General features: G+C 63.7%; 55 protein-coding genes and 1 pseudogene (1 of these 56 running past the window's edge). 33 read left to right on the top strand and 23 right to left on the bottom strand.

Translation table 11 applies throughout. The features are described 5' to 3' along the window. A protein-coding gene (locus tag O7A61_RS10310; protein WP_337129690.1) for an aldehyde dehydrogenase crosses the window boundary here: on the top strand, positions 1–180 show its final stretch. It extends 1311 nt beyond the left edge of the window; the window shows 180 of its 1491 coding nt (coding positions 1312–1491); its start codon lies off the left edge, out of view; it ends in the stop codon at positions 178–180. 49 nt (positions 181–229) lie between these two features. Beyond that, complete coding sequence (locus O7A61_RS10305; protein WP_337129689.1) at positions 230–1165, top strand: LysR family transcriptional regulator; 936 nt, start codon at positions 230–232, stop codon at positions 1163–1165. Positions 1166–1180: 15 nt separating this feature from the next. Here O7A61_RS10305 and argE read toward each other — a convergent pair whose 3' ends face one another. Continuing rightward, entirely contained in the window at positions 1181–2341 is a 1161-nt protein-coding gene (argE, locus tag O7A61_RS10300; protein ID WP_337129688.1) for an acetylornithine deacetylase, read from the bottom strand. Positions 2342–2564: 223 nt separating this feature from the next. Between argE and O7A61_RS10295 the strand changes: the two genes are divergently transcribed. Further along, on the top strand, positions 2565–4634 hold the full coding sequence (locus tag O7A61_RS10295) for an oxidoreductase (RefSeq protein ID WP_337129687.1): 2070 nt from the start codon (positions 2565–2567) through the stop codon (positions 4632–4634). Between the two features lie 298 nt (positions 4635–4932). On the opposite strand, the gene O7A61_RS10290 is transcribed toward O7A61_RS10295, so the two are convergent. Then, the gene (locus tag O7A61_RS10290) at positions 4933–6255 is read right to left on the bottom strand and encodes an MFS transporter (protein ID WP_337129685.1); all 1323 of its coding nucleotides are present in this window, start codon (positions 6253–6255) and stop codon (positions 4933–4935) included. Positions 6256–6461: 206 nt separating this feature from the next. Between O7A61_RS10290 and cyoA the strand changes: the two genes are divergently transcribed. From cyoA to O7A61_RS10250, 8 genes are all read left to right on the top strand, one after another. Continuing rightward, a complete protein-coding gene (gene cyoA, locus O7A61_RS10285) occupies positions 6462–7643 on the top strand; it encodes a ubiquinol oxidase subunit II (RefSeq protein ID WP_337129684.1) in 1182 nt (393 codons plus the stop codon). 10 nt (positions 7644–7653) lie between these two features. Next, on the top strand, positions 7654–9651 hold the full coding sequence (gene cyoB, locus O7A61_RS10280) for a cytochrome o ubiquinol oxidase subunit I (protein WP_337129683.1): 1998 nt from the start codon (positions 7654–7656) through the stop codon (positions 9649–9651). Positions 9652–9661: 10 nt separating this feature from the next. Then, positions 9662–10288 (top strand): cytochrome o ubiquinol oxidase subunit III, encoded by a 627-nt coding sequence (gene cyoC / locus O7A61_RS10275; protein WP_337129682.1) that lies wholly within the window; start codon positions 9662–9664, stop codon positions 10286–10288. Continuing rightward, the gene (gene cyoD, locus O7A61_RS10270) at positions 10285–10662 is read left to right on the top strand and encodes a cytochrome o ubiquinol oxidase subunit IV (RefSeq protein WP_337129681.1); all 378 of its coding nucleotides are present in this window, start codon (positions 10285–10287) and stop codon (positions 10660–10662) included. Before cyoC ends, cyoD begins: the two co-directional genes overlap by 4 nt. After that, positions 10659–11459 (top strand): SURF1 family protein, encoded by an 801-nt coding sequence (locus O7A61_RS10265; RefSeq protein WP_337129680.1) that lies wholly within the window; start codon positions 10659–10661, stop codon positions 11457–11459. Before cyoD ends, O7A61_RS10265 begins: the two co-directional genes overlap by 4 nt. After that, positions 11456–12808, top strand: coding sequence for an ATP-binding protein (locus O7A61_RS10260; RefSeq protein ID WP_337129678.1), 1353 nt, complete (start codon positions 11456–11458; stop codon positions 12806–12808). The genes O7A61_RS10265 and O7A61_RS10260 overlap by 4 nt, the downstream gene beginning before the upstream one ends. Then, positions 12798–13334 carry a response regulator transcription factor gene (locus O7A61_RS10255; protein WP_337107322.1) on the top strand — a complete coding sequence of 179 codons (537 nt, stop codon included), beginning with the start codon at positions 12798–12800 and terminating at the stop codon, positions 13332–13334. The genes O7A61_RS10260 and O7A61_RS10255 overlap by 11 nt, the downstream gene beginning before the upstream one ends. 135 nt (positions 13335–13469) lie before the next feature. Beyond that, the gene (locus O7A61_RS10250; RefSeq protein ID WP_337129677.1) at positions 13470–14732 is read left to right on the top strand and encodes a DUF763 domain-containing protein; all 1263 of its coding nucleotides are present in this window, start codon (positions 13470–13472) and stop codon (positions 14730–14732) included. An 18-nt stretch (positions 14733–14750) separates the two neighbouring features. Here the strand turns inward: O7A61_RS10250 and O7A61_RS10245 are convergent, their stop codons facing one another. Next, complete coding sequence (locus O7A61_RS10245; RefSeq protein WP_027144841.1) at positions 14751–14951, bottom strand: KTSC domain-containing protein; 201 nt, start codon at positions 14949–14951, stop codon at positions 14751–14753. Between the two features lie 71 nt (positions 14952–15022). After that, positions 15023–15460, bottom strand: a complete 438-nt coding sequence (locus tag O7A61_RS10240) for a GFA family protein (RefSeq protein WP_027144842.1) — start codon at positions 15458–15460, stop codon at positions 15023–15025. A gap of 168 nt (positions 15461–15628) precedes the next feature. Between O7A61_RS10240 and O7A61_RS10235 the strand changes: the two genes are divergently transcribed. Beyond that, a complete protein-coding gene (locus O7A61_RS10235) occupies positions 15629–16240 on the top strand; it encodes an alpha-ketoglutarate-dependent dioxygenase AlkB (RefSeq protein ID WP_337129676.1) in 612 nt (203 codons plus the stop codon). A 184-nt stretch (positions 16241–16424) separates the two neighbouring features. On the opposite strand, the gene O7A61_RS10230 is transcribed toward O7A61_RS10235, so the two are convergent. Further along, the gene (locus O7A61_RS10230; RefSeq protein WP_337129675.1) at positions 16425–17282 is read right to left on the bottom strand and encodes a DUF1236 domain-containing protein; all 858 of its coding nucleotides are present in this window, start codon (positions 17280–17282) and stop codon (positions 16425–16427) included. A 123-nt stretch (positions 17283–17405) separates the two neighbouring features. Then, positions 17406–18191 (bottom strand): SDR family NAD(P)-dependent oxidoreductase, encoded by a 786-nt coding sequence (locus O7A61_RS10225; protein WP_027146184.1) that lies wholly within the window; start codon positions 18189–18191, stop codon positions 17406–17408. A gap of 99 nt (positions 18192–18290) precedes the next feature. Here O7A61_RS10225 and uxuA point away from each other — a divergent pair, with 99 nt between their 5' ends. Together uxuA and O7A61_RS10215 are read left to right on the top strand one after the other, a co-directional pair. Next, entirely contained in the window at positions 18291–19475 is a 1185-nt protein-coding gene (gene uxuA / locus O7A61_RS10220; RefSeq protein WP_337129674.1) for a mannonate dehydratase, read from the top strand. Positions 19476–19794: 319 nt separating this feature from the next. Next, a complete protein-coding gene (locus O7A61_RS10215; RefSeq protein ID WP_337129673.1) occupies positions 19795–21141 on the top strand; it encodes an NAD(P)/FAD-dependent oxidoreductase in 1347 nt (448 codons plus the stop codon). A 32-nt stretch (positions 21142–21173) separates the two neighbouring features. Here the strand turns inward: O7A61_RS10215 and nanR are convergent, their stop codons facing one another. After that, positions 21174–21875, bottom strand: a complete 702-nt coding sequence (gene nanR / locus O7A61_RS10210; protein WP_281408167.1) for a transcriptional regulator NanR — start codon at positions 21873–21875, stop codon at positions 21174–21176. Between the two features lie 218 nt (positions 21876–22093). Here nanR and O7A61_RS10205 point away from each other — a divergent pair, with 218 nt between their 5' ends. The 5 genes from O7A61_RS10205 (at position 22094) to O7A61_RS10185 (ending at position 28627) form a co-directional block, all read left to right on the top strand. Then, on the top strand, positions 22094–23695 hold the full coding sequence (locus tag O7A61_RS10205) for an ABC transporter substrate-binding protein (RefSeq protein WP_337129672.1): 1602 nt from the start codon (positions 22094–22096) through the stop codon (positions 23693–23695). 86 nt (positions 23696–23781) lie between these two features. Continuing rightward, positions 23782–24738, top strand: a complete 957-nt coding sequence (locus O7A61_RS10200) for an ABC transporter permease (protein WP_337129671.1) — start codon at positions 23782–23784, stop codon at positions 24736–24738. Then, a complete protein-coding gene (gene opp4C / locus O7A61_RS10195) occupies positions 24731–25633 on the top strand; it encodes an oligopeptide ABC transporter permease (RefSeq protein ID WP_337129670.1) in 903 nt (300 codons plus the stop codon). The genes O7A61_RS10200 and opp4C overlap by 8 nt, the downstream gene beginning before the upstream one ends. Further along, positions 25633–27705 (top strand): ABC transporter ATP-binding protein, encoded by a 2073-nt coding sequence (locus tag O7A61_RS10190; RefSeq protein ID WP_337129669.1) that lies wholly within the window; start codon positions 25633–25635, stop codon positions 27703–27705. The genes opp4C and O7A61_RS10190 overlap by 1 nt, the downstream gene beginning before the upstream one ends. A gap of 25 nt (positions 27706–27730) precedes the next feature. Further along, the gene (locus tag O7A61_RS10185) at positions 27731–28627 is read left to right on the top strand and encodes a dihydrodipicolinate synthase family protein (protein ID WP_337129668.1); all 897 of its coding nucleotides are present in this window, start codon (positions 27731–27733) and stop codon (positions 28625–28627) included. Positions 28628–28639: 12 nt separating this feature from the next. Here O7A61_RS10185 and O7A61_RS10180 read toward each other — a convergent pair whose 3' ends face one another. Further along, positions 28640–28777 carry a hypothetical protein gene (locus O7A61_RS10180; protein ID WP_337129667.1) on the bottom strand — a complete coding sequence of 46 codons (138 nt, stop codon included), beginning with the start codon at positions 28775–28777 and terminating at the stop codon, positions 28640–28642. A gap of 28 nt (positions 28778–28805) precedes the next feature. On the opposite strand from O7A61_RS10180, the pseudogene O7A61_RS32580 reads away from it, so the two are divergent. From O7A61_RS32580 to O7A61_RS10165, 4 genes and pseudogenes are all read left to right on the top strand, one after another. Further along, a pseudogene (locus O7A61_RS32580) lies at positions 28806–28916 on the top strand (ornithine cyclodeaminase); the annotation flags it as partial. A gap of 255 nt (positions 28917–29171) precedes the next feature. Then, a complete protein-coding gene (locus tag O7A61_RS10175) occupies positions 29172–30191 on the top strand; it encodes an isopenicillin N synthase family dioxygenase (protein ID WP_337129666.1) in 1020 nt (339 codons plus the stop codon). A 285-nt stretch (positions 30192–30476) separates the two neighbouring features. Then, the gene (locus O7A61_RS10170) at positions 30477–31166 is read left to right on the top strand and encodes an SDR family NAD(P)-dependent oxidoreductase (protein WP_337129665.1); all 690 of its coding nucleotides are present in this window, start codon (positions 30477–30479) and stop codon (positions 31164–31166) included. A gap of 400 nt (positions 31167–31566) precedes the next feature. Then, positions 31567–31818 carry a hypothetical protein gene (locus tag O7A61_RS10165; RefSeq protein WP_337129664.1) on the top strand — a complete coding sequence of 84 codons (252 nt, stop codon included), beginning with the start codon at positions 31567–31569 and terminating at the stop codon, positions 31816–31818. A 48-nt stretch (positions 31819–31866) separates the two neighbouring features. Here O7A61_RS10165 and O7A61_RS10160 read toward each other — a convergent pair whose 3' ends face one another. The 3 genes from O7A61_RS10160 to O7A61_RS10150 form a co-directional block, all read right to left on the bottom strand. Further along, complete coding sequence (locus O7A61_RS10160) at positions 31867–32985, bottom strand: DmpA family aminopeptidase (protein ID WP_337129663.1); 1119 nt, start codon at positions 32983–32985, stop codon at positions 31867–31869. A 4-nt stretch (positions 32986–32989) separates the two neighbouring features. Continuing rightward, positions 32990–34636, bottom strand: coding sequence for an exodeoxyribonuclease VII large subunit (gene xseA / locus O7A61_RS10155; protein ID WP_337129662.1), 1647 nt, complete (start codon positions 34634–34636; stop codon positions 32990–32992). 72 nt (positions 34637–34708) lie between these two features. Next, a complete protein-coding gene (locus O7A61_RS10150) occupies positions 34709–35665 on the bottom strand; it encodes a LysR substrate-binding domain-containing protein (RefSeq protein ID WP_337129661.1) in 957 nt (318 codons plus the stop codon). A 177-nt stretch (positions 35666–35842) separates the two neighbouring features. Between O7A61_RS10150 and O7A61_RS10145 the strand changes: the two genes are divergently transcribed. Then, complete coding sequence (locus O7A61_RS10145; protein WP_224570360.1) at positions 35843–36133, top strand: DUF1127 domain-containing protein; 291 nt, start codon at positions 35843–35845, stop codon at positions 36131–36133. A gap of 140 nt (positions 36134–36273) precedes the next feature. Here the strand turns inward: O7A61_RS10145 and O7A61_RS10140 are convergent, their stop codons facing one another. From O7A61_RS10140 to O7A61_RS10115, 6 genes are all read right to left on the bottom strand, one after another. Further along, positions 36274–36498, bottom strand: a complete 225-nt coding sequence (locus O7A61_RS10140) for a type II toxin-antitoxin system HicB family antitoxin (RefSeq protein ID WP_337129660.1) — start codon at positions 36496–36498, stop codon at positions 36274–36276. Further along, on the bottom strand, positions 36482–36733 hold the full coding sequence (locus O7A61_RS10135; protein WP_337129659.1) for a type II toxin-antitoxin system HicA family toxin: 252 nt from the start codon (positions 36731–36733) through the stop codon (positions 36482–36484). Before O7A61_RS10135 ends, O7A61_RS10140 begins: the two co-directional genes overlap by 17 nt. Before the next feature lie 25 nt (positions 36734–36758). Next, positions 36759–37793: a DUF937 domain-containing protein gene (locus tag O7A61_RS10130; protein ID WP_337129657.1), complete on the bottom strand. Its 1035-nt coding sequence runs from the start codon at positions 37791–37793 to the stop codon at positions 36759–36761. 89 nt (positions 37794–37882) lie between these two features. Next, positions 37883–39256: a glutamate--cysteine ligase gene (locus O7A61_RS10125; RefSeq protein ID WP_337129655.1), complete on the bottom strand. Its 1374-nt coding sequence runs from the start codon at positions 39254–39256 to the stop codon at positions 37883–37885. A gap of 144 nt (positions 39257–39400) precedes the next feature. Next, positions 39401–40135 carry a 16S rRNA (uracil(1498)-N(3))-methyltransferase gene (locus O7A61_RS10120; protein ID WP_337129692.1) on the bottom strand — a complete coding sequence of 245 codons (735 nt, stop codon included), beginning with the start codon at positions 40133–40135 and terminating at the stop codon, positions 39401–39403. A 31-nt stretch (positions 40136–40166) separates the two neighbouring features. After that, on the bottom strand, positions 40167–40814 hold the full coding sequence (locus O7A61_RS10115; RefSeq protein ID WP_337107343.1) for a hypothetical protein: 648 nt from the start codon (positions 40812–40814) through the stop codon (positions 40167–40169). A gap of 86 nt (positions 40815–40900) precedes the next feature. Between O7A61_RS10115 and O7A61_RS10110 the strand changes: the two genes are divergently transcribed. Next, complete coding sequence (locus O7A61_RS10110; RefSeq protein ID WP_337129653.1) at positions 40901–41599, top strand: type 1 glutamine amidotransferase; 699 nt, start codon at positions 40901–40903, stop codon at positions 41597–41599. A gap of 321 nt (positions 41600–41920) precedes the next feature. Beyond that, positions 41921–42052 (top strand): hypothetical protein, encoded by a 132-nt coding sequence (locus O7A61_RS10105; RefSeq protein WP_013893872.1) that lies wholly within the window; start codon positions 41921–41923, stop codon positions 42050–42052. Positions 42053–42088: 36 nt separating this feature from the next. Here O7A61_RS10105 and O7A61_RS10100 read toward each other — a convergent pair whose 3' ends face one another. From O7A61_RS10100 to O7A61_RS10090, 3 genes are read right to left on the bottom strand one after another with little or no spacing between them, the layout of a single operon-like run. Beyond that, a complete protein-coding gene (locus O7A61_RS10100; RefSeq protein ID WP_337129651.1) occupies positions 42089–42862 on the bottom strand; it encodes a metallophosphoesterase in 774 nt (257 codons plus the stop codon). A gap of 34 nt (positions 42863–42896) precedes the next feature. Continuing rightward, the gene (locus tag O7A61_RS10095; RefSeq protein ID WP_140770396.1) at positions 42897–44033 is read right to left on the bottom strand and encodes an alpha-hydroxy acid oxidase; all 1137 of its coding nucleotides are present in this window, start codon (positions 44031–44033) and stop codon (positions 42897–42899) included. Between the two features lie 25 nt (positions 44034–44058). After that, on the bottom strand, positions 44059–44862 hold the full coding sequence (locus tag O7A61_RS10090; RefSeq protein WP_140713508.1) for a FadR/GntR family transcriptional regulator: 804 nt from the start codon (positions 44860–44862) through the stop codon (positions 44059–44061). 207 nt (positions 44863–45069) lie between these two features. On the opposite strand from O7A61_RS10090, the gene O7A61_RS10085 reads away from it, so the two are divergent. The 4 genes from O7A61_RS10085 (at position 45070) to glcF (ending at position 50654) form a co-directional block, all read left to right on the top strand. Next, complete coding sequence (locus O7A61_RS10085) at positions 45070–46392, top strand: DUF3422 family protein (protein ID WP_140504586.1); 1323 nt, start codon at positions 45070–45072, stop codon at positions 46390–46392. A gap of 156 nt (positions 46393–46548) precedes the next feature. Further along, positions 46549–48045, top strand: a complete 1497-nt coding sequence (locus O7A61_RS10080; RefSeq protein ID WP_337129648.1) for an FAD-linked oxidase C-terminal domain-containing protein — start codon at positions 46549–46551, stop codon at positions 48043–48045. A 67-nt stretch (positions 48046–48112) separates the two neighbouring features. Next, the gene (gene glcE / locus O7A61_RS10075) at positions 48113–49318 is read left to right on the top strand and encodes a glycolate oxidase subunit GlcE (RefSeq protein ID WP_337129646.1); all 1206 of its coding nucleotides are present in this window, start codon (positions 48113–48115) and stop codon (positions 49316–49318) included. Positions 49319–49328: 10 nt separating this feature from the next. After that, positions 49329–50654: a glycolate oxidase subunit GlcF gene (gene glcF / locus O7A61_RS10070; protein WP_337129644.1), complete on the top strand. Its 1326-nt coding sequence runs from the start codon at positions 49329–49331 to the stop codon at positions 50652–50654. 12 nt (positions 50655–50666) lie between these two features. Here glcF and O7A61_RS10065 read toward each other — a convergent pair whose 3' ends face one another. Together O7A61_RS10065 and O7A61_RS10060 are read right to left on the bottom strand one after the other, a co-directional pair. Next, positions 50667–51587, bottom strand: a complete 921-nt coding sequence (locus O7A61_RS10065; RefSeq protein ID WP_337129642.1) for a bifunctional 5,10-methylenetetrahydrofolate dehydrogenase/5,10-methenyltetrahydrofolate cyclohydrolase — start codon at positions 51585–51587, stop codon at positions 50667–50669. 288 nt (positions 51588–51875) lie between these two features. Beyond that, entirely contained in the window at positions 51876–52607 is a 732-nt protein-coding gene (locus O7A61_RS10060) for a L,D-transpeptidase (RefSeq protein WP_337129640.1), read from the bottom strand. 212 nt (positions 52608–52819) lie between these two features. Here O7A61_RS10060 and O7A61_RS10055 point away from each other — a divergent pair, with 212 nt between their 5' ends. Next, a complete protein-coding gene (locus O7A61_RS10055) occupies positions 52820–53458 on the top strand; it encodes a DNA-3-methyladenine glycosylase I (RefSeq protein ID WP_140504576.1) in 639 nt (212 codons plus the stop codon). An 11-nt stretch (positions 53459–53469) separates the two neighbouring features. Here the strand turns inward: O7A61_RS10055 and O7A61_RS10050 are convergent, their stop codons facing one another. Further along, positions 53470–53721: a hypothetical protein gene (locus tag O7A61_RS10050; protein ID WP_337129638.1), complete on the bottom strand. Its 252-nt coding sequence runs from the start codon at positions 53719–53721 to the stop codon at positions 53470–53472. A gap of 236 nt (positions 53722–53957) precedes the next feature. Between O7A61_RS10050 and hisS the strand changes: the two genes are divergently transcribed. Beyond that, positions 53958–55454 (top strand): histidine--tRNA ligase, encoded by a 1497-nt coding sequence (hisS, locus tag O7A61_RS10045; protein ID WP_337129636.1) that lies wholly within the window; start codon positions 53958–53960, stop codon positions 55452–55454. A 181-nt stretch (positions 55455–55635) separates the two neighbouring features. Next, the coding region (locus O7A61_RS10040) for an ATP phosphoribosyltransferase regulatory subunit (RefSeq protein WP_337129634.1) at positions 55636–56087 on the top strand (452 nt) is incomplete at its 3' end.

Raw genomic sequence — 56087 nt, 5'->3', positions numbered from 1 at the left:
TCGCGGGCGCATCGCCTCGCGGAAAGGCTGCGCGTGGGCACGGTTTCCGTGAACACGGTCGATGCGCTGAGCCCGATGACTCCCTTTGGCGGTTTCAAGCAGTCCGGCTTCGGGCGCGACCTGTCGCTGCATGCGCTCGACAAATACACCGCGCTGAAGACCACCTGGATCAAGTATTGAGAATCGGCCGCGGCTTGATCACCGGCTGCAAACCGGCAACATAGCCACCATGCCCCTCCGCTTCACGCTCAGACAACTTGAATATTTCGTCGCCGTTGGCGAAGCGGGTTCGATCGCCAAGGCGGCCGAGCAGGTGAATGTCTCGCCGCCGTCAATCTCGGCGTCGATCGCTCAGCTCGAAGCCGAGTTCGGTGTCCAGCTTTTCGTGCGCAAGCATTCGCATGCGCTGGCGCTGACCGCAGGCGGGCGCCTGTTCCTCAAGGAAGCCGCGCGCCTGCTCAACGACGCGGACGCGCTGCACGACATTGCCGGCGATATCGCCGAAAAGGTGCGCGGACCGCTGGCGATCGGCTGCCTGCTCACTTTCGCGCAGATCGTGCTGCCGGCGCTGCGCAAGAAATTCGAGGATGCCTATCCCGATGTGCGCGTCCGGCAATTCGAGCGCAACCAGGGGCAACTGTTCGAGATGCTGCAGCGTGGCGAGATAGATGCCGCGGTGACTTACGATCTGGAACTGTCGCAGGACATGACCTTCGAGCCGCTGATGCAGTTGCCGGCCTATGTGATGTTACCGGCCGCGCATCGCCTGGCGGCGAGGGCAGGCATCACGCCCGAGGAGTTGGTCGATGAGCCGATGGTGCTGCTTGATCTGCCCTACAGCAGGGAATATTTCCTGTCGGCTTTCCAGCCCAGGGGCCTGCGGCCCAAGATCGTCGAGCGCACCGGCGACATCGCCGTGATGCGCTCGATGGTCGCTAACGGCTTCGGCTACGGCATCGCCAATATGCGGCCGCTCAACACCATGTCGCCGGACGGCAAATTGCTTGTCTTCGTGCCTCTGCTGGGCGACCTCAGGCCGCTCACGATAGGAATTGCCTTGCCGAACGCAGAGCATCGCACGCTGACGGTACAGGCGTTCATCGACCACTGTCGTCGCTTCGTCGTCGAGCAGGGCGTCTTCGGAACCGAACGCATCGTGAAGTGAGGGCTGCCGTGCGGATCACGACGGCCAGCCGTCCGTGAGCCGTTCGAGCAACCTGTCCATCATCCCGTCGCAACGCCGCAGCTGTTCGACGCTGACAAATTCATCCGGCTTGTGTCCCTGCGCCATCGAGCCAGGTCCGCAGACGACGGCAGGCGTGCCGAGATCGCGGCTGAACAATCCGCCTTCCGTGCCGAACGCGACTTTCATCGTGTCATTGGCGCCGGTCAGCGATTTGACGAAGGCCACCGCCTCTGATGCGGCCGGCGTGTCGAGGCCCGGATAGGTGTTGGTGATCTCGATTTCGATTGCGGCCTCGGCCGCGATCGAAACGGCGTCCTCAGCAATGCGGGCCGCGGCGTCGCGCAGCCTGTCCAGAATGCCGGCGGCATCGTCGGCGGCAATGTTGCGGATCTCGAAATCGACCTGACAGAGGTTGGGCACGATGTTGAGCGCGACGCCGGCATCGATCTTGCCGACATGAACCGTCGTGTAGGGGATGTCGTAGTCCCCGTCGCGGGCGCCGTCGCGGGCCAATCGTTCCTGTTCGTCACGCAAGGCACGCACGAAATCGCAGCCGAGGTGGATGGCATTGAGCGCCAGTGGGGCGAGCGCCGAATGGCCTTCGCGTCCCCTGCAGACGGCGCGAGCGGCAAGCTTGCCCTTGTGCCCGGTCGCAACCTGCATGTTGGTCGGCTCGCCGACGATGCATAGCCGCGGGCGTTGCGGCGCCGCGCTCAGCATTTCGATCAGGTCGCGCACGCCCAGGCAGCCGACCTCCTCGTCATAGGAGAGCGCCAGATGCAACGGCGTCCGAAGCGCCATCTTGGAAGCCCTGATGCAGGCGGCGAGCGCGGAGGCCACAAAACCCTTCATGTCCGCCGCGCCGCGTCCGTAAAGCTTGCCGTCGCGCTCGGTCATTTCGAAAGGCGGCAGCGTCCAGTTCTGGCCGTCGACGGGGACGACATCGGTGTGGCCGGACAGCATGACACCGGGCCTGCCGGCCGGGCCGATGGTGGCAAAGAGGTTGGCCTTGTGCCCGTCCGCGCTGTGGACGATCTGGCAGGCAACGCCGCTCGCCTCGAGCAAGTCGGCCGCATAGCCGATCAGGTCGAGGTTGGAGTCGCGGCTCACCGTCGGGAAAGCGATCAGCCGTTCGAAGATCCTGATAGTGTCCATTTTCTGTCTCTCGGTAGGGTCCTGGCTGTCTAGCATCATGCCGCCGATGCTCTGAAGTCGCATTTCGCTCAGCCCCGGTTCAACACAGACTAATCCGGCCCAGTGCCGCGATTAGGCGCGTCCTAATCGGCACAGAAGAAATCCGTAGTTTTCCCGCGCCGGCTCCAATTTATGAGTAGTTTAGGCAGCACCGGGAGTGCTGAGCCGGCCCGGAGGAAGCACCATGCGCGACCCACGCTACGACATCCTGTTCGAGCCGATGAAGATAGGCCCGGTGACGGCCAAGAACCGCTTCTATCAGGTTCCGCATTGCAATGGCGGCGGCTATCGCGATCCGTCCGCCGCGGCAGAGATGCGCCGCGTCAAGTCCGAAGGGGGCTGGGGCGTCATCTTCACCGAGCAGACGGAAATGCACCACACTTCCGAGATCACGCCCTTCATCGAACTGCGGCTATGGGATGACGCCGACATCCCGGCTTTGGCCAAGATGGCCAAGGCCATGCACGAGCACGGCGCGTTGGCTGGCATCCAGCTCGCCTATTCCGGGATCAACGGCCCCAACCTCTACAGCAAGGAGGTGCCGCGCGGGCCGTCGGCCCTGCCGATCCGCACCTTCACCAACGATCCGGTTCAGGCGCGCGCCATGGACAAGCAGGATATTCGCGATTTGCGCCGCTGGCACCGCAATGCCTTCAAACGTGCGAAGCAGGCGGGTTTCGACCTGGTATGCCTCTATGGCGCGCACGGCTTCGGCATCATCCAGCATTTCCTGTCGACCGCCACCAACCAGCGCGTCGACGAATATGGCGGCTCGCTGGAAAACCGTTCGCGGCTGATGCGCGAGCTGATCGAGGAAGGGCGCGACGCGATCGGCGACACGTGCGGCCTGACGCTCAGGCTGTCGCTGGACGAGATGATCGGCGAGCTCGGCTTCGCCAATTCGGAACTCCGCGACATGATCGAGATGCATGCCGAACTGCCCGACCTGTGGGATCTCGCGCACGGCGCCTGGGAGGATTGCTCGGGCCCGTCGCGCTTCAAGGACGAGGCGGCGCAGGAAAGCCTGGTGTCGGGCATCAAGAAGCTCACCTCGAAACCGGTCGTCGGCGTCGGCCGCTTCACTTCACCCGACGTGATGGTCAGGATGATCAGGTCGGGAACGCTCGACTTCATCGGCTGCGCCCGTCCGTCGATCGCCGATCCCTTCCTGCCGAGGAAGGTCGAGGAGGGCCGCATCGAGGACATCCGCGAATGTATCGGCTGCAACATCTGCATCACCGGCGACATGACTATGTCGATCTCGCGCTGCACGCAGAACCCGACCTTCATGGAGGAATGGCGCAAGGGCTGGCATCCGGAGCGCATGCAGGCCAAGGGCGACAGCGACAGCGTGCTGATCGTCGGCGCCGGGCCTGCCGGACTGGAGGCTGCCCGTGCGCTTGGCCTGCGCGGCTATAAAGTGGCCATCGCGGAAGCCGGCACCGAGCTCGGCGGCCGTGTGGCGCGCGAAAGCAAACTTCCAGGCCTGTCGGCCTGGGGCAGGGTGCGCGACTATCGGCGGTATCAGCTCGGCCAGATGCCTGATGTCGACATCTATTTCGAAAGCCGGCTGGCGGCGGATGACATCCTGTCCTTCGGCTTCCAGAACATCGCCATCGCCACCGGATCGACCTGGCGCCGTGATGGCGTCGCGCGTGCCCACGTCGTGCCGATGCCGATCGACGCCGCGATGCCGGTCCTTACACCCGACGATCTGATGGCCGGCAAGGTTCCAGATGGCAACGTCGTGCTGTTCGACGACGACCACTATTACATGGGCGGCGTTCTCGCCGAGCTGATGGCGCGTCAGGGAACGAAGGTGACCTTGGTGACGCCATCGGCCTATGTCTCGGACTGGACCCGCAACACGCTGGAGCAAGGGGCCATTCACCGCCGCCTGGCTGAACTCGGGGTCGATATCGTGCTCAACAGGACCGTCACGAGTATCGCTTCGGGCGGTGTCGTGACGGCTTGCGTCTACACCGGCGCGAAACAGGATCTGGCGGCCGATGCCGTCGTACTTGTCACGTCGCGCAATCAGGACGACGCCGTTTGGCGCAATCTCAAGGCCCGGGAAAGCGAGTGGGCCGACGCCGGCATCCGTTCAGTCAAGGTCATCGGCGATGCCGAAGCACCGGGACCCATCGCCTGGGCAACCTATGCCGGCCATCGCTTCGCCCGCGAACTGGACGAACCCGACATCGGCGACGCCTTGCCGTTTCGGCGGGAAGTCGCCGCACTGGCGGCGGAATAATGCATGTTGCCCGGAAGTGTTCTCGGTTCCGGGACAACGACATGCATAAAATCAGAAGCCTACAGCAGGTCGGGCGAATCCTATTCGCCGCGACATGCCGTAGAACCGCCGGGGCGCGGCAGATCAGACCGCCCGCCCTTCCTGATCGAAGAAATGCAGATGCCCGGGTTCGGCCCGCAGGTCGACCTCGGCGCCGGTCTCCGGCGCCGGTCCTTGACTGTGGATGACGAGGCAGGTCTGGCCCCGTCCAGCTCGACATGGAGGAGCGTGACGGCGCCCTTCCCGCCATTTATAGTGTTCAGTCTACCGCACGGTCCGCGGCCGAACGCCGTCTATCAATCCACAAGGCAAGCAAGGTGCAGGCCGCGCCCGAGAGCAGGTAGGCACCCGCCGCAATGAGGCCGAAATTGCCGGCCAGCAGCAGAGCTGCGAGCGGCGCGAAGCCGGCGCCGAACATCCACGCGAGATCCGAGGTTATCGCCGAGCCGGTATAGCGATGGTGTCGCGAAAAGCTCGATGCGACGACGCCTGACGACTGCCCGAAGCTCAACCCCAGCAGGATGAAGCCCAGCACCATGAACAGGATCTCGCCAACGGTACCGCCATCCAGAAGCTGCGGGGCAAAGCCGCTGAACGTCGCGATGGCGATCGCCGAACCGCCGAGCAGCGCACGGCGTCCGACACGATCGGCAAGTGGGCCCGACGCGACGATGGCCACGATGCCGAACAGCGCGCTCACCGCCTCGATCGCCAGGAAGCGTGCCGGTCCCTCATTGGTGAACAGGAATACCCAGGAGAGTGGAAACACCGTCACCATGTGGAACAGGGCGAAGCTCGCCAGCGGCGCGAATGCGCCGACGATGACGTTGCGGCCTTCGGCCCTGATCGTGTCCCTTATGCGCGTCGGCTGCAGGTCGCCGCTCTCGTATAGTTTCGAGAATTCGGGCGTCACCACAATGCGCAGCCTGGCGAACAGGGCCACGACATTGATGGCGAAGGCGACGAAGAAGGGATAGCGCCAGCCCCAGGCAAGGAAGTCGTCGGCCGACAGATTGGCGACGAAGAAGGCGAAGAGGGCGCTGGCCACGATGAGGCCGATCGGCGCGCCCAGTTGCGGGATCATGGCGTAGAAGCCGCGCCGGTTCCGCGGCGCGTTCAGCGCCAGCAGCGAGGGCAGGCCGTCCCACGTCCCGCCAAGCGCCACGCCCTGCCCGATGCGGGCCAGCGCCAGAAGCCAGATCGCAAGCACGCCGATATCGCCATAGGCGGGAAGGAACGCGATGGCGACGGTCGAGGTGCCGAGCAGGAACAGCGCGATCGTCAGTTTCGCACCGCGACCGTAGGCGCGGTCGACGGCCATGAACAGAACGGAACCGAATGGACGGGCGATGAAGGCCAGCGCGAAGATGGCGAAGGAGTACAGCGTTCCGACGAGCGGATCATGCGTTGGAAACACCAGCTTGGGGAACACGATGACGGACGCGATCGCATAGACGAAAAAGTCGAAGAATTCCGACGTCCTGCCGACGATCACGCCGACCGCGATATCGCCCGCGCTGACCTGGCCGTGGTCCGAGCCGATCAGCCCGCTGTCTGTTTCGCCAGTCGAAGTATGAGCCATCTTGTCCGTCGTCACCGCGTGGAATGAAATATTTGGGGCCCAACTGCGGCAATCCCATTGTGCGCTGCACACTGTGCCAGACCCACCCGGGCTGGGCATTGGACAAATTGTCCAATGTCACCACGCCGCCGCCGGCAGTAGCCCTTGATCGATACCGCACTGCAACATCCCAACGCGTTGCGGCGGTCCATCGAGGACAGCGTCTGATGAAACGATTTGGAGCCTTGCTTCTGCTTCCCCTGGCCGGGCTGTTGAGCGGCTGCGATATGGTCGTGCTCGCGCCGGCGGGCGATGTGGCGGCCCAGCAGCGCGACCTGCTGGTGGTCTCGACCCTGCTGATGCTGATCATCATCGTGCCGGTCATGGCGCTGACTGTCTTTTTCGCCTGGCGCTACCGGCAATCCAACACCTCGGCGACCTATGCGCCCGACTGGGATCATTCGACGAAACTGGAACTGGTGATCTGGGCAGCCCCTCTGCTGATCATCATATGCCTTGGCGCGCTGACCTGGCTTGGCGCCCACCTGCTCGACCCATACCGCCGGATCGACCGGATCGAAGCCGGCCAGCCCGTTACCCAGCTTCACAAGCCGCTCAGGGTCGAGGTCGTGGCGCTCGACTGGAAATGGCTGTTCATCTATCCGGATTACGGCATCGCCGCCGTCAACGAACTGGCGGCGCCGGTCAACCAGCCGATCGATTTCCGGATCACCTCGTCGGCGGTGATGAATTCCTTCTACATTCCAGCCCTTGCCGGCCAGATCTATGCCATGCCGGGCATGGAGACGAAGCTGCACGCCGTCATCAATCGACAGGGTACCTATAGCGGTTTCTCCGCCAACTACAGCGGCGCCGGCTTTTCGGGTATGCGCTTTGCCTTCCACGGCCTGTCCGACCAGGCCTTCGACCAGTGGGTGGCACAGACCAGGACCGCGTCGGCGGCGCTTAACCGCGACAGTTACCTCGAGCTCGAAAAGCCGAGCGAGAACGAACCGGTCCGCCACTACGCCTCCGTCGATCCCGCCCTTTATGGCGCGATCCTCAATCTGTGCGTCGAGCGCGGCAAGATGTGCATGAACGAGATGATGTCGATCGACGCCAAGGGTGGTCTCGGTCTTGCGGGTGTGCGCAACACCTTGCCGCTGCAATATGACAAGCTCGCCCGGCGCGGCGCGGTGTTCGGAAACGATCCCTCCTATGTCGCCAGCATCTGCACGGCGGAAGAGGCCGCTGCCGTCTCGCGCGCCTCCCGCGATGCCTGGCCGACCTATTGGCCGGCGAAGAACCTGTCCCCGCTTCGCGGGGCGGGACTGCTCCGGCCAGGGACAGACAGCCGTAGCGCCGAGGCGCATACGCCGACCGTCGGCCTGCTGCGGCGTGAATTGTGAGAGATCGCCGATGCCCGATACGCTGACCAAATTCATCTTCGGCCGCCTCACCTGGGACTCGCTGCCGCTGCACGAACCCATCGTCGTCGCCACCTTCGTCGCGGTGGCGCTCGGCGGCATCGCGCTTCTCGGCGTGATCACCTATTTCAAGCTATGGGGCTACCTCTGGCGCGAATGGTTCACCAGCGTCGACCACAAGAAGATCGGCATCATGTACATGGTGCTGGGCCTGATCATGCTGCTGCGCGGCTTCTCGGACGCAATCATGATGCGCCTCCAGCAGGCCATCGCCTTCAATGGCTCCGAGGGCTACCTGAACTCACATCACTACGACCAGATCTTCACCGCCCACGGCGTCATCATGATCTTCTTCGTGGCGATGCCCTTCGTCACCGGACTGATGAACTTCGTCGTGCCGCTGCAGATCGGCGCGCGCGACGTCTCCTTTCCGTTCCTCAACAATTTCTCGTTCTGGATGACAGTCGGCGGCGCCATTCTGGTCATGGCCTCGCTGTTCGTCGGCGAATTCGCCCGAACCGGCTGGCTTGCCTATCCGCCGCTCTCCGGCATCGGCTACAGTCCCGATGTCGGCGTCGACTACTATATTTGGGCGCTGCAGGTGGCCGGCGTCGGCACGACGCTGTCGGGCATCAACCTGATCTGCACGATCATCAAGATGCGCGCGCCCGGCATGACGATGATGCGCATGCCGGTCTTCACCTGGACGTCGCTCTGCACCAACGTGCTGATCGTCGCCTCCTTCCCGGTACTGACGGCGGTGCTCTCGCTGCTGGCGCTCGACCGCTATGTCGGCACCAACTTCTTCACCAATGACTTCGGCGGCAACCCGATGATGTATGTGAACCTCATCTGGATATGGGGTCACCCGGAAGTCTACATCCTCATCCTGCCGCTGTTCGGCGTCTTTTCCGAGGTCACCTCGACCTTCTCCGGCAAGCGCCTGTTCGGCTACACCTCGATGGTCTACGCCACGGTGGTCATCACCATCCTGTCGTACCTCGTCTGGCTGCACCACTTCTTCACGATGGGCTCCGGCGCCAGCGTCAATTCCTTCTTCGGCATCACGACGATGATCATCTCGATCCCGACCGGCGCGAAGATCTTCAACTGGCTGTTCACAATGTACCGGGGCCGCATCCGCTTCGAACTGCCGATGATGTGGACGGTGGCCTTCATGCTCACCTTCACCGTCGGCGGCATGACCGGCGTGCTGCTTGCCGTGCCGCCGGCGGATTTCGTGCTGCACAACAGCCTGTTCCTGATCGCGCACTTCCACAATGTCATCATCGGTGGCGTGCTGTTCGGCCTGTTCGCCGGCATTGCCTACTGGTGGCCCAAGGCCTTCGGGTTCAAGCTCGATCCGTTCTGGGGCAAGGTCTCGTTCTGGTGCTGGGTGGTCGGCTTCTGGTTCGCCTTCATGCCGCTCTACATCCTCGGCCTGATGGGCGTGACGCGCCGCATGCGCGTGTTCGATGATCCCTCGCTGCAGATATGGTTCGTCATCGCCGCGTTCGGCGCGGTGCTGATCGCCTGCGGCATCGCCGCCTTCCTGATCCAGATCTTCGTCTCCATCCGCAGGCGCGAGGCGCTTGCCGATACGACCGGCGATCCCTGGGACGGCCGCACGCTCGAATGGTCGACCTCCTCGCCGCCGCCTGCCTACAATTTCGCCTTCACGCCGGTCATTCGCGACAACGATGCCTGGTATGATATGAAGCAGGCCGGCTACATCAGGCCGCTCGCCGGCTTCAAGCCGATCCATATGCCCAGCAACACCGGCACCGGCATCATCCTGGCCGCCTTCAGCGTCGCGCTCGGCTTCGGCCTGATCTGGTACATCTGGTGGCTGGCGGCGCTGAGCTTCGTCTGCCTCATCGCCACCGCGATCGGCCACACCTTCAACTATCACCGCGACTTCCACATTCCGGCGGCCGAAGTCACGCAGACGGAAGAGGCGAGGACGACGCTCCTCGCCGCTCAAGGCTAAGGGTTTGAGCATGACATCGACGGCAATCACGGCCGGCACCGAACCGGTCTTCCACCTGGAAGAAGAGCATGCGCACGCCGAAGGCGGCTCCACCATGCTCGGCTTCTGGCTCTATCTGATGAGCGACTGCCTGATCTTCGCGATGCTGTTCGCCGCCTATGGCGTGCTTGGCGGCAATTACGCGGCCGGGCCGGCGCCCAGGGACCTGTTCGACCTCGATCTGGTGGCGGTCAACACCGCCATGCTGCTCTTCTCCTCGATCACCTATGGCTTCGCCATGCTGACCATGGACAAGGGCCGTGTCGCGGCGACGCAAGCCTGGCTTGCGGTGACCGGCCTGTTCGGCCTGGCGTTCCTGTCGATCGAGCTCTACGAATTCGCGCACATGATCCATGAAGGCGCCACGCCGCAGCGCAGCGCCTTCCTGTCGTCCTTTTTCACGCTGGTCGGCACGCACGGTCTGCATGTCACCTTCGGCACCGTCTGGCTGGTGACGCTGATGGTACAGGTCGCGAGATTTGGCCTCATCGAGGCGAACCGCCGCCGGCTGATGTGCCTCGGCATGTTCTGGCACTTCCTCGACGTCGTCTGGATCGGCGTCTTCACCTTCGTCTATTTGATGGGGATGTTGCGATGAGCGCTCATGATCATGCCGAGGGCCACGGCCACGCCCATGGTGGAGCAGCACACGGATCGTTCCGGGGCTATCTGACCGGCTTCGTCCTGTCGGCGATCCTGACCGCCATTCCATTCTGGCTGGTCATGACCGGCGCCATCGACAACAAGCAGGCCACGGCCATCGTCATCATGGCCTTCGCGGTCGTGCAGATCGTCGTCCACATGGTCTTCTTCCTGCATATGAACACCGGCTCGGAAGGCGGATGGTCGATGCTGGCGCTGATCTTCACGCTGATCCTGGTCGTCATCGTGCTGACCGGCTCGCTCTGGGTGATGTACCATCTCAACGCCAACATGATGCCGGGGCTACACGACATGCGCGAGATGCCATGAGCCTGGCGGCGGGCCCTGGGAGGACCACCATCGAGGCGATCGGACGTGCCGTCCCGCTAGAGGGCGCCGGCGGATCGTCCGCGTCGCGCCTTGTCCTTGTGCTGCTCGGACTTCTCGGCGTGCTGGTGTTTGTCGGGCTCGGCATATGGCAGCTGGAAAGGCGGGTCTGGAAGCTCGACCTGATTGCCCGTGTCGACCAACGCATTCATGCCCCGATTGTCGATGCGCCTGGCCCGGAGAACTGGAACGGCATCACCGCGGCCGGTTTCGAGTATGATCATGTGCGATTGGCCGGACGTTATCTGGGCGGCGCCAACACGCTGGTGCAGGCGGTGACGGAGCTTGGCGGTGGTTATTGGGTCCTGACGCCGATGCGAACCGACCGTGGTTTCGTGGTGCTGGTCAACCGCGGCTTCATTCCCCAGGAGCGCAAGGCTGAGTTCGAGCGGGAGAGGGGCGGCCTAACCGCGCCGGCCGTCATTGACGGGCTGTTGCGCATGAGCGAACCCGGCGGCGGCTTTCTGCGCAAGAACGACGCCACGGGCAATCGCTGGTATTCGCGAGACGTCGCAGCCATCGCAACCGCGCGCGGCCTGACGACCAATGTCGCTCCCTATTTCGTCGATGCGGAAGCATCCGGCATAGAGGGCTGGCCGCGCGGCGGGCTCACCGTCGTGACTTTCCGCAACAGCCACCTGGTCTATGCTTTGACCTGGTTCACGCTCGCTGCGATGCTCGCCACTGCCCTGGCCAGGCCGATGATCGGCCGCCGCCGGCGGCAAGGACCCGCGAGATGAGCGTTCCCACGCAAGCGCATCGCCATGACAAATCCCTGGTGGCGGCATCCCTTGCCGGCAAGAACGGGGCAGTATCGCATACCGATGCGACAAACAGGAAGAACCTGTTCCTGCTTATCCAGCTGCGTTGGCTGGCGGTGGCGGGTCAGGTGCTCACCATTCTGGCGACGGAATACTGGTTCGATATCCCACTGCCGCTGGCGGAGATGGCCGGCGTGGTGCTTTTCCTGGTGGGCCTCAACATCTTCAGCCTGCTGGTCCTGCGCGGTATCAGGCCTATCAGCAACACCCAACTCTTCGTCGCGCTCATCTTCGACATGGCGGCACTGACGACGCAGCTTTACCTGAGCGGCGGCGCGTCCAATCCGTTCGTATCGCTCTACCTCTTGCAGATCACGCTCGGCGCCGCATTGCTGACGCCAAGGTTTACCTGGATCCTCGTGGCGGCTGCCTCGGCCTGCTTCGTCTTCCTCATCTTCCTCTTCCAGCCGATCGCGATCCCGCATCATGGCGGCAGCGATCTCCTGTCCCTGCATATCAGGGGCATGTTCATCTGCTTCGTGCTGGCGGCCGGACTGATCGTGATCTTCATGACGCGCATCGACCGCAATCTGCGCGAGCGCGACGCCTATCTCGCCGATCTGCGCCAGCGCTCGGCCGAGGAGGACCACATCGTGCGCATGGGCCTGCTGGCCTCGGGCGCCGCGCACGAACTCGGCACGCCGCTTGCCACGATATCCGTCATCCTGTCCGACTGGCGCCAGATGCGCACCCTTGCGCGCAACCGCGAACTGGCGGCCGATGTGGCCGAAATGCAGGCGCAGATCGAGTGCTGCAAGCGCATCGTGTCCGGGATCCTGATGTCTTCCGGCCAGGCGAGGGGCGAGGGAACGATACGCACGACGATTCGCGGTTTCCTCGACGATCTGGTCGAGGAATGGCGCACCAGTCGCCAGCCATCCAAGCTGGAATACAAGAACGATTTCGACCCGGACGAGCAGATCGTGTCCGACACGGCGCTGAAGCAGGTCATCTTCAACCTGTTCGACAATGCTCAGGAAGCATCGCAGGATTGGGTTGGCGTCACTGCCGAGCGGCAGGGCGACAAGCTGGTGATTTCCGTGCGCGATCGCGGGCCGGGCTTCGACGAGGGTATTCTGGCAGCACTTGGTCAACCCTATATGTCGAGCAAGGGACGGCCAGGCGGCGGTCTTGGTCTTTTCCTAGTCATGAACGTGGTCCGGAACCTGGGTGGCGATTTTTCGGCGCGCAACATGGAGCAGGGCGCCTGTGTTACCCTTTCGCTGCCGCTGGCGGCGCTGACCGATGGAGATGATCGTGAGGCCTGATCGATCGCTGTTTATCGTCGAGGACGACGCGACCTTCGCGAAAACGCTGAAGCGCTCCTTCGAAAAGCGCGACTACGACGTGGTCGTCTGCCACGACCGGGATGCATTGCTCAGCGCCCTCGAAACAGCTGTTCCGGCTTACGCCGTCGTCGATCTCAAGCTTGGGGCTGGCGGCTCCGGGCTGGAGTGCGTCAAGCTGCTCAGCGCCCGCGATGCTTCGACCAGGATCGTCGTGCTGACGGGCTTTGCCAGCATCGCCACCGCTGTCGAGGCAATCAAGCTCGGCGCGAGCCATTACCTGGCGAAACCCGCCAACACCGATGACATCGAAGCCGCCTTCGGCCGTGCCGAGGGCGATGTTTCCGTACCGCTTTCCAGCCGGCCCACCTCGATCAAGAACCTGGAATGGGAGCGCATCCACGAAACGCTGGTCGAGACCGGCTTCAACATCTCCGAAACGGCTCGCCGGCTTGGCCTGCACCGGCGCACTCTTGCCCGCAAGCTCGAGAAGCGCGTGGTGAGATAGCAGAGCGCCTTTGCTCTCGTGACCGGACCGAGCCCGGTCTGGCTCATCGACCACCCGGGTGCGAGCATTCAGTGCTTCCTTGCCCGGTCCGGGATACCTATTTGTCTGAGATTCGCGGACATAGGAGCAGGCAACGTGGCGCAACGATCGGGCAGTGCTGATCTTCCCCTTCACGGCGGGCGTGTGCCGAAATGGCTGGGCGATCGCATGACGCGTCTCGGCGCCATCATGTGCGAGGCGATCATCCATCATTATGGCCGCAATGAATTGCTGCGACGCCTTGCGCATCCGTTCTGGTTCCAGTCCTTCGGCGCCGTCATGGGCATGGACTGGCATTCTTCCGGCATCACGACCAGCGTCGTCGGCGCCTTGAAACGCGGTCTCACGCCGCTGTCGGGCGAACTCGGCATTCATGTCTGCGGCGGCCGTGGCGCGCATTCGCGCAAAACTCCGCATGAACTTGCCGCAATCGGCGAGCGTATCGGCTTCGACGGTGCGCGCCTGGCAACCGCCAGCCGGCTTGTCGCCAAGGTGGACAGCGCCGCCGTTCAGGACGGTTTCGACCTCTATTTGCACGGTTTCATCGTCACCGACGATGGCGACTGGGTGGTGGTGCAGCAAGGCATGAACGGCGACAGCAAGGTGGCGCGCCGCTATCATTGGCTGTCCGAAGGTTTGAAGAGTTTCGTCGACCAGCCGCATGCCGCCATCGAAGGCGCCAACCAGGGCGAGATCGTCAATTTGACCGACCGGCGCGCCGAGGCCTCGCGCCAGGGACAGCTTGACCTGCTCCAGGATCTTGGGCCGGACCGCATCCTTCGAGAACTCGCCGCCCTGGAGCCCGGCACCGCACCGGCTCCGGCGCAGCCATTGTTGCCGCATCTGGTCATGCCGGCTCACCATGATGTCCGCGAAAGCGATGTCGTGATGCATCGCCTTCACGGCAACATGGCCGCGGCCGCCGAGCGAGGTCCCGCCGATTTCGCCGAGCTTCTCCTTGTTCCTGGTGTGGGCGCCCGCACGGTGCGGGCGCTGGCCCTCGTTGCCGAAGTGGTGCATGGCGCGCCTTGCCGGTTTTCGGACCCGGGCCGTTTTTCGCTGGCGCATGGCGGCAAGGACAGGCATCCCTTCCCTGTTCCGCTCAAGGTCTACGACGAGACGATCGGCGTGCTGAAGTCCGCTGTGCAAAAGGCCAGGCTTGGTCGCGAAGAGGAAATCGGTGCATTGAGGCGGCTCGACGATCAGTCGCGGCAGGTCGAGCGATACGTCACCGGTCCCAGCCTCAAGGAAATTGTCGCCGGCGAATTCGACCAGTCGCATCTGCTTGGCGGCCGCAGTGTCTTTGGTTGGGAGCCGGCGCCGGATCAGATGCCCGCCGAGCAGAACAAGAAGGCATGACGGGCCGCTGGCGCCGCATCACGCCACGCGACGGTATCTGTAACGGTCCCGAATGAATTCATTGAAGAAGCGGCCCTTCGAGGAAGCCTTCATGAACGCGGCGTAGGTTGCCGGTGCAACGTCCTCATAGTCATAGCGGTTGCCGCTCGGCACGAACCAGACGGAGAGCGTCCTGGTCGCGGGATCGTATTGCGTGTTTCGGATCGCGGTCGACGGCATGCTGGCACCTGACGGCTCAGCCACATAAACCCGCCAGGCATGGTGCGGTTCCGTTCCGCCACCCGACCTCGCTACCTGTCGCGGGGATTGCCGAACTTCCTGTCGCGCTTCCTCGAATATCGATCGATACGCGGCAGCTTGTCGGCAAAGTCGACCCACGGCAGTCTGAGGTTCCAATAGGCATGGGCCTGTGGCCGCAGCCCTTCGGGTCTGTCGAAGAACCCGATTGTCAGGTAGAGCTCGTCCGGCAGGCCTTCGTCGCTATAGCCTATCGAGCTCCCGCATTCGGGACAGAAAGTGCGGACAACGCCCGGCGTCCTGGAGAAAGCCTTTGGCGTTCCCTTCAAAAGGCGGAACTGGCTCGGCCGATATCCGACCCAGATGGTGAGCGGACTGCCGATCGCCCGTCGGCAATCGTCATCGTGATCGTAGCATATCCAGAAGGGCTCACCGTCCATGGCGGCGGCAATCGCCCCACAAAAGCAGGCCCCGGTTTCAACGCGCGGCATCCGGCACTCCAAGGCTGGAACATATCCGGCGGCCCCCGACGGAACCGCCGTTGCCTAAACTTTCACGCCGCCCCAGCGTTCCATTGCGCCGGTGTTGAGATGTGTCCGAGGCAAGCAAGCGCGGTTCCCTGTATTGCCTTGCGGTCTGGCCTTCACCATCTAGGCACAATGTCGCCGCTCAAACCGAAAACAGCCGGCCGTGTGGCCCAGTATGATCTCTTCGGTGCCGTTCAGGATGATCTACCGGAGGGTTTCGCCTACCAGCCCGGACTGATCACACCGCAAGAGGAAATCGACCTCGTCCGGCATCTTGAAGGACTGCCCTTCAGACCCTTCGACTTCCACGGCTATCTGGCAAACCGGCGTGTCGTCGGTTTTGGCCTTCGCTACGATTATGACCGGCGCGAGGTCGTCGACGCACCGCCTGTACCTGATTTTCTGTTGCCCTTGCGCGAGCAGGTCGCGGCCTTTGCGCGCCGGCCCACCGAAGCCTTCGCGCAGGTCTTGATCAATGAATACCGGCCCGGCGCCGGCATCGGCTGGCACCGCGACAAGCCTCATTTTGAAGACGTCGCGGGCGTTTCGCTGCTGGCGCCCTGCGATTTTCGCCTTCGACGCAAGAATGGGTCTGGATGGGACCGCCGGACCATCACGGTCGAGCCGAGATCGGCCTATCTCATGACGGGCCCTTCGCGGTCGCAATGGGAGCACAGCATCCCGCCGCTTGCCGAGCATCGCTACTCGATTACCTTGCGGACATTGCGGCCTCGGAATCCCTGAGCAGGCGCTGAGGCCTGCACGAGGAAGCTTTCCGCATCATCTCGCCCATAGCGCTCAACCCGACCCGCGTACGGCGGGGCGGGTTGAATGATCTCGTACTCTACCTCTTTTTTTTACGCAATTCCCTAGGGAAAGCGCTACGTGCTTTTCCCGGAAAACCGCTACGCACTTTCCGGAAATTGCTCTAGGTCAGTATCAGCACGATCTTGTACGTATCCGGATCGACGATGACGATCCGGCCGTCGGCGAGGACGAAATACTCGTAGCTCTCGTACGCCGGGACGAGCTTGACGATGCGGGCCGGCAAACGATGCAGCCTGATCTTGTGCCGCGGAACTTCGATGCCGACCGAGACGTCGAAGTCGACGCTGGCTACCGGCTCGACCTTGGTTTCCCGGATTACCTGAGTGATCTGGGTCTTCTGTTCAACCGTCACATTGTTAATGGAAGCGGTCGAAGTCTTGTCCTGCGTGGACGCTTTGCCCTGGGCCTGCTGGTCCGTCGTAGTGCCGGCCTTGCCCTGGGCCTGCTGATCGGTCTGGACCTTGGTCTTGTCCTGGGCCTGCTGGTCGGTCGTGGTGCCGGCCTTGCCCTGGGCCTGCTGATTGGTCTGGACCTTGGTCTTGTCCTGGGCCTGCTGGTCGGTCGTGGTGCCGGCCTTGCCCTGGGCCTGCTGATTGGTCTGGACCTTGGTCTTATCCTGGGCCTGCTGGTCCGTCTTGGTACCGGCCTTGCCCTGGGCCTGCTGATCGGTCTGGACCTTGGCCTTGCCCTGTGCCTGCTGGTCCGTGGTGGCGCCGGCCTTGCCCTGGGCCTGCTCGTCGGTCTTGACCTTGGCCTTGCCCTGAGCCTGCTGATCAGTCTGGGACTTGGTACCCTGTGCCTGCTCTTTCATCTTCGAGCCCTTCTGGCAGTTGGTCGTGCCGGAAGCGCAATTTGTGTCCGCTCCTGATTGGCTGTCGGCGGGCTGCTGCGACTGGGCCATCGCCGTCCCGCAGCCGAGCCCGATCGCAAGCATGCTGGTAATGAGAACATGTTTCATAGGAAATCTCCTTCGGAGAGTTCGTCCCTTCAAGGGGTAAAACTTCGACCAAAAAAGATTGTTCCGAACTGGATGCGTTAATGCCGCCACCCCCGATAGAGCCCAAGTCCGGCCTTCATGGCGCTACTTCACGCCGATGCCGGCGGTGAGGCCGCCGTCGATCTTATAGTCCGCGCCGGTGCAGAAGCCGGCCCTCGACGAACACAGGAACGCTATGAACTCCGCCACCTCCTCCGGCTCGCCGATACGGCCGAGCGGATGGGCCGCGCCGAACCGCCTGTAGGCTTCTTCGACATCTGCGTCGCTGCCGCCGTCGCCACGCGCGGCCCTTTCGAGGATCGGTGTGCGGATCGAGCCTGGGCTGACCGAATTGACCCTTATGCCCGATGCGGCATAGTCGAGCGCCAGCGAACGTGTCAGTGTATGGATGGCGCCCTTGGTCGTGGCATAGGCGGCGACGTTTTGCTGGCAGGCGAAGCCCTGCACCGAAGCGACGTTGACGATGGCGCCGCCGCCCCGCTTGATCATTTCCGGGATGCCGAAATGGGCGGTCAGATAGATCGAGCCGACATTGACCGTCATCGCCCGGTTCCAGGTTTCCCAGTCGGTGGTCGTCGCCGTTCCATAGGGATGCACCGCCGCCGAATTGACGATGACATCGATGCCGCCGAATTTCGCCACGCCGGCCGCGACCGCCTCGCGCACCTGGTCGGAAACCGAGACGTCCACCGTCCGCACCAGAACGCTCGCTCCGGCCTTGGCGAGGCTCTCCTGCATGGCGGCATTGGCTTCCCGATCGACGCCGCAGGCGACGATCGCGGCACCCCCCGCCGCAAGGCGTTTGGCAGTTGCCAGGCCGATACCGGTCGTCCCTGTCACCAATGCCACCTTGCCGTCAAAATCCTTCATCGCGGAAGCTCCTTCATTCGTTATCCATACCGGCTCTCAGTTTGACACTCATCATGGTCAAACAATAGGTTGCCGGTCTCTCGCAAAAAGGAAGTGGCAATGGAACAGTGTTGGCGCTGGTACGGTCCCGATGATCCGGTGACGCTTGAACATGTCAAACAAGCCGGCGCCACCGGCGTGGTTTCAGCGCTTCACCAGATTTATGACGGCAGGGCCTGGCCCGAGGCCGATGTGCTTGAGCGCAAGCGCATCATCGAGGCGGCTGGGCTGACCTGGTCGGTTGTCGAGAGCATTCCGGTCCACAATTCCTTCAAGATCGGCACGCCGGAGCGCGAGCGCTATGCCGGCTATTATCGCGACAGTATCCGCGTGCTCGCCAGGGCCGGCATCCGGACGATCTGCTACAATTTCATGCCGGTGGTCGACTGGACCCGCACCGACCTGGCCTACCGGCTGCCGACGACCGGTTATGCCTTGCGTTTCGACGCTATCGACTTTGCCGCCTATGATCTCTTTGTCCTGCAGCGCAAGAATGGCGCGCGGAGCTACACGCCGGCGCGTATCGCCGAAGCCGAGAAGCGGCTGAAGGTGCTGACGCCGGAGCAGATCGACCAGATCGAGCGCAACCTGATCGCCGGCCTGCCGGCGACGGAGCGCAGCTATAACAGGGACAGTTTTCGCGAGGCCCTGGCGGAATACGATGCGATCGGGCCGAAGGAACTGCGCGACAACCTGGCCTGGTTCCTGCGCGAGATCATCCCGGCGGCCGAAGAGGAGGGTGTGCGCATGTGCATCCATCCCGACGATCCGCCGTTCTCGCTCTATGGCCTGCCGCGCGTCGTTTCCACGGCGGAGGATGCGCGCTTCATCCTCACGACGGTCGACAGCCCGGCCAATGGCTTGACGTTCTGCACCGGCTCCTACGGCACGCGCGCCGACAACGACATCGTCGCCATGGTCAAGGAATTCGCTGACCGCGTCCATTTCGTCCATCTGCGCAACATCACCATCGAGGAAGACGGCTCGTTCTATGAGGCTGAGCATCTGGAGGGTGGCACCGACATGGCGCATGTCATCCTCGCTCTGATGCAGGAAGAGAAGCGCCGTCGCGGGGAAGGCAGGGCCGACTGGCAAATCCCGATGCGGCCGGATCATGGGCATCTGCTCGCCGACGACATCGGCAAGAAGAAGATCAACCCCGGCTATTCGCTCATCGGCCGGCTGAAAGGTCTGGCCGAATTGCGCGGCATCATGCGTGCCGTAGAGCGGTTCGGGCTCGCCTGAAGTCTTAGGGCGGCAAGCTATCGTTTGCGATCTTCCGCTGGAATGTCGCGACAGGTCCCACCGAGGCTGACCCTGTCCGGCATCGGCGAGCCTAATTATCCCGATTGTCGATGAGGCCAGGGGCTGCCTGCGGCGCCGAGAAGCGGCCTCGACGGGTGGTCAACAATTTCATTGAGCTGGCACGCAAATTTTCAAGGCCGGTCGTGTAGTGCTCGTCGATGCACTTCACGCCTGGCCAGTTTCCCATAGAAGCGCGCGACCTCGCGCCACCGGAACCAGCCATCGGCGCGGGGCCATGTTTATGGAAAAGGACAATCCATTGACGATCTTCCCTTTCACCGAAGCCAGCCCGATCCAGTTTCAGGCGCCGCTGCCGAAGACGTCGGATGTGGTCATTGTCGGCGGTGGCATCATCGGCGTGACCGCGGCCTTGTTCCTGGCCCGGCGCAACATACCGGTGACCTTGCTGGAGAAGGGACGTGTCGCCGCCGAGCAGTCCTCGCGCAATTGGGGTTGGATCCGCCAGCAGGGCCGCGACGCGGACGAACTGCCCATCGTCATCGAAGCGCAGCGTCTCTGGCGCCAACTGGCCCAGGAGTGCGGCGAGGACATAGGCTTGACGCAGACCGGCGTGACCTATCTCGCGCGGACCGACAAGGAGATGGCCGATTTCGCCAAGTTCCTGAAGATCGCCGAGGCCCATGGCGTCGACACGCGTCTCCTCGACCGGGGTGAGACCGCCAGGCTGATCCCGGCCATGTCGCGCCCCTTCAAGGGCGCCATGACCACGCCATCGGACATGCGTGCCGAGCCCTGGGTCGCGGTGCCGGCGTTTGCCCGCCTGGCCGCTCGCCAGGGCGTCACCATCATCGAGAACTGTGCGGCACGCATGCTCGATATCTCCGCGGGGCGCATCAGCGGTGTCTGGACCGAACAAGGCCGCATCGCCACATCGAACGTGCTTGTCGCCAGCGGCGCCTGGACGTCGCTGTTCCTGCGCGCGCACGGCGTCTCGATCCCGCAGCTCAGTGTCCGTACGACCGTCGCAGCGACCGCGCCGATGCCGGAAATCCATGCGGGCGCCGCAGCGGACGAACGCATCGCCTTCCGGCGTAGAAAGGACGGCGGATACACGCTGGCGGCGGGAGGCAGCCATCTGCTCTATGTCGGGCCGGATGCATTGCGTCACGCACCGAAATACCTGCCCGCCCTGAAAGCAAATCCTTTCGGCACGCGCTACCTGCCGGCGGCGCCTCGCGCATATCCGGACAGCTGGTCTACCCCACGCAAATGGGAGGCGGACAAGGAAAGCCCGTTCGAACGGATGCGCGTTCTCAATCCTGCCCCGGAGCCCAAGGCGCTTCGCGCCATCGATCGAGAGTTCAGGGGGCTTTTCCCACAATTCGAGGCGGTACCGCTCAGGGCAAGCTGGGCCGGCATGATCGATGCGATGCCGGATGTCGTGCCTGTCGTGGATCGTACGGCTGCGGTTCCGGGTCTCGTCATCGCGACGGGGATGAGCGGCCACGGCTTTGGCATAGGCCCTGGCATGGGCCGCGTCCTGTCCGACTTGATCCAGGGCAACGAGACTGGACACAACCTTCATAGGTTCCGTCAATCCCGGTTCAGCGACGGCAGCCCGATCCAGATGGGACCATCACTTTAGACCTCGTCCGGTGTACAGGTTCGACGAGAGGGCTAATCTGGTTTCGCCTGGCGGGGATTGAACTTGCGCCGGGCGTTTTCCAGATGCTCGCGCATCGCCTGGCCGGCGGCTTCCGGATCGTGCCGCTCGATGGCTTCGAAGACTGCCTTGTGCCCGGCGAAACTGATGCGGTTTTCGAGCTCGGTGTTGGCCATGTGGATGCGCTGGTTGATCAGCCACTCCACCAGCGCTTCGTGCGCGGCGAGAAAAATCGGATTGCCGGGGATCGCGGTCAGCACGCGGTGAAACGCGACGTCGGTGACCGCGAAGGCGCGGGCGCGTGAAATGGCGCGTTCGTTTTCGGCCAGCGCGGCGGCCAGAGCATCGATCTGCGCTTGCGTCGCCATCTCGGCGGCATGGCGCGCGATCGAGACTTCGAGGAACAGCCGCAGTTGTTCGAAATGGCCGATGCCGTCGGGCTGGTCCATCAAAAGATGTGCGGTGCCTGTCAGCTGCTCCAGCATGTTCTTCGGCGTCGGCCGGGTCACCTTGGGCCGCTCGCCGCTGTTGATGCGCACAAGGCCCATCTTCTCCAGCGCAAACAGCGCCTCGCGTACCGAGGGGCGCCCGACATCGAACATCGACATCAGTTCGCGCTCGGACGGCAGCGAAGCGCCGACCGGATAAACTTCATCCCTGATCATCGCCTCCAGGCGGAGACGGACCTCGTCGGACAATTTTTTTCGGACCGGCATATTGTGCATGGTCTAACTTTTAAGCTATTAGACCAGTCATCGCAAGCGAGCGCAGGCAAGGAGCTGTGGATCGCTGAGGCGCGGTGCGACCGAGGGGTAGGAGGAGGTCGCTACTTGCCAATGAGCGACTGGACGCGAAACCGCGACCAGGCGACCGCGAGAACGCGCGCTCCGACGTCAGCCGCCACCGACCGACACAATCGAGGGAGGAGAATTCCATGAGACGATTTCTGATCAGCCTTTTGCCGGCCCTGGCGCTCATGCTTGCCGCAGGCGCTGCGAAGGCCGAAGGAGGCGGCACGTTCCGCTCGGCCATGCGCACCGGCTGTATCGAGATGGGCACGCTGCACACCACCTGCGGCCACCGGCTCGATGAGACCGTGCTGCAGGGCCTCGTCCACATAAAGTGGACGGGCGACGGCGTGCAGCCGATGCTGGCCGAAAGCTGGAAGACGCCCGACGGCGGCAAGACCTATGTCTTCAGCCTGCGCCATGGCGTCAAATGGCATGACGGCACGCCTTTCACCGCCAGGGACGTGGTGTTCAGCCTCAATCTCTACGCCAACCCGAAGGTCGGCTCGCCCTGGTCGCAGAAGCTTTCCGCCGTGGCCGGCTACAAGGCCTTCCAGGATGGCTCGGCCACCTCGCTTGCCGGGGTGAAGGCGGTGGACGACGCGACCGTGCAGATCGAACTCGACAGCGCCAAGCCGCTCTGGGTCGAGCTGCAGCTGATCGCCATCAGCATCTTTCCCGAGCACATTCTGGGCAAGGTCGCGCCCGCCGACATCAAGGGCAATGCCTTCTGGGTCAACCGGGTCGGCACCGGCCCGTTCATCTGGAAGAAGTATGAGAGCGACCAGTATGTCGAGGTCGACCGCAATCCCGACTATTTCCTTGGCGCGCCCAAGCTCGACCGCATCATCTACCAGATCTATAAGGATGTGCCGCCGATCATCGCCGCGCTTGAGACGCAGGAGGTCGACGCCATGTCCTATGAGGGCGGCGGCGTGCCGATCGCCGAACTGCCCCGCCTGCAGAAGCTCGACTATCTGACCGTGCTGCCGAAATTCTCCGCCGGCCTGCCGACCTATCTGCAATTCAACCTGGAGAACAAGCGCTTCGCCGATGTGCGCGTGCGCCAGGCGATGCTTTATGCCATCGACCGCAAGGCGATCATCGAGACCGTCAAGCAGGGCGCCGGTGAACTCCTGAACACGCTGTTCCCGCAGGACTGGGCGCGCGCCAAGGACCTCGAACCCTACGACTACAATCCCGACAAGGCCAAGCAGCTGCTCACCGACGCAGGCTGGGATGCGAGCCAGCCGGTCGACTTCATCTACTATTATTCCGACCAGATGAACGTCGACACCGTCACCGCCATCCAGAGTTATCTGGCCGCCGTCGGCGTCAACATCCAGCCGCGCCTGCTCGATCCGGCGGCGATCAACCAGATCTATGCCGACGGCAGCTTCCAGATGGGCTTCTTCGCGCAAGGCATGGGCCTCGATCCCTCGCTCGGCTCGCCTCTGGTCGTCTGCGGCGCCAAGCCGCTCGCCATGGGCTACTGCAACCCCAAGGTCGACGAACTCTTCAACAAGGGGCTTGAATCCAACGACCGCGCCACGCGCGCCGCGAGCTATCAGGAGGCCTCGCGCATCCTCAATCAGGACCTGCCCAAGGCCTGGCTTTGGAACGAGGTGCGGCCGCTCGCCTTCAACAACCGGATCGTCGGCCTGGCGCAGCACTTCAAGGAACAGCCGCTCGTGATCTTCAATCACCCGGTCTACAACGAAGTCGAGAAGTGGGAGGTGGCGAAATAGCCGCGGATATCCCTGCCGGTCGTGGGGCTCTGAGCGAGCCTCACGATCCATTGTCTCAGAACCGCCTTCAGCCCTAGGAGAGGCCGGTGCTCAGCTATCTCCTGCGAAAACTCTTGCTCAGCATCCCGGTGCTGTTCGGCGTTACCGTGATCGTCTTTGCCATCGCGCATGCCATGCCTGGCGACGCGGTGCTGGCGATGATCACGGCGGAGGCGCCGTCGAGCGAGGAGTTGATCGCCATGCGGCGCGGCGAACTCGGCCTCGACCAGCCGGTCTATGTCCAGTACCTCAACTGGATCGGCCAGGTCCTGCACGGCAATCTCGGTCGCTCCTTCGTCAATGGCCGCGGTGTCGGCGACATCATCGTCGAGCGGTTGCCGATGACGCTGGAGCTGATGGGTGTCGCACTGCTCGTCGCTTTCGTCATCGGCACCACGCTGGGCGTGCTCTCGGCACTCAGGCAATACAAGCTCACCGACTATTCGCTGACGCTTGCCGGCTTTGTCGGCGTCTCGATCCCGGACTTCTTCATGGGACTTTTGCTCGTCTACGTCTTTGCGCTGGAGCTGCGCTGGCTGCCGTCGTCGGGCATTTCCACGGCTGGTGAAAACTTCTCGCTCCTCGACAATCTCAGACACCTGATCTTGCCGGCGGCAGCACTTGCCTTGTTCCGCGCCGCGATCTTCATGCGCTATGCCCGCGCCGGCATGCTCGAAGTGCTGAACCAGAGCTATATGCGTACCGCCAGGGCCAAAGGGCTCAAGCCCCGCACCATCACGCTGCGCCACGGCCTGCGCAACGCGCTGATCCCGCTGGTCACCGTCTTCGGCCTCGCACTGCCGACACTGTTCGGTGGCTCGGTGGTGATCGAGACCATCTTCCAGTGGCCCGGCATTGGCCAGATGTTCATCGATTCCGTGGTGAACAGGGATAGCCCCGTGATCATGGGATATGTGCTGATCACCGCCATGATCGTCATGCTGGCCAATCTCGCCACCGACTTCGTCTACAGCGTGCTCGACCCCAGGGTAAGCTATGACTGACGCCACCGCCGCCGATATGACGATCGCTGCCGGCGCCTCGCGCGGCCTGTGGGGCGAGGCGGCGCGCCGCTTCCTCAACCACCGTCTTGCCACGCTCGGCTTGATCATGCTTGCCATCATCGTGCTCGCCTGCGTGCTGGCGCCGCTGATCGCCCATTACGGACCCAACGACATCGACCTCAGGGGGCGCAACCAGCCGCCCGGCGGCATCCACTGGCTGGGCACGGACGGCACCGGCCGCGACATCTTCGCCCGCATCCTCTATGGCGGCCGCATCTCACTGACGGTCGGCTTCGTCGCCGTCGCGATCTCGGCCGCGATCGGCATCTTCATCGGCTGCGTCGCCGGCTATTTCGGCGGCAAGGTCGACCTCTTGCTGATGGGCCTGATCGACATGGTGCTGACCTTCCCTCGACTGGTCATCATCATCGCTTTCGTCGCGGTCGTCGGGCCCAGCATCTTCAACACCATGGTCGTGATCGGACTGCTGAGCTGGCCCTCCATAGCCCGCCTGACACGCGGCGAGATCCTGGCCTTGCGCAACCAGGAGTTCATCCTGGCCGCGCGCTCGCTCGGCACCTCGCCCTCGATCATCATCCTCGAACACATCCTGCCCAACGTGCTGAGCCCGATCCTGGTGGCGATCACCCTCGACGTCGCGACCGTCATCCTGCTCGAGGCTTCGCTCTCCTTCCTCGGTCTTGGCGCGCAGGCGCCGGCCGCCAGTTGGGGCAACATGCTGCGCGACGCGCGCACACTGTCGATCCTGGAGAGCCAGCCCTGGATGTGGATCCCGCCCGGCGCGATGATCGCCATGGCAGTGCTCAGCATCAACTTCGTCGGCGACGGCCTGCGCGATGCGCTCGATCCGCAGCACATCATGGGTGGCAAATGATGAGCGCCGACAAGCTTGCCGTCGACAGGGCCGCGAAGGGGATCGGGCAGCAGGCGGTGCTTTCCGTGCAGGGGCTGAGCGTCGAGTTCGGCCCGCGCGGCAACTCCGTCCATGCCGTCAATGACGTCTCCTTCGAGCTTGCCGAGGGCGAGTCTTTGGCGATCGTCGGCGAGAGCGGCTCCGGCAAGTCGGTCACCATGCAGACGCTGATGGGCCTGATTCGCAAGCCACCCGGCCGCGTCACCGCGGGCCGCGCGCTGTTTCGTGGCCGCGATCTGCTGGCCATGCCCGACAGCGAACTGCGCCGGATACGCGGCCGCGACATCGCCATGATCTTCCAGGATCCGATGTCGTCGCTGAACCCGGTGTTGACCATCGGCCTGCAACTGACCGAGGCGCTTCGCGAGCACCAGGGCCTGAACGAGGCTGAGGCCGAACGCGAGGCGCTCGACATGCTGGCGCTGGTCGGCATCGCCAACGCGCCGCAGCGCATGCGCGCCTTTCCGCATCAGTTCTCGGGCGGCCAGTTGCAGCGCATCGGCATCGCCATGGCGCTGGTGTGCAAGCCGTCGATCCTGATCGCCGACGAGCCGACGACGGCGCTCGACGTCACCATCCAGGCGCAGATCGTCGAGTTGGTCGCGGGCCTGCAGAAGCAGCTCGGCATGGCGATCATCTGGATCAGCCACGACCTAAGTCTGGTCGCCGGCTTCGTCGATCGCGTCGCGGTGATGTATGCCGGCTCGATCGTTGAAAGCGCCCCGGTCGACGATTTGTTTTCGGCAACCAGGCATCCCTATACGATCGGCCTGCTCAACTCGATCCCGTCGCTGACGGCGGCAAACACCAGGCTGGTGCCGATCAAGGGCGCGCCGCCCAATGTCACACTGGCGCCGACCTTCTGTGCCTTCGCGCCGCGCTGCGACTATGCCGAAGCGCGCTGCCGCGAGCAGAAGCCGCCACTGGAACTGGTTGCCGCCGGCCACACCACCGCCTGCTGGCGGTGGCGCGAGGTCGACCATCTGCCGCGCTCGCTTGCGGTGGCATCAGGCGTGAAGCCGGCTGTCGCAGCTGCCCAGGAACCATTGCTCACCGTGACGGACCTCAAAGTGCATTTCCCGATCCGGCGCGGAGTCCTGCTACGGCCGGTCGGCGCGGTGCATGCGGTCGACGGCGTCAGCTTCGAGGTGATGCGCGGTGAGACGCTGGCGCTGGTCGGCGAAAGCGGCTGCGTCAAGTCGACGACCGGTCGCGCCGTGCTCGGCCTGGAGCGCCCCAGCGCCGGCAGCATCGTGTTCGAGGGCAGGGACTATGCGGGCGCGACGGGCGAGGAGCTGAAGCAGCGCCGCCGCGACATGCAGATGGTGTTCCAGAACCCGTTCGGCTCGCTCAACCCGCGCATGACCGTCGGCCGCATCATCGGCGAAGGGCTGCGTGCGCAGAAGATCGGCAGCCACGCCTCGCGTGATGTGCGCGTCAGCGAATTGTTGGCGATGGTGGGTCTCCGGGAGGCGCTGCGAAACCGCTATCCGTTCGAGCTCTCCGGCGGCCAGCGCCAGCGCGTCGGCATTGCCCGCGCGCTTGCCGCCAATCCGAAATTCATCATTGCCGACGAACCGATCTCGGCGCTCGACGTCTCCATCCAGGCGCAGATCGTCAATTTGCTCGACGACCTCAAGGCGCGCCTCGGCTTGACCTATCTGTTCGTCGGTCACGATCTGTCGATGATCCGCTATCTCAGCGACCGCGTCGCGGTGATGTATCTCGGCCGCATCGTCGAGATCGGCACCACGCCGGCGGTATTCGGCGCACCATTGCATCCCTATACGCGCGCGCTGTTGTCGGCGATCCCGGTGCCTGATCCCACGGCGGGCGGAACGCGCCGGCGCATCGTGCTTGGCGGTGGCGTTCCCGACCCGTCGAAGCCGCCGCCCTGTTGCCATTTACATCCGCGCTGCCCCCTGGCGACCGAGATCTGCACCAAGACCGATCCGGCACGGCGCGATTTCGGCTCCGCCGTCGCCGGCCAGCATCTCGTCGCCTGCCACCACGCTGGCGAAGCCACATCATGACAAATCTGAAAAACCGAGGATCCCAATGACCAAGCAATTGGCGGGCATGTATGCCGCCCTGATGACCGGACTGAGCGATGCCGGCGAGTTCGATCCGCAACGCCAGCGCAACATCAACGACTATGTGCTGCGCCAGGGTCTGGCCGGTCTCTATGTCGGTGGCAGCAGCGGCGAATCCGGCTTGCTGACGGTGGACGAATTGTTGGCGCAGCAAGAGGTGGCCTTCGCCAGCGCGACCTCAAGGGGCGTCAAGCTGATCGCCCATGTCGGCATGCCGAACCTGCGCGATTCCATCCGTCTGGCGCGGGAGGCGCAGAAGCTTGGCTATCACGCGCTGTCGGCGCTGCCGCCGCATTCCTACCCGTTCTCCGACGAGGAGGTCTTCGGCTATTACCAGGCGCTTGCGGCGGCGACGGACCTGCCGCTTATCGTCTACGAGATACCCTTGCGCACCGGCCGGCCGCTGCCGCTTCCCCTGCTGGTTCGGCTGCTCGACCTCAAAAATGTCGTCGGCATCAAGTTCACCTCCACCGACCTCTTCAAATATTCCCTACTGCGCAAGCGGCAGCCGCAAAAGCTCTTCTACTACGGCTTCGATGAGATCTATGCCGCCGCCGGCATGCTCGGCACCGAAGGCGGCATCGGCACAACCTACAATCTGCTTGGCAGGCTCTACGTAGCGATCGACCAGGCGGTCCGCGCTGGCGATCTTTCACGGGCGAAGGCGCTGCAGATGGTGTCGCAGGACTTCGTCGAGGCACTGCTGGAGACCGGCGTGCTGCCGGGCATGAAGGCTGCCTTCCGCGTCATCGGCGTCGATTGCGGCCCGACCCGCGCGCCGATGGCGCCGGCGGTCACCGATGCCGAGGACCGCATGCGCACGGTGCTCGCCCGCCCGGTGATCAAGGAGTGGCTGGTGTGAGCCGAGGCTCTTTCACCACATCATGAACGACGCGACATCCGCATCCCACACCTTGCCGGCATTCACGTCGGCAATGGCTTGGTCGACGATATCAATGTCCTCGGCCACTTCATCTTCGGTCGGCGTCAGTGGCGGGATGAATTCGAGCACGTTGGCCTTCAGCCCGACATAGCTGAAGGCCGCACCCAGCTATAGCCGCGATAGACGCCGTTGTCGTGGGACCGACATGCTGGCCGATCCCGACGAGCCACGCGACCTCTTCGGCATGGTGCTCAGGGCAGCCCAATAGGGCAGAGGCCGTGCGCAGTTGCGGCGATCCGCGTCCTGCTGAATGATCGCGGCCATTGTCAGCTTTGCCGGCGCGCGTGGAAAAATTGTTCGTCGCGGCGGCTTCGAAGGGCCGATCGTTTCTTTCTTGGCAATCTGGAGTCGATGAGACTTGCAGGCATTGCTGGCGTTGTGACCGCCAAGAGTGCACGCAAGTCCAACAGTCCTGGTTTGCGGATGGGCAAACATCCGCAGAAAACCAGGAAAGGAGCCTGATATGCCCAGAATAGTACCCGTGCTTGATCTGAGCCGCTTTGAACAAGGCGCCTCGGAGCGTCGGACGTTTCTGGCGGATCTGCGTTCCGCCTCGCGCGACATCGGCTTTTTCTATCTGGCTGGGCATGGCATCTCGTGGGCGGAGATCAGCGAGGTGCTCACCGCATCGCGCCGCTTCTTTGCCTTGGGCGAGGCCGACAAGCTCGCGATCGACATGGTCAAGTCCTCGCAGTTCCGCGGCTATACGCGCGCCGGCGGCGAGCTGACCAAGGGCAAGGCCGATTGGCGCGAACAGCTCGACATCGGCGTCGAGCGCCAACCCATAGCGCAAGGCCCCGGAATTCCCGCCTGGACGCGGCTGCAGGGGCCGAACCAATGGCCGGCTGCGTTGCCGGAGCTTAAACCGGCCTTGCTTGCCTGGCAGGCCAAGGCAACAGCGGTGGCGATCCGGCTGCTGAAAGCTTTCGCGCTGTCGCTCGAGCAACCCGAGGATGCCTTCGACCCGATCTATCGAGACTCACCAAACCATCGCATGAAGATCGTGCGCTACCCCGGCCGCGAGGCGACCGGCGGCGACCAAGGTGTCGGCGCGCACAAGGATGGCGGTTTCCTGACGCTGCTGCTCCAGGATGACAACAAGGGGCTCCAGGTCGACTATGATGGCAGCTGGGTGGATGTGGACCCCATTCCCGGCACGCTCGTCGTCAACATCGGTGAATTGCTCGAACTGGCCTCGAACGGCTATTTGCGCGCGACCGTGCATCGCGTCGTGACGCCGCCCGCCGGCATCGAGCGCATTTCGGTGCCGTTCTTCTTCAGCGCCAAGCTCGATGCGACGATACCGCTGCTCGAATTGCCGGAGGAACTGGCGGCGCAGGCGCGCGGGCCGGCCAGCGATCCGGACAATCCGCTGTTTCGCGATGTCGGAACCAATGTGCTGAAAAGCCGGCTGCGCTCGCACCCTGACGTCGCGCGCCGCCATTACGCGGACCTGCTTCAGCCGGAAACCGGGGCGGCTTGAGCCAGTTGATACAAGAACGAACAGAATTTTCGTAGTTCGGACCGATTTTAGAAAATCATTTGTCGTGCCCGTGCAAGGATCGGTTCAGAATGATAAATCCGTTCGGTGTTTTCCTCCCATTTCGCTGAACGGTGTTCCCCTCTGAAGGTTATGACCTTCTTTTGGCCGGGCCGTTTTCGCGCCCGGCCATTTTTCTTTCCGCCGTGCGCGTTGCCGGTGCGGCGCTGATCCGGCAGAGTTCAACATCTGCCAGCCATTGCAATCAGTGGAAGAAGGAGAGGTCTTATGACATCCAATGTCGCCGTCATTGCCGGGGCGGGCTCCGGCTTGAGCGCCTCGATCGCGCGTCTTCTCGCCAGGGAAGGGTTCCAAATCGTCCTGGCCGCCCGAGACATCGAGAAGCTCGATGCATTGCAGGTGCAAACCGGCGCGCAAGCCGTGGCAACGGATGTCTCCGACGCCACGTCGGTGGAGCGTCTGTTCGATGTCGCCGACAAAGCTGGCCCGCTTTCCCTGGTGGTTTTCAACGCCGGCGGCCGCGCCCGCGGTCCGCTGGCCGAACTCGATCCCGAGGCGGTTCGTCAGGCGCTGCTTGTCGGGGCCTATGGCGGGTTCCTGGTCGGCCAGCAGGCGGCCCGCCGGCTGATCGCTCAAGGGGCGGGCTCGATCTTCTTCACCGGAGCGACGGCAAGCGTGAAGGGGTTCGCCGGCTCCGCCGGCTTTGCGATGCCCAAATTCGGATTGCGCGGGCTGGCGCAGTCCATGGCCCGTGAACTGGCGCCCAAGAACATCCACGTCGCGCATTTCATCATCGACGGCGCCATTGCCTCGGCCACGTCCGGACAGGAGTCCGAACCGCAGGATCGGCGGCTGTCGCCGGATGCGATCGCCGAGGCCTATCTCGCCATCCACCGCCAGCACCGCAGCGCCTGGACCTGGGAAATGGAACTCAGGCCGTGGGTCGAAAACTTCTGACCGGATCAGCGATCCATGCGACTTTTGCATGGCTCCTGTGCACGGGCCTTGAGCAGAGTCGACATAGTGTATGGATATCACTATATAGCGGCGGCTTCGATGGCTCGCGCCTTGAAGCGCAACGTCATAGGGCGGCTGTAGCGACAGCCATCGAGATACGAAAACGGACTGGAAGCCGTAAAGGTAGAAGCAATTGCTTGGAGCGGGCAGATCCCGCCAACGGTACGGTCCTTCAGAAACAGAAAATGTCCTTCACCCCTCGAATTCCTTCGGCTCTGTGGACCCTGGACGGCTTCGGCTTGCCGTCCGGCCGCGACTCGGCTCGAATGGGAACATGCATCCTTTACGGGATGCAGACGTTTAGGATTACCAACCGGCTTTGCCGCAAGGGAATAGCAGTATGAGCGAACACGCGATCGAATTCTTGCGGGGATGGATCGGCGAAAAGGTCCATTGCCAGTCCCCGGCCAGGATCGAGAAGCAGGCCGAGACACTGGCCAGGGAATGCGCCGCCAAGGCGGCCGAGGTCGGCATACCGCTGGAGGACATCCAGGAGGAAGTCGGCGACATCCAGGAACTCATCGCTTCCCGGCTAGAGGAAGCGGCCGAGGCCGACGAAAACCAGCAGGCTTCCAGCAAGGCCGCGGAATAGATTTTAATGCGCGGGCTTCGGCCCGCGTTTTCGTCTTTGGTACCCTTCTCAGCCAAATTTTTCTTTGAGCCACGCTTTCGGCAGGGCAGGCACGAAGTTGCCATCGCGACCGGTCACGTCGTGATTGGCGACAAGAGCGTTGAGGATCGATTCCTCCACAGTCTGGATCACGGCATCGAAGAACGGGTCGATGTCCACATCGGGAATGAAATCGGCGCTGGCGATGCGGCCAGTCAGCCCCAGCGCAGCGGCAGGATTGGCGGTCGAGAAGGCGAGAAAAATGTCGCCCGAACTGTGGTAGCCGAAGCCGCCGGTCATGGCGACGCCGAGCGGCACGCGGCGGGCCAGCCGCTTCATCTGGTGCGGCAGGAAAGGCGCGTCGGTCGCCACGACGGCGATGATTGAGCCCTTTTCCGCGCGCGACGTGGCTTCGCGGATCGCCGGTTCGGTGAGTTCGGAACCGGCGCGCAGGCCACGAATGGTGAAATTGCGCCGCTTGCCGAAATTCGACTGCACGAAGGCGCCGACCGTGTAGGTGCGCCCTTGCCATGCGACGATGCGCGAGGCCGTGCCGGAACCGGCCTTGAAGCCGAAAGTGATCATGCCGGTGCCGCCGCCGACGCTGCCTTCCTCGATGGGACCGCTGGCGGCGCCGTCAAGGGCTTCGGCGACATGCTCCGATGTCAGATGGTGGCCGTTGATGTCGTTGAGAAACCCGTCATAGGTCTCCGCTGCCACGGGCAAGCCCCAGGCGCTGTCGACGGCCGCCGGCAGCACTTGGTTCATCCAACGCAGCGTGCCGTCACGCGAAACCCCGCAGGAATGCGTGTTGGTGATGGTGATCGGGAAGTTGAAGGCGCCGGTTTCCTCGATGATGTGCGAGCCGGTCAGCTCGCCATTGCCGTTCTGGCTGAAGATGCCGGCGAAGACCGGCGTCGCCAGTTCGTCGCGCAACCTGGGCAGGATCGCGGTGACACCGGTGCGCACCGGCCCCTTGCCGACGACAAGCGGACCATCGCCCGATATCAGCGTCGCATAGCCGACCGCGACGCCAGGCACGTCGGTGATCGCGTTGAACGGCCCAGGCGTTCCGTCGAAGCCGATATTGAAGCTTCGCGCGCGCGGCTTGCCGGACGGCGTTGCCAGATGGTGCGGATTGTCGGTCATGCTCTTAGAACAAGGATCCCTGATTGCCGGGTTCTTTAGCCTTGGCAACTGGGGCCTTTGCAGCCGGCTTGGCAGCGGGCTTTGGCCGCGCCGCGCCGCTGGTTGCCACCGCATCCGCCGTACCGTCCGCGAATTCCAGCGAAAGCGCCATCCCAGACGCCACGTCGGCGGCCTGCTTGATGACGGCGCCGTCGGCATCCTTAACCAGCGCGAAGCCGCGCGCCAGGACGGCCTTGTGCGAAAGCGTCGCCATCAGCCGGTCGGCCTGGATGATGCGGCCGCGCAACCGCTCCAGCCTGAGCAGCATCGCCTGACCGCCGCGTCTCGTCAAAGCCGAGAGCATATCCCTCTGCACACGTTGCCGCCGGGCTGTCGGCTCGATCGTGATGCGGCCCTGCAGCAAAGCCAGTTGCTGTCTGTGCCGCTGCAACGACGCCTTGGCGCATTTTGGCAACTGGTCCGCGGCACGATTGAGCTCCGCGCGCCGGCTTCTCGCCAGGGTGCGCAGCGCCCCTTGCGCGCGCAAAAGATTACGGTCGTTGGTGCGACGCGCCTCGGCAATCCGCTGCGACAGCATTGCCGGCGTCAATTTTACGGCGAAGAATCGTGCCCGCTTGCGCTCGGTGGAAACCATCAGGCCACGACCGAGCCTCGATGTCGCCTCGTCCAGGCGCCGGCGCGGCAACGCCAGCAATTGATCGGGCGAGGGCAGCGCACGCGCCGCCGCACGGGCTGCCTGACGCTTGCGTTCGAAATTGCGCAGCACCGCGGCCTTGAGCCGTGCGCCGAGGCTGGCCAGCGTCGCTTCGAGGTCAGCCTTCACCGGCACGGCGATTTCGGCCGCGCCCGTCGGTGTCGGCGCCCGCACATCCGCGACAAGGTCGATCAGCGTCCAGTCGGTTTCATGCCCTACGGCCGAAATCACCGGAATGTCGGAGGCGGCGACTGCGCGGGCGAGCGCCTCGTCGTTGAAGCCCCACAGATCTTCCAGGCTGCCGCCGCCGCGCGCGACGATCAGCAGATCGGGGCGCTGGATGGGGCTGTCCCACGCCAGTGCGTTGAAACCGGTGACGGCATTGGTCACTTCCGCACTCGCCGTGTCGCCCTGCACGCGCACCGGCCAGACCAGTACATGCAGCGGAAAGCGGTCCTTGATGCGGTGGATGATGTCGCGGATGACGGACCCGGTCGGCGAGGTGACGACGCCGATGGTGCACGGCATGAATGGCAGCCGGCGCTTGCGGCCGGCGTCGAAAAGCCCTTCGGCCTGCAGCCGGCGCTTGCGCTCCTCCAGCAGGGCCATCAGCGCCCCGGCGCCTGCCGGCTCCAGATTGTCGATGACGATCTGGTAGTTGGACTTGCCGGGATAGGTGGTGAGCTTGCCGGTGGCGATCACCTCCATCCCCTCTTCGGGACGGAATTTCAGCCGGCTCATCGTGCCTTTCCACACCACGGCGTCGAGCCTGGCGCGGTCGTCCTTCAGCGCGAAATAGGCATGGCCGGAGGAATGCGGCCCACGATAGCCCGAGATTTCGCCGCGCACCCGCACATTGCCGAAGACGTCCTCGACCGTGCGCTTCAGCGCGCCCGAAATCTCGCTCACCGTGTATTCGGTGGCGTTGGTGCGTGATTCGGATGCTGCTTCGCTCATCCGGTGATTGGGGGCTGGTTGAGCGCCGACGTCAAGGCGGCCATGTCAGTCCCGATATTCATGACCCGCATCCTACCAGCCGGGCACGATCTGGTTTGCCTTGCTCCGCTTTATCTTGGCGAAGGCGAGGGCCGCGAAGTCGAACGTTCCCGTGTCCTCGCCGAGCGGGATCGAGATGTTGTCCAGGCTTTCCGAGATGTGGCGGGCAAGCGCATCGACGATCTCGGGTCGTGAGGTCTGGCCGCGCATGATGCCGATGCGGCAGTCGGGCAGGGCGCCGAAGCCGTCGGCTTCGCCCAGCACCCTCATGCCGGGCCTGAGCGCGCATTCCGGCAGCACCGAAATCGCCAGGCCGGATAGCACGGCGGCGGTGATCACGGTCGCCGAGAAGCTGGTGAACAGGATGCGGTAGTCGCGGTTCTGCTGGTCCAGAACGTCGACGGCGGCGCGTCGCCAGATGCAGTTCGGCCGGCCGAAGGCCATCGGCAGGATTTCCTGCTCGTGCGTCGCGTGATTGGCCGAGGAGACCCACAGCAGCGGTTCGCGCCGCACCACCTCCGATTGGCCGCGCACATCATTGTGCGTCACCAGCGCCAGGTCGAGATTGCCGCGCTTGATGTGCTCGACTAGGCCCGGCGTCGGCTCGCAGATGACGGTCAGTTCGACGCGCGGATTGGAGCGGGTGAAGCGTGCCATGATCTCCGGCAGGAAACGGTCGGCATAGTCGTCCGGCGTGCCGATGCGGATCGTGCCTTCGAGCCGCTGGTCGTCGAAGGCGGCGAGCGTCTCGCGGTTGAGATAGAGCAGCCGTCTTGCGTAGGAGAGCAGCTTGTCGCCTTCCTCCGTCAGCCTGTTGCTGCGCCCCTCCTTCTCGAACAGGGGCTTGCCGATCCGTTCCTCCAGCCGGCGCATCTGCATCGACACCGCCGACTGGGTGCGGTGCACTTCTTCCGCTGCACGGGTGAAGCTGCCGGTATCGGCGATCGAGATGAAGGTCTGTAATTGATCGAGATCGAGCGGCGCTTTCATCGGCGTGATCCATCACTAGTGTTGATGCCAAATATTAAAAACATTCGTTGGATTAATCAATCGGTCGATGGCAAATTGGCATTGTCCACATGAAGGCATGTGAATCGAAGCCGGAACGGCCGCTGTCATCAGCGCCGGTCGTCGGGTTTCGCCCGTTCGAGTCTGAAGGAGACCGACATGACCACGATCGATTTCGCCACCGAGACCTCGCGCATCACTTCGCGTCCGGCCGTTGCGACGCGCGTGGCCAACACCGTCTCCAACGCCTACCGCGCCTGGAAAAACCGCCGCGCCTTCTACCGCCTTGGCGAGATGTCGGACGCCGAGCTCGCCGATATCGGCCTGACGCGCGCCGACCTGCATGTCGCAATCGACGTGCCGTTTGGCCGCGACCCGACGGCGATCCTGCGTGAGATCGCCAGCGACCGCGTTGAAACGATCGAGGACATCGCCCGCAAGGTGGCCTGATTGCTGAGTTTCGGTCCCGTTGAACCTTTTTGCGGCTCAGCGCGACCAAGGTTCATGCAGGCTCCCCACTCCCTGCCGGTTCCCCGCCGGCCTGCCTGCACGCTGCCCGGTCCTCCCAAGGACCGGGCTTTTCTTTTTGCTCAGGCGAATGCCAGCTTTCGCGATGGTTTTGGTATCGATCTGCCGAGATCATGCGCGGCCTCTATCCAGGACGCTATGGCGTCTTGAACATTTGCGATGGCCTCTTCGGGAGTCTCACCGTCGCTCATGCAACCAGGAAGATCTGGTACAAGGGCTGAAAACCCACCTCCGTCCTCGATCGCAAGCGGCGCGATGATGACCGGATATTCAAGTCTGTCCGTCATGTCTCTTTGCCTCGTCGATGAATGTTACGAGTTTCCGGATATATACGGGTTTGATTGGCCGTTTGAAAGGCACGGTCAGAATGTCGGCCATCGCAGAATGATAGATCTTGTAATGCGAACCGCCTGATCTCGGGGGCATGCATCGGACGCCCGCCTCGTCACAAACTGCCTTCACGTCATTGATCGACCAGTCACCACGAGGATTGCGGCGCATCTGCTCCAGCCGTTTGCTCATGGATTTGTCTCGGACGTTTGAACTGCTATCGCCGGTCCATGTCGCGCTTGAACTGGTCGAAGATCGTTTCCATGCCCTTCTGGTAGTCGTCGCGCTGCTGGGCGCCGGTTTCGAACATCTTGCCGAAAATGTCGTCGAACGGGTTCCTTGGCCGGCCGCTTGGATTGGCCTGCGGCTGTGGGGTCTGGCGCTGCTGCGGTTGCGGTGCCTGAGGTTGCGGCGTCGGCTGCCCGCCCGGCATGCCACCGAAGCCGCCGCCTTGCCGCAGCATCTCCTCGAAGATTTTCCCCAGCGGGTTGTCGCCGTAGGGGCTCTGTGTCTGCTGTGGCTGGGGTCGACCTTGTGGTTGCTGCGGCGCGCCGCCACCGAACATATCCTGCAGCACCTTGCCGAGCGGATTATCGCCATAGGGATTGGGTGCCGGCTGCGGCTGGCTTTGTGGTTGCGCTGAGCCGCCGCCGAACATGTCCTGCAAGACCTTGCCGAGCGGGTTGTCCATCTGAGACGGCGGCGCCTGGCGCTGTTGTGGCGCCGGTGCCTGCATGCCGCCCTGCCGCATCATCTGCTCGATGATTTCGCCCAGTGGATTGTTGCGGCCGCCGAAGCCTCCCGCAGCCTGCATCTGGCCGCCTGTCAACTGGTTCGTCGTCTGCTTGAACAGTCCGCCCATCACCATCGAGGCGATCGCGGGCAGCATCTGCTGCAGGACCTGCTGGCTGACGCCGCTCGCCTGCGCCGCCTGGCTGGCCACGGCGCGCGACAGGTCCTTCGAACCGAACAGATGTCCCAGAATGCCGTTGCCTTCATCGACGCCTTGCGGGGAGAAGGCGCGGGTCGCGTCCTCGAAATACTTGGCGTGCTGGCCGCTTGCCATCGCCGTCATGAAGGCGCCGAGCCCATAGGGATCGGCGGTGTTGCGCTGCAACCCTTGTGAAAAGGCCGGCAACAGTGCGGCGACCGCCGCCTGTGTCTGCTGCATCGAAAGCCCGTATTGCTGGGCAAGCGCCTGCATGCCATTGCCGTTCTGGGCCTGCGTCAGCATGTCGAACAAGGTGGGCATCGGCTTCTCCTCCGGGAAATCCTCGAAAGAGAGCCTAATTCGTTTCAATGCCTGATTGAAGCTACTTTTGCCGTGGCCATCGCCCGCGGTTAATAGGCATATTCCATGAATACCGGCTCGATCGAGCCGCCCCAGCGTGTGTGATAGGCCGACAGCATCTCCTCGGCGCTGGTGGTGCCGCGCGCCACAACTTCATCGAGTGTGTTGAGGAACGAGGTTTCGTCGTAGCCGTCGCGATTCTTCTTGCCGCGGTTCTTCAGCCCGGTGCGCGAAATGGCCATGACGTCGCGCGCGATCTCGCGCAGCGTGGTGTTGCGGAAGGGCGCGGCAATACCGAGCTCCGGCACGGCGTTGCGCATGGCCAGCACTTCCTTGTAGGTCCAGCTCGACGTCAACGCCTCGGCCGCGTCGAGTGCTGCCTCGTCATAAAGCAGCCCGACCCAGAAGGCCGGCAGCGCGCAGATGCGCCGCCAGGGACCGCCATCGGCGCCGCGCATTTCCAGGAAACGCTTCAGCCGAACGTCTGGGAACAAAGTCGACAGATGGTTCGCCCAATCGCCCATCGTCGGCAGGCCGTCCGGCACTTCGTTACGCGCGGCACCGGCCATGAACTGGCGGAAGGTGATGTGCGTCATGTCATAATAGTGGCCGTCACGGATGACGAAATACATCGGCACGTCGAGCGCCCATTCGACATAGTCAGCAAAGCCGAAATCCCGCGAGAAGCAGAATTCGAGCAGGCCGGAGCGCTGGTTGTCGGTGTCGCGCCAGATGTCGCCGCGCCAGCTCTGCAGCCCGTTCGGCCGGCTGTCGGTGAAGGGCGAGTTGGCGAACAGCGCCGTCGACAGCGGCTGCAGTTTCAGCGACACCTGCATCTTGCGCCGCATGTCGGTCTCGCTCTCGAAGTCGAGGTTCACCTGGATCGTGCAAGTGCGGTACATCATGTCGAGGCCCTTGGTGCCGACCTTGGGCATGTAGCGCGTCATGATCTCATAGCGCGACTTCGGCATTTTCGGCGTCTCGGCCAGCGACCATTTCGGGCTGCCGCCGAGGCCAAGGAAGCGAATGCCCATCGGCTCGGCGATCTCGCGCACCTGCGCCAGGTGGGCGTTGCCTTCGCGGCAGGTCTGGTGGATGGACTCCAGCGGCGCACCGGAGAGCTCGAATTGTCCGCCGGGCTCAAGCGAAATCGCGCCCTGGCCGGTCGGCTCGACCAGACCGATGATGCGGCCGGCATCCATGATCGGATCCCAGCCCAGCTTGTTCTGCATGCCTTCTAGGATGGCGCGGATGCCGCGCTCGCCGCCGTAAGGCACCGGTGCGTTGCCATCGACATAGAACGGGAATTTTTCGTGCTCGGTGCCGATGCGCCATTTTTCACGCGGCTTGTTGCCTTCGGCCAGGTGCTCGACAAGCTCGTCTACGCCTTCGATGGGCCGGAAATCGGTTGTGTCGCGCGCCATTTTCAAGCCCTCAAAGGCGGTTGGACCACCGCCGGCGCTAAATGGACGAAATGTCAGTAGCCGATCAAGCGAAAAATCCTGAGCCACAGGTCAAGAGGAATTGAAGGCCACTGCCCGCAAGCACCTCTTGCGAGAGACAACGTCCTACCAGTCGCCGATTGTTGCCTGCATCGCCGCAAGCGCCGCCACGGCCGCCGTGTCGGCGCGCAGGATACGCGGCCCGAGCGGGATGGCGGTCACGAAGGGGAGCGCCCGCAACGTCTTACGCTCCTCGTCGGAAAAGCCGCCCTCGGGCCCGACCAGCAGGGCGAGCTTTTTCTCCTTTACCGCCTGCAAGGCAGGCAACGGGTTGTTGGTCGAGGCGTCCTCGTCGCAGAAGATCAGCCGCCTTTCCTTGTCCCAGCCGATCAGCAGGCGCTCGAATTTTTCCGCCTCGCGAACCTCCGGCACCGCCAGGATGCCGCATTGTTCGGCGGCCTCGACGACATTGGCGCGCAGGCGATCGATCGACGGTTTTGCCACCTGCGTGTGCTGGGTGATGACCGGCTGCAAGATGCCGGCGCCCATCTCGACCGCTTTCTGCACGAGATAATCGAGCCGACCCTGCTTCAGCGGTGCGAAACAATAGATGAGATCGGGCAAAGGCGGCTGCGGTCTTTGCGGTGCCAGTACCTTCAGCCGCACCGACCGCTTTGATTTCGCTGATATCGCCGCCGACCACTCGCCGTCGCGGCCATTGAAGACAAGGATCTCGGTGCCTTCGGCGAGCCGCAGCACATGCAGGAGATAATGGTTCTGCTGCTGGCCGGGTTCGAACTCGATGTCTGGTCCGAGGTCATCGGGCACGAACAGACGTTGCATCTTGTAGTTGGCGCGCATGGCCGAGGAATGGGCGAGGCGGCTGCCGGCGTCAAGCCTTGGCGGAAGGATGCCACACGGGTTGAAAGCCATGGCGCAGGACGGCAAGCGTCGTTTCCGGGGTCAGCAGCACAAGCGTCTCGTCCTCGAACCGATCAAGGCTGGTTGGCGGGCCATATCCGGCAAAAGCCCATGGCAATGCCTCGCCGTGGCGCAAGGCGTACGCGCTGCCGCCAGCCGCGATCATCGCACCGTTGGGCAGGCGGGCAAGCGCGTCCATTGCGACCGCAGGCCGTTTGCCGCCGGAAGCCAGCCGCTCCTTGTGCAGTCGCTTGTCGACCTGCGGCGCGCGCGGCTCGGCAATACCGAAGGCTTGGCCGAAGCGGGCGACAAAATCCCTGGCCCGTTCGCGCTGGCAAAAGAAGCAGGGGCGATGCCCGGCGGCGAGCGCCGTCACCTCGTCGAGAAAGAACAGCTCGGTCCAGCCGGCCTTGCCACCGGCCCGGTTGCGGCCCATCGGCTCGCGCCGCACATTGCGGAATTGGCACACGCAGATGATCCAGGCCTGAAGCGCCCAGCGCTTTTTCAGGAGAGTCTTTGTCGCGGGGTCGTGGATGATGCCGCGATTGCCGGTGAACAGGCCGCGCTCCGGCACGGCGTGGATGGCGCCGAACGGATCGACCCGGTTCTGCAGTGGCATAGTTTTCTCCGCGCGCCCGTATCTTGGCTGAAATGCCGGCGTCATGATATCGCTCGCGGCACCTTTTTCATGTCAGCAGGTTTTCGATGCGTGTGCTGGTTGTCCAGAACTACGACAATACCGGGCTCGGCCAGGTCGGTGCGGCACTGGCGGAAGCGGGTGCCGATCTCGATGTGCGCCTCCCCTACAAGGGCGATCCGCTGCCACAGGACGCAACCGGCCATGATGCCATGGTGGTGCTCGGCGGCGGCCAGAATGCGCTGGCCGACGAAGAATATCCCTATTTTCCGGCGCTGCTCGAACTCACCCGCGATTTTGCCGGCAAGGATCGCGCCGTGCTCGGCATCTGCCTCGGCGGCCAACTCGTCGCCCGTGCTTTTGGTGGCGAGAACCGCATCGGCGGCGCCAATGAATTCGGCTGGCACGGCGTGTCGCTGACGTCGGAAGGCAAGGCTGATCCGGTGCTGGCTGAGCTGCCGGAAAAGTTCCCGATCTTCCAGTGGCACGACGACACATTCGTGCTGCCCAAAAACGCCGTGCGGCTCGCCGGCAACGATGTCGCCGAAAACCAGGCGTTTCGCCTCGGCCGCGCCGTCTACGGCTTCCAGTTCCACTTCGAGGCTGACCGGCCGATGGTGAAGGACTGGAGCTCCTCCTTCGCGCCGATCATTGCCGCGCGCCATCCCGACTGGGCCGGCAGGCTCGATGACGAAATGGCCCGCAATGGCCCTGACGCCGATGCTGCTGGTCTCGCCATTGCCCGTGCCTGGGTGGCGACGATCTGAGAGCTGTCAGAGCGAATTTCGAAACAGCCTGAGCGTCCATCCCTCGCGTTCTGCGTGACATAATTGGCACGCGGCCATGAATCCGTCCGGGAAAACCCCTTTCATCCTTGGCTTGTGTCCGGCCGCCATCCTAGAAGGCGCGCGCTCTATGTCGGCTGTGCAACCGGGATGAACCTTTTGTGTGACCCGCGCGACACACCATCGATACGGAACACGCCTAGAAGCGCGAAATCGTCGAAACTTTGAAGCGATTTTTCCTTTTCAACGCATTGGTAACCGCCTCGTGCACAGATGCAGAAGGCTCAACAAGAGATGACCTCCGTGAAAGCAGCGCTTCTGTCCTTTGCCATGTTGTCCGCCATCGTGCTTTGCGGTCTTGGTATCTATGCCGCCGATGCGGCCAACAACCACAACGCGGTCGACGGCTATGGCGTCACCGCCTCCCTGCGCTAGCCAGGGCATCCGTCACACCCCCGGGCGCCGAAGCCCTCAAGGCTCTTTTATCGACATTTCCAGGATGCGTTTGTCCACGCCGTCCACAACGAGCGCGGTAAGCATGCCTGATTGCCAGGCAAGCGTGTCGACATTGACCCGGTTGGCCATCACTTCCGCCTCCGGGACCGGTGTGTGACCGTGCACCACGACCTTGGCGAAGAGGCCGGTGTGGTCGTGGAAAACATCGCGGATCCAGATCAGGTCCTGCGGGTTCTGATTGTCCAGGGGAATGCCTGGCCTGATGCCGGCATGGCAGAAGAAGAAGTCGCCTGACGTCACCGAGAACGGCAACGATCGCAGGAAGTCGACATGGCTTTGCGGCACGGCTTCGAGCAGGGCTTGGTGGCCCTTGCGCATGGCTGATTCCGCCTTGCCGAACCAAACGCCGCTGCCGTTGCTGATCGTCACCCCATAGGATTGCGCGGTCTGGATACCGCCAAAGCGGATGAAGAGCCCTTCGGGATCGGGTGTCTTGAGAAAGTCGAGAAAGCCGATGTCGTGGTTGCCAACCAGCATCATGTTTCGCGGATCGCGTTCGCGCGCTTCGATCAGAAAGTCGATGACGCCCTTGGAGTCCGGTCCGCGATCGACATAGTCGCCAAGGTGGATGATGCGCCAGTCCGCAACCAGGTCCTTCGCGATCTCGGCCTTGATCTGGCCGTGCATGGCGGCCAGCAGGTCGAGCCGGCCATGCACGTCGCCGATCGCGTAGAGACGCACGCCGTCCGGCCCGTGTGCGTCGAGGAAATGGATGCCGGGTTCCGCCAAGGTGTTGATATCTCCGTGGTCAGATGTCACGGACTTAGCGCCGGAGCTGGTCCTTGCCCATGTCGGTGACCAGACGCTTTCCGCACAGAGCCAGCGTAATGTCCATCTCCTTGCGGATGATTTCCAGCGCTTTGGTAACCCCTTCCTTGCCGAGCGCGCCCAGGCCGTAAAGAAATGGCCGGCCGATATAGGTGCCCTTGGCGCCCAGGCAGAGCGCTTTCAACACGTCCTGGCCGGAGCGGATGCCGCCGTCCATATGCACTTCTATTCTGTCGCCAACCGCATCGGCGATCTCCTCCAGCACCATGATCGACGATGACGCGCCATCGAGCTGCCGCCCGCCATGGTTCGAAACGATGATCGCGTCGGCGCCGGTCTTGGCCGCCATCAGTGCGTCTTCCTTGTCGAGAATGCCCTTGAGGATCAGCTTGCCGCCCCAGCGCTCCTTGATCCAGGCGACGTCCTTCCACGACAGTTGCGGATCGAACTGCTCCGTCGTCCATGACGACAGCGAAGCCACGTCGCCGACGCCCTTGGCATGGCCGACGATATTGCGGAAGGTACGGCGCTTCGTGCCAGCCATGCCCATCCACCAGCCAGGCCGCACCGCGATGTTGGCTATGTTGGCCAGCGTCATCTTGGGTGGCGCTGAAAGCCCGTTGCGAACATCCTTGTGGCGCTGGCCGAGGACCTGCAGGTCGAGCGTCAGCACCAGGGCCGAGCACTTTGCCGCCTTCGCCCTGTCGATCAGATTGAGCACGAAGTCCTTGTCGCGCAGTACATAGAGCTGGAACCAGAACGGTTTCTTTGTCACCGAAGCGACATCCTCGATCGAGCAGATGCTCATCGTCGAGAGCGTGAACGGCACGCCGAATTCCTCTGCCGCCTGCGCTGCCAGCATCTCGCCGTCGGCATGCTGCATGCCGGTCAGGCCGGTCGGCGCCAGCGCCACCGGCATCGACACTTTCTGGCCGATCATGGTTGTTTCCAGTGAGCGGTTGCTCATGTCGACCAGCACGCGCTGGCGGAACTTGATCTTCTGGAAGTCTTCCTCGTTCGCGCGGTAGGTGCTCTCGGTCCAGGCGCCGGAGTCGGCATAGTCGAAGAACATCTTGGGCACGCGCCGGCGCGCGAGATCCTTGAGGTCTGCGATGGTGAGAATGTCGCTCATGATGGTCCCCGCTTGGTCGAATTGACTAGGAGCGCCTGCGCGCTGGTTCGCTGTCGCCGGCTTCCGAACGCTGCCTCAGCCTCAGCCGCGACACGCGTTGCCAGTCGCCGCTGCGCTCGGCTTCCGCCATCGAACGCTCGACATAGGTCATGTGGTCCATTGCCGCCTGGCGGGCGCCGGCCGGATCGCCGGCCTTGACCGCGGTGTGGATCGCCCGGTGCTGCGCCAGCAGCGCCTCGCGCGCGCCGGGCACTGTGAACACCAGCAGCCGGTTCTGGAACACGCCTTCCGACAACAGCCGATAGCAGGAACGCAGCGTGTGCAAGAGCAGGATGTTGTGCGCGCATTCGCAGATCGCATGATGGAATTCGACGTCGATCTCGGCCTCGTCGTCGAAGTCGCCGGTGCGATGCGCCTCGTCCATGCGTGCCATGATGCGGTCGAGTAGGGCAAGGTCCTCGGGTGTGGCGCGCCGCGCTGCATATTCGGCGGCTATGCCTTCGATCTCGCGGCGGTATTCCAGATAGTCGGCCACCGCCTTGCGATGCGTCGAGATCAGGTCCGCCACCGGCTTGGTGAACAACTGGCCGATAATGTCGGCGACGTGGGTACCGCCGCCCGGACGTGTCGACAGCAGGCCGCGCCCTTCGAGCGCCTTCAGCGCATCGCGCAGAATGGGCCGCGACACATCGAACTGGCGTGCCAGCTCGCGCTCGCCCGGCAGCCGGTCGCCGGTGCGCAGCACGCCTTCGAGAATTAGGCTTTCGATCTGCTGCACCACCTCGTCGGCGGTGCGCGAATGCTCGATCCTGGAGAAAATGTCGCCCAAAGGAAGCGCCTGGAGAACGGAATGATGTCGCGCAGATTAATGCCTCCGTCGCCAACTGGTCAAATTATTTATCCAATTCGTCTCATCGGGTCGATTTCCGCGCCGCGCCGGCATATCGTCTCGGGCTAAACTTTGCTGTTTACGTCCCTCGCCGATTGCCGCAAGAGGACGCCATTGCACGAAGGGTCGAAACCAGGGGGACCAGACGTGTCGGACGAGACGTCCAATCTTGAATTCCAGCCGCGCAGCCAAGGCAGTGTCCTGGGCTTTCCGGCGCATGAAGGCCGGCCCGGCGCGCTCGGCGAGGTTCATGCCCGCCCGCATCCGCTGGTCGAGAAGCCGCGCGTGCTCGTCCAACTCTCCTTCATGACCGAAGGCGGCTCCGCGGTCGACCATGCCGTGCTTTCGGAACTGTCACGCCGCCTCGGCATCGCCGCGCCCGAGCGTCATGCCCGCCACCACGCCATGAAATGGGGCAAGGGCACGCTGCGCTGGGAGCGGCACACGGAATTCTCGACCTATCTCTGGGAAGGGCCGTTGGCCGAGAACGGCCGGGGGCAAGAGGATTCGCCCTTCGGCAACGGCTTTTCACCGCCGGGAACCGTCATCTCGGGTATCCGGCTCGAGATCCGCAAATGGACGCAGGCGAACGAGAGGCTGATCGCCGGCTTCGACCCGACCAGCCTCTGTCACTCGCTGGTCGAACGCGGCAGCGCGGCGATCGTCACCGACTTCCGCCAGGACGGCGACGGCATGACCCGCATGCTGGTGCTCGACCGTGGTCTCACTCCGGCCAGCACCGGCGCGCTGTCGCAGCGGCTGATCGACATCGAAACCTACCGCACGCTTGCCATGCTCGGCCTGCCGCTGGCGCTCACCTTGTCCGGCCGCGCTCGCCGCATCGAGGACCGCTTGGCGCAGACGACGCTGGAAATGAAGGTCGCCGAGACGCGCGACAACCAGACGCTGCTCGCCGGCCTGACGGAGCTTGCCGCCGAACTGGAGGCCGATGCCGCTTCCAGCCTCTACCGCTTCGGCGCCAGTCGCGCCTATGACGGCATCGTCACGGAACGGCTGGAGGCGTTGGATGAGGAGCCTGTGCAGGGCTACGACACCTGGGCGGGCTTTCTGCTGCGGCGCATGGCGCCAGCCATGCGCACCTGCCGCTCGGTCGAGGAACGCCAAGCCAATCTGTCGCGCAAGCTGACCCGTGCCACCACGCTGCTGCGGACCTGGGTCGATGTCGAGGTCGAGAAGCAGAACCGCGACCTGCTCGCCTCGATGAACAACCGCGCCCGCCTGCAACTGCGCTTGCAGCAGACCGTCGAAGGCCTCTCGGTCGCCGCCGTCTCCTATTACGTGGTCGGCCTCATCGGCTATGTCGCCAAGGGCGCGTCGGTTTTTGGCCACACCTTCGCGCCGGAGGTCGTCACCGCCTCCTCGGTGCCGTTCGCCGTCCTGCTGGTCTGGTGGGGCGTGCGCAGGGTGCGACGGATGCATTCCGAGCCGGCGAAACATCCGGGCGAATAGGCCGCGCTATGCTTCGAACGCAATAGAAATGCAGCGGCAGATTGCCGCTGCGGAAGCTTTGCCCGCGTTCGCCGCCCGGATGCCATCAAAGCAGGGTTTGCAACAAATGCCGCTAGCTGGTAAATCATTTTTACCAGTCGAGTGGAGGAAGCGCCGATGTCCGGCCTTGCCATGCCCAAGCCAGACGCCGGGACGCTGCGCCGGCGCAACGAAATCGTCGCCGACATGCGCATCATCGTGCCGGGCGAGGGCGTGGTCGACGCCGCCAACGAAATGCGAGCCTTCGAAAGCGATGGCCTGACCGCCTACCGGCAAGTGCCGCTGGTCGTGGTCCTGCCCGAGACGGTGGCGCAGGTCTCGCGCGTGCTGAAATACTGCAACGACCGCAACATTCGCGTCGTGCCGCGCGGATCCGGGACCTCGCTGTCGGGCGGCGCGCTGCCGTTGGAGGACGCGGTGCTGCTCGTTATGAGCAGGTTCAACCGCATCCTCGAGATCGATTTTCCCAACCGTATCGTCGTCGCCCAGCCCGGCGTCACCAATCTCGGCATCACCATCGCCGTCGAGCAGGACGGGTTTTACTATGCCCCCGATCCATCCTCCCAGATCGCCTGCTCGATCGGCGGCAACGTGGCGGAAAATTCCGGCGGCGTGCACTGCCTGAAATATGGCCTCACCGCCAACAATGTGCTCGGCATCGAGATGGTGCTGATGAATGGCGAGGTGGTGCGGCTCGGCGGCGGTCACCTCGACGCCGAGGGCTATGATCTGCTCGGCGTCATGACCGGTTCGGAAGGTCTGCTCGGCGTCGTCACCGAGGTCACCGTGCGCATCCTGAGGAAGCCGGAGACGGCGCGCGCGCTGCTGATCGGCTTTCCGACCAGCGAGCAGGGCGGCCAGTGCGTCGCCGACATCATCGGCGCCGGCATCATTCCGGGCGGCATGGAAATGATGGACCGGCCGGCAATCCATGCGGCGGAAGATTTTGTCCATGCCGGCTATCCCCTCGATGTCGAGGCGCTGCTGATCGTCGAGCTCGACGGTCCGAGCGTGGAGGTCGATCATCTCATCACCGCGGTCGAGGCGATCGCCATCCGCAACGGCTCGACTACGTGCCGCATCTCGCAGTCCGAGCAGGAGCGGCTGAGTTTTTGGGCCGGCCGCAAGGCGGCCTTCCCCGCCGTTGGCCGCATCTCGCCCGACTATTACTGCATGGACGGCACGATCCCACGCAAGGAGTTGCCGCGCGTGCTGGCCGGCATGCGCGAGCTGTCGGAAAAATACGGTCTCGGCGTCGCCAATGTCTTTCACGCCGGCGACGGCAATCTGCATCCGCTGATCCTCTACGATGCCAACGTGCCGGGCGAACTCGACAAGGCGGAAAGCTTCGGCGCCGACATTTTGCGGCTTTGCGTCAAGGTCGGTGGCGTGCTCACCGGCGAGCATGGCGTCGGGGTCGAGAAGCGCGACCTGATGCCGGAAATGTTCAACCAGATCGACCTCGATCAGCAAATGCGTGTCAAATGCGCCTTCGATCCCAACCATCTGCTCAATCCCGGAAAGGTGTTCCCGCAACTGCGCCGCTGCGCCGAACTCGGCCGCATGCACGTGCATCGCGGCCAGGTGGCATTTCCCGACGTTCCGAGGTTTTGAGATGATGGGGCCGCAGAACTCGGGTTCCTCGCCCCCGCAAAGCAGGGGAGAGGAACCAGGTGCGAATATGACCGCCTTTGCCCCCACCACCTCAGATGAAGTCCTCTCCACCGTTGCCTGGGCGGCGGCAGAGGAAACATCGCTCGAAATCCTTGGCCGCGGCTCCAAGCGCGGCATCGGTCGTCCGTTGCAGACCGAGCACACGCTCGACCTGTCGAAACTCTCGGGCGTGACCCTCTATGAGCCCGCCGAACTGGTGCTGTCGGCCAAATCAGGCACGCCGCTGGCCGAGATCGAAAAGCTGCTGGCTGAAAACGGCCAGCAGCTCGCCTTCGAGCCGATGGATTACGGCCCGTTGCTCGGTGGCGAGGCGGGCAAAGGCACCATTGGCGGCGTGCTCGGCGCCAACCTGTCCGGTCCCCGCCGGCTGAAGGCGGGCGCGGCGCGCGACCATATCCTGGGCATCAATGTCGTCTCCGGCCGGGGCGAAGCCTTCAAGTCGGGCGGCCGCGTGGTCAAGAACGTCACCGGCTACGATCTGTCGAAGCTGATGGCCAACAGCTGGGGTACGCTGGCCGTCTTCACCGACGTCACCTTCAAGGTGCTGCCAGCGGCCGAGACCGAAGTCACGCTCGCCGTTCGTGGCCTGCTCGATGATGCCGCCTGCACCGCCATGGCCTTGGCGCTTGGTTCCAGCGCGGAAGTGTCGAGTGCCGCCCACCTGCCGGAGCGCATCGCCGCGCGCGTTGCCGGCGGCACGCTCGGCAGTGGTGCCGCCACGCTGCTGCGCGTCGAGGGCTTTGGTCCTTCCGTCGCCTATCGTATCGCCGCGCTGAGGACACTGCTCGGCAAGGCCGGGCCGCTGGAGGAGATTGCCAGTGAGACCTCCAAGGCAATCTGGCGCGATATAAGGGATTGCCGGCCCTTCGTCGATGGCAGCGAGAAGCCGGTCTGGCGGGTCTCGATGATGCCCGCCCAGGGGCATCAGATGGTTCTGACGCTGCGCATGCAGGCCGCCGTCAGCGCCTTCTACGACTGGCAGGGCGGGCTGGTGTGGCTGCGCATGGAAGAGGGCGATCCCGAAGCCGCTCTGCTGCGCGGGCTTCTGAGGAAACATGGCGGCGGCCATGCGACGCTGGTGCGCGCTACCCCTTTCCATCGGGCGGCTCTGCCGGTGTTCGAGCCGCAGGCGCCGGCATTGGCGGCGCTCAGCCAGCGGCTGAAGCAGGAATTCGACCCGAAGAACATCCTCAATCCCGGCCGCATGGCCTAGGACATCAGAGATGCAGACCAATTTTTCGCCCGCCCAGCTTGCCGATCCGCATGTCGCGGAGTCCGAAAAGGTCCTGCGCAAATGCGTGCATTGTGGCTTCTGCACCGCCACTTGCCCGACCTATGTGACGCTTGGCAACGAACTCGATTCGCCGCGCGGGCGCATCTATCTGATCAAGGACATGCTGGAGAACGGCCGTCCCGCCGACAAGGAGATCGTCACCCATATCGACCGCTGCCTGTCCTGCCTCGCCTGCATGACCACCTGCCCGTCGGGCGTCAACTACATGCACCTGGTCGACCATGCCCGCGCTCATATCCAGGAAACTTACAAGCGGCCGCTGCTCGACCGGCTGACCCGCGCCATGCTGGCCTTCGTGCTGCCTTATCCCCAACGCTTCCGCGCCGCGCTCAAGCTGGCCAGGCTGGGCAAGCCTTTCATCGGTCTGTTCGAAAAAATTCCGGCGCTGAAGCCTCTCGGCGCGATGCTCAAGCTCGCACCGGCGTCGATCCCGGCGGCCTCGCCGATGGCCTTGCCGGGCGTCCATGCTGGGCAGGGGACGAAAAAGGGCCGCGTCGCCATCCTTACCGGATGCGCGCAGTCGGTGCTTGATCCCGGCATCAACGACACCACCATCTCGTTGCTGATCCGGCTCGGCGTCGAGGTCGTGGTGCCGCCGGGCGAGGGCTGCTGCGGCGCACTGGTTCATCACATGGGGCGGGAAGAAGCCGCCCTTGCCTCGGCCAGGCAGAATGTCGATGCCTGGACGCGCGCCATCGAGCAGAGCGGGCTCGACGCCATCATCATCACCGCGTCGGGCTGCGGCACGACGATCAAGGACTACGGCTTCATGCTGCGGCTCGATCCGGCCTATGCCGACAAGGCCGCGCGCGTGTCGGGGCTGGCCAAGGATATCACCGAGTATCTGTCCGCCATCGATCTGCCTGAACCGGTGCGTAAGCCGGGCACGGTCGTTGCCTATCACTCAGCCTGCTCCATGCAGCACGGCCAGAAGATTATCCGCCAGCCGAAGGAACTGCTCGCCAAGGCCGGCTTCGTCGTGCGCGAGCCGCGCGAGGGGCACCTCTGTTGCGGCTCGGCCGGCACCTACAACATCCTGCAATCCGAGATTTCGGCCAGGCTGCGCGATCGCAAAGTGAAAAACATCGAGGCGACGGGCGCCTCGATCGTCGCCACCGGCAATATCGGCTGCATCACGCAGATCGCATCCGCCGCCAGGATGCCTGTGGTGCATACGATCAAGCTGCTCGACTGGGCTTATGGCGGGCCGAAGCCGGAAGGCGTTCTGGAAGAAAGCTTGGTGGCGGCGGAGTAGGTAGGCCCACCGCTACTCGGCCGCGAGCCTGCCCGCCGTGCCGTAGGTAGCTTCATAAAGCGCACGCTGGCGGCTGAGCGCCACCATCGTGTTGCGCAGCAGGATCGCCACCGTGATCGGGCCGACGCCGCCTGGCACGGGCGTGATCCAGGAGGCAACCTCGCGTACGCTTTCGGTGTCGACGTCGCCGACAATGCGGCTCGTGCCATCAGGCCCAATTTCGGAATTGATGCCGATATCGATGACGGCCGCCCCTGGTTTCACCATGTCGGCCTTGATCAGCCTGGGCTTGCCAACGGCGACGAACAGCGCGTCGGCGCGCCGCGCATGCGCGGCAACCGAGCGCGTCATGTGATGGCAGACCGTCACGGTCGCGCCTTCGCTCATTAGAAGGAAAGCGATCGGCTTGCCGACGATTTCCGAATGGCCGACGATGACCACTTCAAGCCCCTTGAGATCAAGGCCGGTTTCCTTGAGCAGTTCGACCGAGGCCGCCGCGGTGCAGGGCGCGAGGTCGAGCTGGTTGTAGACGATGTTGCCGATCGAGGCCGGGTGCATGCCCTCGACGTCCTTCAGCGGGTGCACGGCCGCCTGCAGTGTCTTGATCGGGATATGCGCGGGAACCGGCCGCTGGATGATGATGCCGGTGACGCGCGGATCGGCATTCAGCCCGTGGATGGCTGCTTCGAGTTCACCTGCGGTGATGGTGGCGGGAAAGCGCCGCTCCTCGAAATCGATGCCGGCGAGCTGTGCCTTCGCACGCTGGTTGCGCACATAGACATCGACCGCGTCGGTATCGCCGACGGTGATCGAGATCAGCTTGGGCGGGAAACCCTCAGCCTTGGCAATGGCCGCGTCCTCGCGCACGGCGGCGATGATGCGCTGGGCAACCGGCCCGCCCCTGAGATAGCGGCTGTCGTCGGACGGGGACATAGTTCGAACCTTTGGTGGGGAAATTGTGCACTGCAATAGCAGAGCATGGTCCGGAAATCAGCCCCGAAAACGAAACACCGTGCTTTCGGGGCGACCTGTCGCACCGTGAAACGAAAAGGGCAGCCCGGTTACCCGTGCTGCCCTCTCGTGACTGGCCGTATCCCCACACGGCCCGTCCCCCGTTAACTCGCTGCCAGTCTAAGCACGTCTTCCAAAGTGCGCTATGACTTGAGGGCAACAGTGCGTCAAAAACTACTCAACACTGCTTAACCGGCTGATTCGCTATCATTATATCACTTCGACCGTCGTTCCGACATTGACCCGTTCATACAGGTCGACGACATCCTCGTTGCGCATGCGGATGCAGCCTGACGACACCGCGCCGCCGATCGTCCAGGGCTGGTTGGTGCCGTGGATGCGGTACTCCGTGGTGCCGAGATAAAGCGCGCGCGCGCCGAGCGGGTTTTCCATGCCGCCGGCCAGATAGGTCGGCAGGTAACGGCCCTTGGCCGCCTCGCGCTTGATCATCTCCGCCGGCGGACGCCAGTCCGGCCAGACGCGCTTGTTGGTGATCTTGTGCGTGCCCGACCATTCGAAGCCGGGCTTGCCGGTGCCGACGCCGTAACGCCGCGCCTTGCCGTTCTTCTCGACCAGATAGAGGAAATTCTGCGTGGTATCGATGACGATGGTGCCCGGCTTCTGCGCGCCTTCATAGGCGACTTCCTGCGGCAGGTAGACCGGATTGATCTGCGGGCGCATGACCATGCGCTTGGCCGGGGCCTGCACGGCGGCCGTCTGCACGCGGTCGGGCTTCGCGGTGCGCTGGCGCGGCTGCGCGGCCTGTCGGTTCTGCCGAACGATACCCGGCGCATGGCCGAGTTGCAGCACCCAGGGCGCGGAAAGGTCGGGGCTCACCATCACCGGCGGTCTGTCGGCATAGCGGTCGCCGGCGGTTGAGGGTGTGACGCCGGCGGCAAACACAGCCACGGCGCCGAGCAAGGGAAACAGAACTCTCTTCATCGGGAACGCACCTTGATCGTCTAATACACCGGGCGAGAACGCTCCCGGCTTGCGCGATCATTGGCGGCGAGCAGCAACCGAAACATGAATCGGAATGCGTAAAATGCGGTTCTGTCAGTAAACCCTTTGGTGTGGTTACCGCCGGGTTCAGGAATCTGGTAAAGCCACGGTAAAGACAGCGCGGAAGCGTGTTAACGGATGGAATTTTCGGGATGAGCAATGAAAAAACCGGCCTGCTTGCCGGTCCTGACGGTGTCGCGCGCTGCTTCTGGCATGGCAATCTGCCCGACTATCTGCATTACCATGACCATGAATGGGGCCGGCCGGTGGCCGACGACCGCAGGCTGTTCGAGAAGATCTGCCTGGAAGGGTTCCAGTCGGGCCTGTCGTGGCTGACCATTCTGCGCAAGCGGGAGAATTTTCGCGAGGCGTTCGCCGGCTTCGACTTCGACAAGGTCGCCACCTTCACCGAACGGGATGTCGAGCGCCTGCTCGGCAATGCCGGCATCATCCGCCATCGCGGCAAGATCGTCTCGACCATCAACAATGCCAAACGCGCCCGCGAAATGGTCGACGAGTTCGGCTCCCTGGCCGCCTGGTTTTGGAAGTTCGAACCCGGCAGGGAGGAACGGCCGCAAACCGTCGACCTCGCCCATCTGCGCGCCAACCCGACCACCGCGGTCTCCGTGCGGATATCGAAGGACCTGAAGAAGCGCGGCTGGACCTTCGTCGGCCCGACCACGGTCTACGCCTTCATGCAGGCCATGGGCATGGTCAACGACCATCTCGAGGGGTGTGTGTGCCGCAAGGAGGTCGAGAAGGAACGGAAGGCTTTCAAACGGCCGAAATAGCTACGGGCAGTTCAGGTGCCGTTGGCACCGGCCAGGGACAGCCCGGCGACGATCGCCGCCACGGCAGCCACTGTCGGATAGATCACCAGCAGGCCGGTCAGCAAGGCGTCGCGCAGGGAAGGATCCTTGCCGGTGTCGGCCGGTACATCGAACGGTCCGGCCGCCTGGCCAATCATTTTCGGTGCATGGATGCCCGCCGGGCGCAGACGTGCCGGCAATTCACCGGCTTCGCCGTTGGCATGGAATGTCGTTGCGCTGGTCATGTCCCGAACCCCTTCGTGTCGGTATGCTATGTCGGCCGCGATTGTGTCGGCACGATGCCGGGCTGATGGCGCCATTGTTTCATTTTTGCTGCGTTTTGTTTCAAATGTTGGCGCCTCTTCCCTTCTCCCGCAGCGGGAGAAGGCAGAAGTGCCAACCCTTGCCGCACAAAGCTGCTTCGGCTAGGACACGCGCACTCGAAAATAAGTCATCTTTACCCAGCAAAAAGACTCATCTCATGGCCGACAAATCGGAAAAGACGAAAGCGCGGCTGCCGCGCGGTTTTGCCGACCGCAGCGCCGAGGACATTCGCGCCGTCGAAAAGATGATGGCGACGATCCGCTCGGTCTATGAGCTTTATGGCTTCGAGCCGGCCGACCAGCCGCTGATCGAATACACCGATGCGCTGGGAAAATTCCTGCCCGACCAGGATCGGCCGAACGAAGGTGTTTTCTCGTTCCAGGACGATGACGACCAGTGGCTGTCGCTGCGCTACGACCTGACCGCGCCGACGGCGCGTTTCGTCGCCGAGAACTTCGAGCGCCTGCCGAAACCCTATCGCAGCTACCGATCCGGCTGGGTGTTTCGCAACGAAAAGCCCGGTCCCGGCCGCTTCCGCCAGTTCATGCAGTTCGACGCCGATACGATCGGCACGCCGGGCGTGGCGGCGGACGCGGAGATGGCGATGATGATGGCCGACGTCATGGAAGCGCTCGGTATCAAGCGCGGCGACTACGTCATCCGCGTCAACAACCGCAAGGTGCTGGACGGCGTGCTGGAGGCGATAGGACTTGGCGGTGACGAGAATATCGGGCGCAGGCTGACGGTGCTGCGTGCCATCGACAAGCTCGACAAGCTCGGTCCGGAAGGGGTCCGGCTTCTGCTTGGGCCGGGGCGTTGGGACGGTGGCAAGGAAGGCGAGGGCGACTTCGCCAAGGGCGCCGGGCTGAATGACACGCAAGCCGGGGCCGTTCTTCTGGCGACTGCGCGAAATGCGCAGGCTGGCCAGGATGGCATCGTCAGCGGGAACGCAGTCTACCAGGAGGGCGTAGGCGAACTCGCGACGATCGAAGCTCTGGTCAGGGCCGCCGGATATGCCGAGGACCGCATCGCAATGGATCGTTCCGTCGTGCGCGGCCTCGAATACTATACCGGGCCCGTCTTCGAGGCCGAACTGCTGGCCGAAATCCCCAACGAAGATGGCCAGATCGTGCGCTTCGGCTCGGTCGGCGGCGGCGGGCGCTATGACGGCCTGGTTTCCCGCTTCCGTGGCGAGCCGGTTCCGGCGACCGGTTTTTCCATCGGCGTCTCCAGGCTGATGACGGCGTTGAAGAATCTCGGCAAGCTCGACAGCGCCGACGTGATCGCGCCGGTTGTCGTGCTGGTCATGGACAAGGACACCGAAAGCCTCGGCCGCTACCAGAAGATGGTCTCGCAATTGCGTGCCGCCGGCATCCGCTCCGAAATGTATCTCGGCGGCGCCGGCATGAAGGCGCAGCTCAAATATGCCGACCGGCGCGGTTGTCCCGTCGCCATCATCCAGGGTGGCGACGAGCGCGCCAAGGGCGAATTGCAAATCAAGGACCTGATCGAAGGCGCCCGCATGTCCGCCGAAATCACCGACAACGCCGAATGGCGCGCCGCGCGCCCGGCACAGGTGACGGTGGCGGAAGGCGAACTGGTCGCCGAGGTGCAGAAGATTTTGGCGGCGCAGGCCGAAGAGCGCGCGAAGTGACGAGCGCCGCGCGCCCTTGTCCTTCTCCCCTTGTGGGAGAAGGTGGCCTCGCGAAGCGAGGTCGGATGAGGGGTGTTCCAGGGAACGCAAACGCCTCATTCCGTCACGCACCCCTCATCCGTCTCGGCGCTGCGCGCCGATCCACCTTCTCCCACAAGGGGAGAAGGGAAGGGCACCCCCAATGACCTCCCGCTACCCCGGCATATCAGCCGACATCACCACCCTCTTCGCGGCGCGCAACACACATGCCGTCGAAGTCGCGGTGCTGCAGCCGGCCGATCCGTTCCTCGACATGGCCGGCGAGGATCTGCGCCGGCGCATTTTCCTCACCGAAAGCGAGACCGGGCAGACGCTCTGCCTGCGGCCCGAATTCACCATTCCCGTCTGCCTCGACCACATAGCCAGCCAGGCCGGCACGCCGCGCCGCTATTCCTATCTCGGCGAAGTGTTTCGCCAGCGCCGCGAGGGCGGCAATGAGTTCTTCCAGGCCGGCATCGAGGATCTCGGCGACCGCGACACGGCCGAAGCCGATGCCCGCTCGGTGGCCGACGCGCATGCGTTGCTGTCGCTGGTGCTGCCCGGCCAGTCGCTGGCGATCACGCTCGGTGACCAGGGCATGTTCGAGGCGGTGCT

Origin of the sequence: Mesorhizobium sp. Cs1321R2N1 (assembly GCF_037179725.1) — a bacterium.
Classification (GTDB): domain Bacteria; phylum Pseudomonadota; class Alphaproteobacteria; order Rhizobiales; family Rhizobiaceae; genus Mesorhizobium; species Mesorhizobium salmacidum.
The sequence above is the reverse complement of the archived record's forward strand: the minus strand, read 5'-3'. Positions and strand labels throughout refer to the sequence as shown.

What these genes read in the sequence shown, in the direction of transcription:
- O7A61_RS10305 (WP_337129689.1), top strand. Translation starts at nt 230, where the DNA reads ATGCCCCTCCGCTTCACGCTCAGACAACTTGAATATTTCGTCGCCGTT.
- argE (WP_337129688.1), bottom strand. Translation starts at nt 2,341, where the DNA reads ATGGACACTATCAGGATCTTCGAACGGCTGATCGCTTTCCCGACGGTG.
- O7A61_RS10295 (WP_337129687.1), top strand. Translation starts at nt 2,565, where the DNA reads ATGCGCGACCCACGCTACGACATCCTGTTCGAGCCGATGAAGATAGGC.
- O7A61_RS10290 (WP_337129685.1), bottom strand. Translation starts at nt 6,255, where the DNA reads ATGGCTCATACTTCGACTGGCGAAACAGACAGCGGGCTGATCGGCTCG.
- cyoA (WP_337129684.1), top strand. Translation starts at nt 6,462, where the DNA reads ATGAAACGATTTGGAGCCTTGCTTCTGCTTCCCCTGGCCGGGCTGTTG.
- cyoB (WP_337129683.1), top strand. Translation starts at nt 7,654, where the DNA reads ATGCCCGATACGCTGACCAAATTCATCTTCGGCCGCCTCACCTGGGAC.
- cyoC (WP_337129682.1), top strand. Translation starts at nt 9,662, where the DNA reads ATGACATCGACGGCAATCACGGCCGGCACCGAACCGGTCTTCCACCTG.
- cyoD (WP_337129681.1), top strand. Translation starts at nt 10,285, where the DNA reads ATGAGCGCTCATGATCATGCCGAGGGCCACGGCCACGCCCATGGTGGA.
- O7A61_RS10265 (WP_337129680.1), top strand. Translation starts at nt 10,659, where the DNA reads ATGAGCCTGGCGGCGGGCCCTGGGAGGACCACCATCGAGGCGATCGGA.
- O7A61_RS10260 (WP_337129678.1), top strand. Translation starts at nt 11,456, where the DNA reads ATGAGCGTTCCCACGCAAGCGCATCGCCATGACAAATCCCTGGTGGCG.
- O7A61_RS10245 (WP_027144841.1), bottom strand. Translation starts at nt 14,951, where the DNA reads ATGCCGTCGACCGCGATCCGAAACACGCAATACGATCCCGCGACCAGG.
- O7A61_RS10240 (WP_027144842.1), bottom strand. Translation starts at nt 15,460, where the DNA reads ATGCCGCGCGTTGAAACCGGGGCCTGCTTTTGTGGGGCGATTGCCGCC.
- O7A61_RS10235 (WP_337129676.1), top strand. Translation starts at nt 15,629, where the DNA reads ATGTCGCCGCTCAAACCGAAAACAGCCGGCCGTGTGGCCCAGTATGAT.
- O7A61_RS10230 (WP_337129675.1), bottom strand. Translation starts at nt 17,282, where the DNA reads ATGAAACATGTTCTCATTACCAGCATGCTTGCGATCGGGCTCGGCTGC.
- O7A61_RS10225 (WP_027146184.1), bottom strand. Translation starts at nt 18,191, where the DNA reads ATGAAGGATTTTGACGGCAAGGTGGCATTGGTGACAGGGACGACCGGT.
- uxuA (WP_337129674.1), top strand. Translation starts at nt 18,291, where the DNA reads ATGGAACAGTGTTGGCGCTGGTACGGTCCCGATGATCCGGTGACGCTT.
- nanR (WP_281408167.1), bottom strand. Translation starts at nt 21,875, where the DNA reads ATGCCGGTCCGAAAAAAATTGTCCGACGAGGTCCGTCTCCGCCTGGAG.
- O7A61_RS10205 (WP_337129672.1), top strand. Translation starts at nt 22,094, where the DNA reads ATGAGACGATTTCTGATCAGCCTTTTGCCGGCCCTGGCGCTCATGCTT.
- opp4C (WP_337129670.1), top strand. Translation starts at nt 24,731, where the DNA reads ATGACTGACGCCACCGCCGCCGATATGACGATCGCTGCCGGCGCCTCG.
- O7A61_RS10190 (WP_337129669.1), top strand. Translation starts at nt 25,633, where the DNA reads ATGAGCGCCGACAAGCTTGCCGTCGACAGGGCCGCGAAGGGGATCGGG.
- O7A61_RS10185 (WP_337129668.1), top strand. Translation starts at nt 27,731, where the DNA reads ATGACCAAGCAATTGGCGGGCATGTATGCCGCCCTGATGACCGGACTG.
- O7A61_RS10175 (WP_337129666.1), top strand. Translation starts at nt 29,172, where the DNA reads ATGCCCAGAATAGTACCCGTGCTTGATCTGAGCCGCTTTGAACAAGGC.
- O7A61_RS10170 (WP_337129665.1), top strand. Translation starts at nt 30,477, where the DNA reads ATGACATCCAATGTCGCCGTCATTGCCGGGGCGGGCTCCGGCTTGAGC.
- O7A61_RS10165 (WP_337129664.1), top strand. Translation starts at nt 31,567, where the DNA reads ATGAGCGAACACGCGATCGAATTCTTGCGGGGATGGATCGGCGAAAAG.
- O7A61_RS10160 (WP_337129663.1), bottom strand. Translation starts at nt 32,985, where the DNA reads ATGACCGACAATCCGCACCATCTGGCAACGCCGTCCGGCAAGCCGCGC.
- xseA (WP_337129662.1), bottom strand. Translation starts at nt 34,636, where the DNA reads ATGAGCGAAGCAGCATCCGAATCACGCACCAACGCCACCGAATACACG.
- O7A61_RS10150 (WP_337129661.1), bottom strand. Translation starts at nt 35,665, where the DNA reads ATGAAAGCGCCGCTCGATCTCGATCAATTACAGACCTTCATCTCGATC.
- O7A61_RS10145 (WP_224570360.1), top strand. Translation starts at nt 35,843, where the DNA reads ATGACCACGATCGATTTCGCCACCGAGACCTCGCGCATCACTTCGCGT.
- O7A61_RS10140 (WP_337129660.1), bottom strand. Translation starts at nt 36,498, where the DNA reads ATGACGGACAGACTTGAATATCCGGTCATCATCGCGCCGCTTGCGATC.
- O7A61_RS10135 (WP_337129659.1), bottom strand. Translation starts at nt 36,733, where the DNA reads ATGAGCAAACGGCTGGAGCAGATGCGCCGCAATCCTCGTGGTGACTGG.
- O7A61_RS10130 (WP_337129657.1), bottom strand. Translation starts at nt 37,793, where the DNA reads ATGCCCACCTTGTTCGACATGCTGACGCAGGCCCAGAACGGCAATGGC.
- O7A61_RS10125 (WP_337129655.1), bottom strand. Translation starts at nt 39,256, where the DNA reads ATGGCGCGCGACACAACCGATTTCCGGCCCATCGAAGGCGTAGACGAG.
- O7A61_RS10120 (WP_337129692.1), bottom strand. Translation starts at nt 40,135, where the DNA reads ATGCGCGCCAACTACAAGATGCAACGTCTGTTCGTGCCCGATGACCTC.
- O7A61_RS10115 (WP_337107343.1), bottom strand. Translation starts at nt 40,814, where the DNA reads ATGCCACTGCAGAACCGGGTCGATCCGTTCGGCGCCATCCACGCCGTG.
- O7A61_RS10110 (WP_337129653.1), top strand. Translation starts at nt 40,901, where the DNA reads ATGCGTGTGCTGGTTGTCCAGAACTACGACAATACCGGGCTCGGCCAG.
- O7A61_RS10095 (WP_140770396.1), bottom strand. Translation starts at nt 44,033, where the DNA reads ATGAGCGACATTCTCACCATCGCAGACCTCAAGGATCTCGCGCGCCGG.
- O7A61_RS10080 (WP_337129648.1), top strand. Translation starts at nt 46,549, where the DNA reads ATGTCCGGCCTTGCCATGCCCAAGCCAGACGCCGGGACGCTGCGCCGG.
- glcE (WP_337129646.1), top strand. Translation starts at nt 48,113, where the DNA reads ATGACCGCCTTTGCCCCCACCACCTCAGATGAAGTCCTCTCCACCGTT.
- glcF (WP_337129644.1), top strand. Translation starts at nt 49,329, where the DNA reads ATGCAGACCAATTTTTCGCCCGCCCAGCTTGCCGATCCGCATGTCGCG.
- O7A61_RS10065 (WP_337129642.1), bottom strand. Translation starts at nt 51,587, where the DNA reads ATGTCCCCGTCCGACGACAGCCGCTATCTCAGGGGCGGGCCGGTTGCC.
- O7A61_RS10060 (WP_337129640.1), bottom strand. Translation starts at nt 52,607, where the DNA reads ATGAAGAGAGTTCTGTTTCCCTTGCTCGGCGCCGTGGCTGTGTTTGCC.
- O7A61_RS10055 (WP_140504576.1), top strand. Translation starts at nt 52,820, where the DNA reads ATGAGCAATGAAAAAACCGGCCTGCTTGCCGGTCCTGACGGTGTCGCG.
- O7A61_RS10050 (WP_337129638.1), bottom strand. Translation starts at nt 53,721, where the DNA reads ATGACCAGCGCAACGACATTCCATGCCAACGGCGAAGCCGGTGAATTG.
- hisS (WP_337129636.1), top strand. Translation starts at nt 53,958, where the DNA reads ATGGCCGACAAATCGGAAAAGACGAAAGCGCGGCTGCCGCGCGGTTTT.